Source organism: Paraburkholderia sp. RL17-373-BIF-A, from assembly GCF_046030175.1.
GTDB lineage: Bacteria > Pseudomonadota > Gammaproteobacteria > Burkholderiales > Burkholderiaceae > Paraburkholderia.
This window is the reverse complement of record NZ_JARESO010000003.1, coordinates 169,456-226,484: the sequence shown is the minus strand read 5'-3', so window position 1 is coordinate 226,484 and position 57,029 is coordinate 169,456. Positions and strand designations below refer to the sequence as shown.

Below are 57,029 nucleotides of genomic sequence, written 5' to 3'. Positions count from 1 at the left end.
CGTCCCAGCCAGCGTCTGAGCAGGCCGCCTCGCGCCGGGAGCGCGTAGCTCAGCGACACGCGCGCGGCGCATTCGCCATCCGTACTGAGCCACACACGCTCGCCGCGTTGCAGCTGGAATGTGTGGCCCGGATCGAGCCAATGATCGTAAGGTGAACTGACGCGTGTGAGCCAGAGGCGCGCGCCTTGCACGGCGAGCGTGCCATCGGCTTCGACACGCCAGGTCAGCGTCGCGCCTGGCATGACTGAAAAATGCAGCACCAGCTTCGGCAGACGGTCGTCGTGCCGATACGCCACCAGACTCGATTCATCATCCATGCACTGCGGGCTTGCCTGATCCATCTCGTTCTCCGTCATCAAGCCGGCTGACGGAGGCGCCCACAAAACAAAAGGCCCCTTCCGTTACCGGCGGGGCCTTGGGGATGTCTTACGCAGATTCAGACTGCTAACGCGCACGCACTCCCAATGGCCAGCCGATGATGGCTCGCTTCGGGTGTGTAATCGCATTTGCGATGGAGATGTGCGTCAACATGAGATCGAGTGTGCCGTTTTGCCGCAGGTCTTGTCAATCAAAAAATCGCCATTCATTTGAACGGGTGTGCGAACCGCTCGGGATCCTTCGCAATGCGTAGTGCTTGCGTCGCCAGCCTATGAGGCGACATCCCATGCCTGCGTTCATGGTGGGTTACGAGATCACGTAGTGAAGACGTCGACCACGCGTCGACGCTACGGATCACGCTGACAGCCGGCGCTTCAGCGTCGATGCGGCGCGACGATACCCAGCGACGCAATGCGTCGATACAAGGTGGCGCGCGACATGCCGAGCGCTTGCGCCGCCGCGTTCGGCCGCCATTGATGGCGCGTGAGCGCATCGATAATGCGTGCGCGCTCTTCACGCGGGTCCTGCCGCGCATCCCGTTGCCGGCCGTCATGTGGGTGAATCCGCAATAACGCCGGTTTGTGCGCGGCTTCAGGCGCGAGCAACGCCGCTATATCCGGCGCGACATGGCGCAATTCCACCCGTGCGCCGTCGCAGATCGCGCACGCGTAGCGCAGCACATTGCGCAACTGGCGAATGTTGCCCGGCCATGCGAACCCCATCAGGCGCTCGGCAAGGTGTGGGTCCAGCGTGAGCACGTGGCCGGCCATTTGCGCTTCTTCGTCGAAGACCGCGTCGATCACGTCGCGGATATCCGCGCGCTCGCGCAGCGGCGGCATCGGTAAAGACGCGCCGCTCAACCGGTAATAGAGGTCTTCGCGGAACGTGCCGGCCGCGACCATCTGCGCGAGACCGCGGTGCGTAGCGCAAATCACGTCGATATTCACGCGCACGGGCGCATCGCCGCCGAGCGGCGTCACTTCGCCTTCGGCCAACACGCGCAGTAGCCGCGTTTGCAGATCGAGCGGCATGTCGCCGATTTCATCGAGAAACAGCGTACCTGTATGCGCCTGCGCAATCTTGCCGCGTGCGCCGCGGCTGCGTGCGCCGGTGAAGGCACCGGGTGCGTAGCCGAACAATTCGCTTTCGATCAGCGATTCCGGAATCGCGCCGCAATTCACCGCGATAAACGGCCTCGCGCGCCGTGCGCCCGAATCATGCACCGCGCGCGCGAACACTTCCTTGCCGACGCCGGTCTCGCCGAGAATCAGAATCGGCAGACGTTTGCCCATCACGCGCAAAGCAACGGCCGCGTTATGCGCGATCTGCGGATCCGCGCTGTGTAGAAAACATCCGAGCGCACCGAGTTGCAGATCGTTTTGCGACGCGGTTTGCGCCGATCTTGCGGCGCCATCGTGCATCGTGGACGCCGAGCGCGGCATACGCCTGAGCGGCGCGCGAATACGCGCATACAACGTCGTCCCGGTCGCGCGCAGGCGCAAGCCGACAATCGCATCCGTGCGCGCGACGTCGTGCAGGTGCGAGCCCGACGTGTCGAATACGTCGTCGATGTGACGCGGGCCGTTCAGCGCCGGAATGCACTCGCGCGCCTTGCGATTGGCGGCAACGAGATTGCCGCATTCGTCGAAGGCGATCAGCACTTCGGGCTGCGCCTCGACAAAGTTGCGGCTCGAATGGCCGAACAGAATCCAGTGCTGGGTCGTTTGATTGAGGAAGTAGCCGTCTTCGATCAGGCCAGCGCTTTGCCGCACCAGTTGAAACACGAGCCGCTGACTGTCGCGGTTATCCGGCGACTGCACGGCGGAGGCATCGAGCACGCCGATCATCTCGCCGGTCGGCGCGAAGATCGGCGCCGCGCTGCAGGTGAGCGTGGTGAACGCCGCGCGGAAATGATCGGTCTTGTGCACGATGATCGGCGCGAGATCGGTCAGCACGTTCGCCACGCCGCACGTGCCTTCTTCGCGCTCGGACCAGCACGACCCGATATACAGGCCCGCATGCTTGAAATCGCTGCGGCGTTCGCGATCGATCCGGTAGTCGATGGTGACGCCGTGCGCGTCGGTGAGCATCACGCAATAGTCGGCGACGCGAATCATGTCGTGCAGACGTGTCAGGCATTGGCCCGATGCACGCAGAAAGGCTTCTTCCTTGCCTTGCACTTCGCGCAATTCCGCCGACGTCAGCACGCGCGGTCCGATCACGGCACCCGGATCGAGCCGGTACTGTTCGAACGAACGCTGCCACGACGAGACGAGCCGCGGAGAATCGGCGGGCGCGGGCAGGCGCCCTTCAATGGCGCCACGCACGCGGTCGATGTGCTGGGTCTGCGAGACGTAAGGCATGGTCGGCTCCAGGCGAGCGACACACAGTGAGATCAGGGTGTTCTTGTATCACATCCCGCTTGATGAATCACATTGCAATGCAGCACGCGAGACGCGTGAGACGATTGTCTCAGTCTCAGGTGAGACGGTTCACCTTGTCGCGCAGATCGAGACGGGTAAAGGGTTTGCGACGCGTCTTCGTATTGCTCGGCCACGCTGCGAGCGTTGCACGCGCCGGGCGTGAGACGCCTGGAACGCTGCGTCGCGCGGTGCCGGCTCACCATCCCGATTTGCATCTCGATGCGAAAAGCCCTTTAAACAGGGCACTTTCGCGCGGCGGCGTGATTTCTCAGCAGATTGGCACACCCTTTGCAGTGTCCTACGCATGACAAAGCGCCATCGTTTGACGACGGCGACACAGGAGACAAGCACAGTGCCATCGCCCATCACCGTCGGCGTGATCGCGAACCCTGCGTCGGGTCGCGACATTCGCCGCCTCACTTCCTATGCGTCGGTGTTTCCGACCTCCGAAAAAGCCAACATGGTGGTGCGCTTGCTGGCCGGGCTCGGCACGCTCGGAGTAACGCGCGTGCTGTGTCTGCGCGACCGGACCGGCGTGGCGGCGCTGCTGCTGCGCGCGCTCGACACGCACGACGCCGTCGCCGCGCAACGGCGCTGGCCGGAAGTCGAGTTCATCGAACAGCCGATCACCGACAGCGTCGCCGATACCCACGCGGGGGTCGCCGCGATGCTGCGGGCGGGCGTCGAGTTGATCGCCGTGCTGGGCGGCGACGGCACGCACCGCGCCGTGGCAGCGCATTGCGCAAGAGTGCCGCTGCTGACTTTGTCCACCGGCACCAACAACGCCTTTCCGGATTTGCGCGAAGCCACCGTGGCCGGCCTCGCCGGCGCGCTCGTCGCGTCGGGCGCGGTGCCGCCGGATGTCGCGCTGATGCGCAACAAGCGGCTCGTGGTGCGCTGCACGGCCGGGCCGAATCGCGGCCGCGAGGAGATCGCGCTGGTCGATGTCTGCGTGAGCCGTCAGCGCTTCGTCGGCGCGCGGGCTGTCTCCGATCCGGCCGATATCGAAGAACTCTTTCTCACGTTCGCCGCGCCCGACGGCATCGGCCTCTCGTCGATCGGCGGAGCGTGGGCGCCCGTGGAGCGCACCGCGTCGCACGGTTTGCATCTGCGCTTTGCAGCACCCGGCGAATCCGGCGTGCCGCTAGTGGCGCCCATTGCGCCGGGCCGCGTCGAGCGCGTGCTGATGCGCACGTGCGAACGCTTCGAAGTCGGCGTGTGGAGGACGCTGGAGACCGAGCACGGCACGCTCGCCTTCGACGGCGAGCGCGAAATCGAACTGGAGCGTGGCGACCGCTATGAGATCGCGCTGGATTGGGAAGGGCCGCTGACCGTCGACGTCGAACGCACGCTGCGTTTCGCGGCGTCGCGTCAACTGGTGCGGGAAGTGGCGAACGTGGTTGCGCATCAAAAGTAGGTAGTGGGCAGGCAGTGCATTCATTCCAAGGAGACACACCATGTCGGTATCAACTGAGTTGAGCAAGGAAGATCTATTGAAGGCGTATCGCATGATGCGCACGATCCGCGAGTTCGAGGAGCGTCTGCACGTGGAATTCGCGACCGGCGAAATTCCCGGCTTCGTGCATCTGTACGCGGGCGAGGAAGCGTCGGCCGTCGGCACGATGCTGCATCTGAACGACGCCGACTATGTGGCGACCACGCACCGCGGCCACGGTCATTGCATCGCCAAGGGCGTGGATGTGCGCGGCATGATGGCCGAGATCTACGGACGCAAGACCGGCGTGTGCCACGGCAAGGGCGGCTCGATGCACATCGCCGACCTGTCGAAAGGGATGTTAGGTGCGAACGGCATCGTCGGCGCGGGCGGGCCGTTGATTTGCGGCGCGGCGCTGGCGGCGAAGTACAAGAAGTCGGGCGGCGTCGGCGTGTGCTTCTTCGGCGACGGCGCGTCGAATCAGGGCGTGATTTTCGAATCGTTGAACCTGGCCTCGGTATGGCGGCTGCCGGCGATTTTCGTGGCGGAGAACAATGGCTACGCAGAGGCGACATCTTCGACGTGGTCGGTGGCGACCGACAACATCGCGGATCGCGCGAGCGGCTTCGGCATGCCGGGCGTGATCGTGGACGGGTTCGACTTCTTCGCCGTGCATGAAGCGCTCGGTGAAGCGATCGAACGGGCGCGCAAAGGCGGCGGTCCGACGCTCGTCGAAGTGAAGTTCTCGCGCTATTTCGGCCACTTCGAAGGCGACGCGCAAACCTATCGCGCGCCCGGCGAAGTGCAGAAACTGCGCGACGAGAAGGATTGCCTGAAGCGTTTCGAAGAGCGCGTGGTGCGCGCCGAAATGCTGAGCGCGGATCAGTTGCGTGGTGTGGATGCCGAGGTGAAGAGTTTGATCGAGAGTGCGGTGACGGAAGCCAAGGCTGCGCCGTTGCCGACTGCTGAAGACCTGCTGAGCGACGTCTACGTGTCCTATCCGTAACGCACGCGTTGCATACCTAAACGATTGGAGACAGACATGGCACGCAAGATCACATTCTCTCAGGCAATCAACGAAGCACTGAGTCAGGAAATGGCCCGCGATGAAACCGTCATCGTGATGGGCGAGGACAACGCGGGCGGCGCGGGATCGCCCGGTGAACAGGACGCGTGGGGCGGCGTTCTCGGTGTTACGAAGGGACTGTTTCACAAGTATCCAGGACGTGTGCTGGACACGCCGCTCTCCGAAGGCGGCTATATCGGCGCAGCAGTCGGCGCGGCGGCCTGCGGCATGCGGCCGGTCGCGGAGTTGATGTTCATCGACTTCATGGGCGTGTGTTTCGACCAGATCTTCAACCAGGCCGCCAAGTTCCGCTACATGTTCGGCGGCAAGGCGGTCACGCCGGTCGTGATTCGCGCGATGCAGGGTGCGGGCTTGCGCGCGGCGGCCCAGCATTCGCAGATGCTGACTTCGTTGTTCACGCACATCCCCGGACTGAAAGTGGTCTGCCCGTCGACGCCATACGACGCCAAGGGACTGCTGATCCAGGCGATCCGCGACAACGACCCGGTCATATTCTGCGAGCACAAATTGCTCTATAGCCGCGAGGGCGACGTGCCCGAAGAGTCGTATGCGATTCCGTTCGGCGAGGCGAACGTGGTGCGCGACGGCGACGACGCCACCATCATCACCTACGGACGCATGGTGCATTACGCCACCGAAGCCGCCGAAAAACTCGCCAAGGACGGCATCCAGGTCGAGGTGATCGACTTGCGGACGACCTCGCCGCTCGACGAGGAAACGATCCTCGAGAGCGCGAACCGCACCGGGCGCGTGGTCGTGGTCGACGAAGCGAATCCGCGCTGCTCGATCGCCACCGACATTTCCGCGCTGATCGCGCAGCGCGCGTTCCACTCGCTCAAGGCGCCGATCGAAATGGTGACCGCGCCGCATACGCCCACGCCGTTTGCCGGTGTGCTCGAAGACATGTATATCCCGTCGGCCGCGCAGATCGCCGACGCTGTGATGAAAGTGAGGGCTTGAGCGATGCCGATCCATATGATCACGATGCCCAAATGGGGCTTGTCGATGGAGCAGGGGCAGGTCAACGGGTGGCTCAAGGCCATCGGCGACAAGGTGGTGAAGGGCGACGAGATTCTCGACGTGGAAACGGACAAGATCTCGTCAGGCGTCGAGTGTGCGTTCGAGGGCATCCTGCGCCGGCAGATCGCCCAGGAGGGCGACACGCTGCCGATCGGCGCATTGCTGGCAGTGGTGGCGGACGCGGAGACGCCGGACGCGCAGATCGACGCCGAGGTCGAAGCGTTCCAGCGCGACTTCGTGCCGGCCACGTCGGCGGATGGCGACAGTGGGCCGCAACCGGAGAAAACGCAGATCGGCGGGCGCACCGTGCGCTATCTGAAACTCGGCGAAGGCGGCACGCCCGCGCTGCTGATTCACGGCTTCGGTGGCGATCTGAACAACTGGTTGTTCAATCACGCCGACCTTGCCGCGCATCGCGCCGTGTGGGCTCTGGATCTGCCGGGTCACGGCGAATCGGGCAAGACGCTCGACACCGGCAGTGCCGACGAACTCGCGGACAGCGTGATTGCCTTCATGGACGATCGCGGGATCGACAAAGTGCATCTGATCGGACACTCGATGGGCGCACTGATCGCGATGACCGTGGCGGCGAAAGCGCCGGGGCGGGTAGCGTCGCTGGCGTTGATCTCGGGCGCGGGTCTGGGCAAGGAGATCAACGGCGACTACATCCAGGGCTTCACTGAAGGCAGCAATCGCAATGCGCTCAAGCCGCAGTTGGCGAAACTCTTCGCCGACCCGAGTCTCGTGACGCGTCAACTGGTGGAGGACATCGTCAAGTACAAGCGGCTCGAAGGCGTGCCCGAGGCGCTGCGCAAGATCGCGGCGTCGGCCTTCGACGGTAACGTGCAACGCACGAGCTATCGGGACCGGCTGGCGGAACTCGCGCCGCGCAGTCTGGTGATCTGGGGCGCCGGCGATCAGATCATCCCGGCCGGGCATGCGCAGGGTCTGCCAGGCGACATCCGCGTTCATGTGCTCGACGGCAACGGGCATATGGTGCAGATGGAGGCGGCCTCCGAAGTGAATCGTCTGCTCAACGATTTTCTGGGGGGCTGAGATGGACGCCGCATTGCATGCCGACAGCGTCACCGCGCTCGGTCAGCACGGTAAGCGCAGCGCTGACAAGCTCGCGCGGATTCCGGTGAAGATCGTGCCGGCTACGGACGGCGAAGTCCTGCCGAAGCCGCCGTGGCTGCGCGCGAAACCGTTGATGAGCGAGACTGTCGCGGGCATTGCGGCTATCCTGCGCGAGCACCGTTTGCATTCGGTCTGCGAGGAGGCAATGTGCCCGAACATCGGCGAATGTTTTGCGCGGCGCACCGCAACGTTCATGATCATGGGCGGTATCTGTACACGGCGCTGTGCGTTCTGCGACGTCGCGCATGGCCGCCCGGCGCCGCTCGACGAGGCAGAGCCCGCTCGGCTTGCCGATGCCGTGGCGGCGCTTGGGTTGCGCTATGTCGTCGTGACGTCGGTGGATCGCGATGATCTGCGCGACGGCGGCGCGGCGCATTTTGCGCGCTGCGTGACCTTGCTGCGCGAGCGCGTGCCGGGCATTCGGGTCGAAGTGCTGACGCCGGATTTTCGTGGACGTATCGAGCGGGCGTTGCAGGCGCTCTCGGGCGCGTGGCCGGATGTATTCAATCACAACCTCGAAACGGTGCCCGCTCTCTATCGTGCCGCGCGTGCGGGCTCGGACTATCAGGGCTCGCTGCAACTGCTCGCGCGCGTCAAAGAGGCGAACGAGGCGATGCTGACCAAATCAGGGTTGATGGCCGGATTGGGGGAATCCGACGAAGAACTGCTCGGCGCAATGCGCGATCTGCGCGCGCATCGCGTGGACATCCTGACGATCGGGCAGTATCTCGCGCCGTCGCGTTTTCATATGCCGGTGCGGCGGTATGCGACGCCACGACAGTTCGACGCCTGGCGCGAGGCCGGCTTGGAGATGGGCTTTCGCGAAGTGGTGGCGGGGCCGCTGGTGCGCTCGTCGTATCGAGCGGACCAAATTGCCGATATCGCCATGGCACGCGCAACGCAATGATATGAAGAACGGTTGCCGCCCTCGCTTGTCGTTAGAGACGACAGCGAGGAGCGGCACCGTCGCCGTTCAAAAGCAGGCGCGGCTCGTCATTTCGCTTGCAACAATTTATGTCGGAATATGTCACGCAGCGCGAAAAACGCCCACAAACCCTTGTCGCGCGGGCCTTCCTCGTGGTGAAACAGGGTGACATATCTTCCCTGTCGATTGTGTCGGTGCGTCCTTCTATAGTCCGTTCTGTCGCCACGCAGCAGTGACAGAAGTGGCCCGAATCCAAGAAGGACATACCGTGAAAAATCATTCGTTCGTCGTCCCGGCCGCCGCCTCTGCCTTTGCCTCTGCAACCGACTCAGTGTCGAGCGCCTCATCCGCACGCGGCGCGCTGCGCAAGCTCGTCCTCTCCGCCACGGTCGCCGTGCTCGCGCTCGGTAGCGCATCGGCATTCGCCTGGTCGCAACACGGCACGGCGTACACCTCGCGCGGCACCTATAACGGCGCGCGTTACGGCTCGTGCGGCGGCAGCAGCTGTTCGCATGCGGGCGGCGTCGCCGGCCCTTACGGTGGCCTCGCGACCAACACCGGCACGGTGACGCGCAATGCGCCGGGCCAGTTCTCGAATTCGGGCACCGCGACGGGGCGCTACGGCAACTCCGTCCAGCATGCAGGCGACACCAGTTGCGCTGGTGGCACGTGCTCGCACACCGGGACGTTGACGGGCCCGGATGGCAAGACTGCCACCACTTCCGGCGATGTCACGAAGACCGGCACGGGGCAGTATTCGTCGTCGGGATCGGTAACGGGTTCGAACGGCAACACGGTCAACCACTCGGCGTCGACGAATTGCGCCGGCTCGACGTGCTCGCGTTCGGGCACCGTGACGGGTTCGGATGGCGGGACCGTCAACCACTCCGGCTCGGCCACGCGTGTGGCACCGGGTGTCGTGACGACTTCGACGAGCGTGACCGGCACGCATGGCAATACGGTGACGTCTAGCGGGACGGTCGTGGCGACCACGGGTGTCGTCGCGACGGGCGGCACGACGGTGGTGGTCGCGCCGAAGCCGGTTGTGGTTGCGCCGCCGGTTGTGTACGTGCCGCCGCCTCCGGTGGTGATGACACCTGCGCCAGTTGTCGTGACGCCTGCTCCGGTGGTGGTTGCGCCTAAGCCTGTCGTGGTCGCGCCGCCGGTTGTCTACGCACCTCCGCCCCCGCCGCCTGCCGTGTATGTCGCACCGCGGGTCGTGTATGTCGCGACGGCGCCGCGTCCGGTCGTGTGGGTGCCGGGTCACTGGATTGGGCGTGTCTGGGTGCCGGCGCATTGGTCCTGATGGGCGCGGCCATGCGAGTCAAATCCCGCGTGACAGTTGTGCAAGGTGGGGACATGGTGCGCCGATCGTCTTTCGATGCTTCATCGACACGGCGGTCTTATCTAGCAGGCGCGTTGGCAGCGATGGTGGTTGCCGCGGGCGTGGCGATTGCAATGAGCCGCTTCGTGGCAGCAGCGGATACGCGCGGGGCGAGTGGATCGTCGCAGGAATGTTCCACTCGCTACGCCGCGTTGCTCGATCTTGCGGAACTGGCGAGACGCGACGGCAAATCATCCGAGGTCGTCGTGCGCGGGCTGAGCGACAGAGGCGGTGTGATGAGCGGATGTTTGTCGGTGGGCGGCAGGGCTAATGCGGATTAGCGTTCTGATTGCTGCTCACGCCACTCACGCCACAAAAAAAGCGCTCCCGGTTCCATAACCGGGAGCGCTTTTTGCCATGCGCGGCGTAGTGGCGTTGCCGCGCTACCGCCCTTGCTGCTGCAAATACTGCCTGACATCGCTCAGCGTCACGCTGCCTTTATGGCTCGTGTCGATCTGATCGAAGTGCTTCGCCACAAAGCCGAGACCCTGGGTTTGCGCCTGCGCTTTGGTGACCGACGCGCCATTGCTGAGCGCCGAGTTCGCCCCGAGACGCGCCTCGAGCCGTTGTTGCGCTTGCTGCTGCAATGCCGTGCCGGTCGATGGCGCAATCGGTGCCGCCCGGTTTTGCGGGAAGAACGGACCGTCGACGCCGCGTGCGCCGTTGGGCGGCGTCGCGGGCGCCACCGCTTGCGGCGGCAACGCATATGCACTGCCGACCAGGCAGCCGAGAGCAATCAACGGGGAGACACGCCGTAACTTATCGATAAGAGACATGATGACTCGCATGGATTGAGTGAATAGGGTATCGCGAACGAGGTTCATCCGATCGGTTCCTTGAACGTTCCATGAGTGCGCGGTCAGGGCGCCGCCGCTTGCGCCGTGGCCGTGGCGGTCGGCTCGCTGGCGGGACTTTCGTCGCGCCACGGCGCCGGCAGCGTCCAGAGGGCGAGCGCATCGGGCAGCGGCGTGCCGCGATAGAAGCGCACGAGGTCGCGCTTCATCAGCGGACGGGCGACGTCGTCGAGATAGATCATGTGGCCACCCTGGAAGAAATTGACCTGCAAGTCAGGATTCAGGCCGGGCACGGTCTGCAACCGCGCCAACTGCTTCTCGGTATTGAGGAACGGCGTGGCCAGATCGTGGAAGCCGTTTTCCGAGAGCACCCTGAGTTGCGGATTGAGCGTCAGCGCACCGAGCAGGTCGGGGATCGTGTCGGGCAACGCCTGCCCGTCGTGCGAGAAATCCCACAGCTCGATGATGTTGTCGTTCAGCGGCATATAGGTCGCGTTCGGCGCCGTGTACCCGAGATAGTCCGGCATCTGGGTGGCGAGCGCCGTGGTGAACGGCTGCGAGATCAGGATGTCGGACGGATCGGAATCGCTCTGCAGACGCGGATCCGAATTCGGCAACGACACGCGCCCGTCATAGCGGCCGATCGTCGTGCCGGGCAGCAGGCTCGTCGAGAACGGATCGCGGTTGAAATAGCCCTGCAATGCCTGCACGGTCAAACCCGACGGCAGGGTCCAGGACTCGAGCGTTTTCGCATTGGGGAAGACGGGCTTGCCCAACGCGTCGGGTATGCCGAGCTGGCTGAGCACCCATGACTGCGAGTAACGCCTGAACTTCTTATATTCCGCCGTGACGAACAGGCTGGTCTGCAACGCGTAAAGATCCTGATTGAGCGGCGCGGGCGACGCCTGGTTGTAGTACGCCGCGACCTCCGCATAGCCGGGGAAATAGCCCGCCAGCGTATCCGTATCGAGCGCCAGCTCTTCCGACGACGCCGTGATGGCGACGGCTTCGATCGCATCGGCGAAATAGTTCAGGATTGCCGATTGCAGCACGATGCCGGTCAGATGCACGCCGGCGGATTCGAGCGCCAGCGCCAGCATGTCGGTACGCGGCGTGCCGTACGACTCGCCATACAGATAGATCGGCGAGCCGCTGCGATTGTTGACCGCCAGATAGCGCTGGATGAAGTCGCGCATGATGTTGACGTCGGCGTCGGTCGTCCAGTACTTCTTGTTCGTGTTCGGCAGAATCGCTTCGGAAAGCCCGGTTCCGGGCGGGTCGATGAAGACCATGTCCGTGGTGTCGATCAGGCTCTCCTTGTTATCCACGAGCGGATAGTTCGGCCAGTTGCCGAACACCGGGTCGGGCGTGGCCACGCGCGTCGGCGCGAATGAGCCGAGCCGCAGCCAGATCGAGGAAGAGCCCGGGCCGCCGTTATAGACGAACGTGACGGGGCGCGCCGCGCCGTTCACGCCCGGCGCGGTGTACGCCACATACGACATGGTGGCTTCGGGGTTGCCGTTCGCATCGGCCGCCGTCAGATGGCCGGTGGTGGTGGTGTAGTTGATCGGCGTCTTGCCGAGCGTCCACTGGTAGTGCATGACCGCCGCCTTCTCCGCGGCCTGGGCCGGCGCGAGACCGTCGTTGGCTTTGGCCGAATAGGCGACCAGGTCGATATAGGTTTGATTGGCGGTCGGCGCCTGCGGCTGCGAAGCGGCCTGGGCGCTGAGTTGCTGATTCGCAGCGGTCTGCTGCATGCTCACGGCCGTGCCGGAGGACGAACTGCCGTCCCCGCCGCCGCATCCGCCGAGCAGCATGACCGTTGCTGCCATTGCCATTGTCAGGGTTCCTGGAGCCGGCAGCTTGCGCTGACGAAAAGGGCTATTGCCTCGAAGACGCTCGTCTCGTTTCATCTCTATCCTCGGTGGTGGATTCAGATACCTTTTCACAAAGGCCGCTGTAGCGGATGAAGATGCATCGGAGTTCGAAATATTCTGGATGCATCGCCGCAATGCAGCGGTGGAGACCAATTTTGTTAAAAATGCATAGTCATTTCCCTGCTATGCGGGATGCGTAGAATAACTAAATATTGTGATTGAATATTCCGGTTATCTCGGCATGTTTTTCCGTTTTTCCGCAATCGAATATTCGTATATTGGCGGCAGATAAAAAATAGGTGACGCCGTAGCCCTTTGTCAAGGACGCGACGAATTTCCGTAATGACGGCTTCGGAATGCTACGCGTGGATTCGTGCGGAAGTGAGTGCGTACGGGCTTTACGGCGCAATTAATTCGCTGATTATTTATTACAAAATGGAAGTTTTTGTTTGCTAAACGTAATGATTAATTTGTGTGGATTGCCCGGTTATGCCAATTGATTTTCCGGGTGAATCAGATTGAGTTCCAGAAATACCGCGCCGGCAATCGGATTGAAGACATAAGCCGGAATCCGTTCGAAACCCAGCGATGCATAAAGCTCGAGCGCGGCTCGCATGGTCGGCAGCGAGTCGAGGCGCATGCGGTGATATCCGGCGTCTCTCGCGATATCGCAAATGCGCGTCGCCAATTGCCTGCCGGCCTGCAGACCGCGTCCCGCTGGACGAACATAGAGCCGTTTCATTTCGCACGTCGTGTCGTCGAGAGGCCGCATGGCGACGCAGCCAACGAGTTCTTCATCGTTGTGCGCGAGAAGCACCCGGCCTCGCGGTGCCGCGAATTTGCCGGGCAAGTCGGCGAGTTCGGACTCGAAGTTCTGGAAGCTGAGATCGATGCCCAGGCTCTCGGCGTATTCGCGGAAGATGGCCCGGACCGCTTCCAGTTGCTGTGGGAATTGGGCGGTCGTGATCTGGATCATGGGTGTTCGTGGGTCGTGCGGTCCTATTGCGGTTCCACTAGCACCAGCGGGAAACGGATCTCGAACGTCGTCCCCACCCCTTCGCGCGAGACGAAATGGATGTGTCCGTTCAACACGCGGCACAGTTCCTTGACGATGGCGAGACCGAGCCCGGTGCCGGGAATATCTTCGCCCGCGGCGCGCTCGAATTCGTCGAACACGCGGTCCGCATCCGAAGGCGCGATGCCCACGCCGGTATCCGCGACGCGAATCGACCAGTGCTCCGCGTCGGCCATCGCGAAGTTCAATTCGATTTCCCCCGATTTCGTGTACTTGGTCGCGTTGGAGAGCAGATTGACGGCGATCTGTTTGAGCTTGAGACGATTGGATGTGACCGCCATCAACGCAGGATCGAATGCCGCGCGCAACGTGAGTCCTTTTGCCTCGATCGAAGGACGCGACGAGGTGACGAGCTCGTCGTACAGCTCGCGCAGTTCAACCTGTTCGAATGCGAACGGGGCGCCGTCGCCGAGCACCATGGAATACTCGACCATCTGCTCGACCAGCTGTTTCATATCGGCAGCCTGACGGTTCGCCAGCGTCAACGCCGTTTCGGCCCTGGCAGGCGCGCGCGAGATCAATTGCAGCGCGATGGAAAAGGTGTTCAAAAAATTGCGCAGATCGTGGACCACGCTGCGTGTGATCTGCATACGCGACTCGTACAGGTCGCTCACCAGCCGCTGCTTCAGCATCAACTCGTGATTGGCGCGCTCGAGCCGGCCGGTGTACTCGTCTATCTTGCGGTCCCGTTCGCTGACCACTTCCCTGATCGACGTGAGCGTGACCATGCTGAAGGTTTCGGCGATCAGGCGCCGTGCCCGGCTCTCATGGCGGCGCGTGAAGGTGCTGTCGAGACTGGCGAATTCCTCGAGCGCTTCGGCCAGCACCTGATCGAAGAGATCGAGTTCGCGCACCAGTTCCTCGATACGATAGCCCTGGCGCCAGCGGACCTTGCCGTGTTTTCTCGCATTGCGCTCGATGGTCGTCTCGACCCGTTCGAGATCTTCGACATCGAGCGCCGCGCACAGTCCTTCGAGAATCTCCGGCAGATGATCCGCCAGTTGCTGATAAGTGAGTTTGTCCGCTTCGACGAGATCGGTGTCGCCGAATACGGCATTCATCCATTGCTCGGTGAGTCGGGTCCGTTCCGCGCGAACGAAGTCAGCAAAATTGCGCAGCGGGCTAACACGTGTGTCGGTCATGATGGCGCATTGGGGTGAAGTTTCTACAACGTACAAAGGCTCGAACTACCCACGCGCGTCGGACCGGAGGCGCATGGCGTGCCTCACAGGACAGGTACTTTCGGCTGGAGTCAATTAAAGGCCTGGCCGGCAAGCTCTCTGCCCTCGCGTGTCCCGAAAGCGTCGCCGCAGCCGATTATTCGCACCATTATCGCCGCAATCGCGGATTGTGGAACACCTCTTGCGGCGCTGTAGTCGGATGACAATAACGCTAACTCGAACGTTTTAACCCGGCGGCCTCTGATGCACTCAATCTTGCTGGTGGACGACGAGCCGGAAATCCTGGCGGCGTGGCGCCTGATACTCGAGAACGAAGGTTACGAAGTCGGTTGCGCGAGCAACGGCGCGGAGGCGGTCGCGCGTGCCGCAGCCAGCGTTCCCGCCCTGATCATCACCGACTGGATGATGCCCCTAGTGGACGGCGCTGAATTGTGCCGTCGACTGAAGGCGATACCGGAACTCGCCAACGTGCCGATTCTCGTGCATACCGCTGTTCCGCCGCCCGAGGGCGCGGTCAAGAACTGGGATGTCTGCCTGAGAAAGCCGGTAGGCGCGGAGCTTTTTCTGACGACGGTCGCGCAACTGTGCAAGCAGCGGTATTAGCTGTTGATCGTTTGAGCGCACAACGGGCAGTTTCTTCCGATTCTCGCGTGCCGCACTTTGATGACCGGCAATATTGTCTCGCGCATTTCTCTGCGCCTCGCATCAATCCGAATTGAGCACCTTCAAAAAATCGACGAATGCGCGCAACGGCGCCGGCAAATGACGATGCCCCGGATAGTAGAGAAACGGCCCTGAAAAACGCTGCCACCACGGCTCCAGAATCGGCTCCAATGCGCCGCTGTCGAGATGCGGGCGAAGCATGTCTTCGAACAGATGAATGACACCCACGCCCGCGACGGCCGCGCTGACCGCGAGATCGATTGCCGCGCCGGGCCGCACCAGCAGCGGTCCCGATGGATTCAACTGCAACACTTCGCCATCGCGCTCGAAATACCAGATCGGCATGGCGCCACCGGCGAACTGTCCGCGCAGGCACGCATGCGAGAGCAACTCGCTGGGATGATCGGGACGGCCGTACGCGTCGAGATAGCCCGGCGCTGCTGCCGTGGCGAAGCATTGCACGCGCGGTCCGATCGGAATCGCGATCATGTCCTGTTCGAGCCGCTCGTCATAGCGAATGCCGGCGTCGCAGCCGATCGACAGCACGTCGACGAAACCATCCTCGACCACGACCTCGACGCGGATGTCCGGATACGTCTTCAGGAAGGCAGCGACGATGCTCGGCAAGACGATCCGGGCGGCGCTCGACGGTACGTTCAGTTTGAGCGCGCCGGCCGGCTTGTCCCTGAACACGTTCAGCACGTCCAGCGCCGCTTCCATCTCGCTGAAGAGCGGCGTCAGCTTCTCGATGAGACGCAAGCCGGCCTCGGTCGGCGCCACGCTGCGCGTGGTGCGGTTGAGCAGGCGCAGACCGAGCTTGGCCTCGAGGCGGCGCACGGCGATGCTCAGACTCGACGCCGACACGCCGCTGATGCGTGCCGCGTCGCGAAAGCCGCCCGCGCGGGTGACCGAGACGAAGGCGGCCAGATCGTTCAATTCCATGGCGATTGTGCAGAATTTTAAACAACCCGTACACGTTAGACGGCTTTATTTAACAATGCAACCACGTCCATACTGGCGTTCAACCACTCACCAAGGAGCGCGTCATGTCGAATCTCATCACCACGGACACCTTTCCGCTCGCCGGCCGCTCGGTACGCCGCATGGGCTACGGCGCCATGCAACTGGCCGGCCCCGGCGTATTCGGGCCGCCGAAGGATCGCGATGCAGCGCTCGCCGTGTTGCGCGAAGCGGTGGCGTCGGGCGTCAACCACATCGATACGAGCGACTTTTACGGGCCGCACGTCACCAACCAGTTGATCCGCGAAGCGCTGCATCCTTATCCCGGCGACCTCGTGATCGTCACCAAGGTGGGCGCGGTGCGCGGCAGCGACGGCGCGTGGCTGCCGGCATTCGAACCGGACGATATCGAGCGCGGCGTGCACGACAACCTGCGCAATCTCGGCCTCGATGTGCTCGAGGTCGTGAACATGCGGATCATGGGCAGCGTGCATGCGCCCGCCGAGGGTTCGATCGAAAAGCAGGTCACGGCACTGGCCGAACTTCAGCGACGTGGACTCGTGCGCCACATTGGCTTGAGCAACGTGACGGCGACGCAGATAACGGAGGCGCAGCGCATCGCCGAGATCGTCTGTGTGCAGAATCACTACAACCTGGTGCACCGGGAGGACGACGCACTGATCGAGGAACTCGCGGGGAAGGGGATCGCATATGTGCCGTTCTTCCCGCTTGGCGGGTTCACGCCGATTCAGTCGTCAGCGCTGTCGGACATTGCACAAACACTCGGCGCCACGCCGATGCAAGTCGCGCTCGCTTGGCTGTTGCAGCGGGCACCGAACATTCTGCTGATCCCCGGCACGTCGAGCGTCGGGCATCTGCGTGAAAATCTGCAGGCGTCGCAATTGAAATTGTCCGCCGAGGTGTGCGCGGAACTGGATGCGATCGGTCTCGCCAACGGCGAAGCGTGATCGCAAAGCACTGCGATTTCACACCGAATTCGCGATGGTCTCCCGCAGCCACTGATGTGCCGGATCGCGGTGCGAGCGCTCATGCCAGAGCATCGCGATCTCGTAGCCCGGCACATCCAGTGGCGGCTCGACCACCCGCAGCGCGCTGTTGTCGCGTACCAGCCGTTCCGGAAGCATGCCCACCAGGTCGGTGCTTGCAAGAGCCGACAACATGAACAAAAAGTGCGGCACGGACAGCACGACCCGACGCGTCATGCCGGCCTTCGCGAGCGCTTCGTCCGTCGCGCCGGCAAATCCGCCGCCGTCCGGCGATACGATCACGTGCTCCAGTTTGCAGAACTGCGCGAGCGTCGGCCGGCGCTTCAGACGCGGGTGACCCGCGCGGCCCACCAGAACATAGCGCTCGGCGAACAGCACCCGGTGGCGCAATCCTTCGGGCGCGCCTTCGCTGGTATGAAATCCCAGATCGATCTCCCCTTGTTCCGCTTGCCGCGCAATACGTGGCGGAGCCAATTCGACGACGGCGAGGCGCGTGCCCGGCGCCGCCGCGCGCAAGCCGGCCAGCGCGGGCAGGATGATCGTCAATTCGACGTAGTCGGTCGCGGCAATGCGCCAGCTTTGCGTTGCTTCGGCGGGATCGAAAGGGCGCGCCGGCGCCACCGCGCGTTCGAGTGCTTCGAGCGCTTCGCGCAAGGGTTCGCGCAACGCCTCGGCGCGCGCGGTGGGCCGCATGCCGCGCGGTCCGGGCAGCAACAGCGGGTCGCCAAGGACATCGCGCAGTTTGGCCAGATGCACGCTGACCGACGGCTGCGAGAAGTTCAGCCGCTCCGCCGCGCGCGTGACATTGTGCTCCGACAGCAGCACGTCGAGCGTGACGAGCAGGTTGAGGTCGAGCCTCCTGAGATTATTCATGGCTATACCTGACATATTGGCAATTCATTTCCAATATACCGGAGCGAGGTCTATCTTTGGTTTCTTTCAACCATGAAGGCCATGTGATGAACGTTCTTCTTGTTTATGCGCACCCGGAACCCAAGTCGTTGAATGGGGCGCTCAGGGACTTTGCGGTCAAACGTCTTGAAGATGCCGGACACACCGTTCAGGTATCCGACCTTTACGCAATGCAGTGGAAAGCATCGCTCGATGCGCACGACAGCCTCGCGAAACAACCCGGCGAGCGCTTTGATCCGGCGCTCGACTCGAAGCGTGCGTTCGAGAACGGGCTGCAGAGTAAAGACATCGAACTCGAACAGGAAAAGCTGGTGTGGGCGGATGCCGTGATCCTGCAGTTTCCGCTCTGGTGGTTCACCATGCCGGCCATTCTTAAAGGCTGGGTGGAGCGCGTGTATGCGTACGGCTTTGCATACGGCGTCGGCGAGCATTCCGATGCGCGCTGGGGCGAGCGCTACGGCGAGGGCAAACTCGCCGGCAAGCGCGCGATGCTGATGGTCACGACGGGTGGTTGGGAATCGCACTACAGTCCGCGCGGCATCAACGGTCCGATGGACGACGTGCTGTTCCCGATTCAGCACGGCATTCTGTATTACCCCGGCTTCGACGTGTTGCCGCCGTTCGTGATCTACCAGACGAGCCGCATCGACGAAACGAACTATCCGGAGGTGCGTGATGCGCTCGGGCAACGGCTCGACGATCTTTGGACCGCAGCGCCGATTCCGTTCCGGCCGCAGAACAGCGGCGCATACACGATTCCGGAACTGACGCTGCGGGCGGATATCGAGCCCGAAAAGGTCGGGTTCGGTGCGCACGTCGAATAGGATCCTGACGGGGCGCGCGTAGTAGGTTCTTCATACAAGGAGGCGCGCCTCTTGTCGCGACCCCAAGCTGACGGGATCGTATGTTTCGCTGAAATTTGGTTGTAAGTCGCCGTTGCTAGAGTCGTCCACAGAATTGTGCCGCCGTATGCCGGACAGTGGACACCTGGAAAGGGAAGAGCGACAAACCATGAATAAAGCTCGTGCGTTCTGGCTCATTCTGACGCTGCTTTTTACGACGCCCGCCTGGGCGTTTCATTCGCGCGTCGTCACCATTCCGAGCGCGGCCATGCATAAGTCGCTCGAAGCGACCGTCGTGCTGCCCGATCAATATGCGCGCGGCAAAGCGGCCGACCGCTTTCCGGTCGTCTATCTGCTGCACGGCTCGGGCGGCGACTACACCGACTGGACCTCGAATTCGCAGATCGGCAAGCTGGCCGACCGCTATCACGTGATCCTCGTGATGCCCGATGGCGGCCACGAAAGCTGGTACATCGACAGTCCGGTCGATCCGCACAGCCGTTACGAGACCTATGTGGGCACTGAGGTGGTGGGTTACGTCGACGCGCATTTCCGCACGATCGCGACGCGTCAGGCGCGCGCCATTACCGGCTTGAGCATGGGCGGCTTCGGCGCCTTGCATATCGCGCTGGACCGGCCGGACGAGTTCGGCGCCGCGGGCAGCATCAGCGGTGCGGTGGATCCGCGTGGCTGCGAGGACGAGCCGGGCATCGACCAGGTATTCGGCGATCCGATGCGGCATGCCGACTTCTGGAACAACGAGGCGATCGTCGAGAATGCACGCAGTTTCGGCAACGCGCATATCGCGCTCACGATCGACTGCGGGGTGAACGACTCGCTGGTGCAATCGAACCGCACGCTGCACGAGCGGCTGGTCGAACTCGGCGTGCCGCACGACTACGCGGAGCGGCCCGGTGGCCACACCTGGAAGTACTGGGCCAACGCGGTGCAGTATCAGGTGCTGTTTTTCGCCGGGACGTTCAAGCGCAACGGGGCCACTACTGCGGCAAGCGCCGCAGCTTGAGGCTGTGCCCGTGCATTGTGGGGCGGTTTCAAGCCGCCCACTTTTCCGTCAATCGATGCCGTGAAACACCGCATCGTCCGGACCGAGATAGGCGGGCGGGCGCCACGCCGCATCGCGCATGGAGTGCTGGACCAGTTTCTCGACGCCCAACAGCACCGCGAAAATCGCCATCCGCACCGGAATGCCGTTATCGGTTTGCCGGAAAATCGCGAGCCGTGAATCGTGATTCAGGTCCACGCTAAGATCATTGGCGCCTGGCCGGCTGTCGCGCGGCAGCGGGTGCATGATCAGCGTATCGGCGCCGCACACGCCATCCACCAGCGCCTGATTGATCTGGAAGTCCGGCGTGTAGCCTTCGAACGATTCGTCGGTGAAGCGCTCTTTCTGGATGCGCGTGGCGTACACCACGTCGGCGCCGCGCAGCCCGGCGGTCAGATCGTGGGTCTGCTCGATCACGTGGTCGTTGCGCGAAATCTGCTCGATGATATAGCTCGGCATTTCGAGCATGGGCGGCGAGATCAGCGTGAACTTGATGCCACGATACAGCGCCAACAGCTTGACCAGCGAGTGCACGGTGCGCCCGTATTTGAGGTCGCCGACCAGCGCGATATGCGCGCCGTCGACGATCTTGCCGAGGCGCGAGAACTCGCGCTGAATCGTGTACAGATCGAGCAGCGCCTGGCTTGGGTGTTCGCCCGGGCCGTCGCCGCCGTTGATCACCGGCACGTTGGTGGCGCGCGCGAATTCGGCCACCGAGCCTTGCTCCGGATGGCGGATCACCAGTGCGTCCACGTAGCCGCTCATCACGCGGCTGGTGTCGTAAATCGACTCGCCCTTGGCCATCGACGAAAACGTGAAGCCGGTGGTGTCGCACACCGAGCCGCCCAGCCGGCAGAACGCCGCGCCAAAGCTCACACGGGTGCGCGTGCTGGCTTCGAAGAACAGATTGCCGAGCACCGCGCCTTCCAGCACACGGGAGATTTTGCGGCGCCGGGCGATCGGCTGCATGATGTCGGCCACGCGAAACAGCGCCTCCACCGAGTCGCGCGAGAATTGATCCACCGACAGCAACTGCGGCTTGCCCTCGAACAGCATCTGGCTGGCGAGCGACTGTGAGTCTACGCTTTGCGTATACTTGTCGCCCGGCTCGCCGTTCACCACGATTTCCGACACGAAGCGCTCGACGATCTCCGGCATGGCCCGCGATTCCTGCGAGTCGTCCGGCAGGAGCCATGTATCGAGCGCCCGGCGCGACACGCCGATGCGGCTCGCGAACGTGTCGCGCGTCATGTTCAGGCGACGCATCGCATCGCGTAGGAAGGCTTGTTGCGGGACGCTCATGGGGCACCTGTGGGAAGAGGGAATGGCGGGCGGATGTACGCGGTGCGTATATTAGTTTTCCTGCGGCAGAAGTCAAGCAATTTTCGCGATGGACTTTGCCAAGCCGCGCCGGTCGCGGTTACACTGCGTGTCATGCATTCCGGCCCAACGCTCAGACTCCGCCCGTCGACTTCCGCACGTCTCGCTCACGCGAGCGTCGCCGTCGCACGCTCGTGGGGTTCGAACGCCGGCGCCAAAGCCAAAAAACAGCCGCTCATCTGACCGGAGCTCGCTGTTCCGTCAGATGTGCGACGGAACAGCCGGTCAACGCCCGCCTGGGCACTTTCCTGTCTTTCCTCCCTCGCACTGCCTGACGGAATCGATACGGTCGTCATCGAGGTAAAGACATGTCTATTTTTTCGGGTATCTGGGTTCCGCTCATCACGCCATTCGCCGACGGCGCCGTCGATCACGCCGCCTTGCGCGCGCTGGTGCGCCGCTATACCGGCGCGGGCATCGCCGGGCTGGTCGCGCTCGGCACGACCGGCGAACCCGCCGCGCTCGACGCCGCCGAACAGGACGCCGTGCTGGCGACGATTCTCGACGAAGCGCAGGCCGCCGCCCATCTCGCGCAGGATGGGCGAGCGTTGCCGGTGCTGGCCGGCGTGTCGGGCAATCACACGGCGAGCATGCGCGAGCGCATCGAGCAATTGAACGCGCTGCCGGTTGCCGGCGTGCTGATGGCCGCGCCGTATTACATCCGGCCTTCGCAGGCGGGGATCCTCGGCCATTTCATGGCACTTGCCGATGCCAGCGAGAAGCCGGTCGTCCTGTACGACATTCCGTATCGAACCGGCGTGCGGCTCGAACTCGACACGCTGCTCACGCTCGCGGCGCATCCGCGGATTCAGGCGGTGAAGGACTGCGCCGGTTCGCTCGACACCACGCTCGCGCTGATTCGCGACGGCCGCCTGCAGGTGCTCACCGGCGAGGACATCAATATCTTCAATACCTTGTGTCTGGGCGGCAGCGGGGCGATCGCGGCGTCCGCGCATGTGCGGCCCGAGCGCTTCGTCGAGATGTATCGCGCGCTCGCGGCGGGACGGCTCGCCGAAGGCCGGCGTATTTTCCATTCGCTCGCGCCGTTGATCCAGGCGCTGTTCGCCGAGCCGAATCCCGCCCCCGTCAAGGCCTTGCTGGCCGCGCAAGGCCTGATACGCGACGAACTGCGCATGCCGATGACGCGCGCCAGCGGTGCGCTGATCGAGCGGCTCGAAGCGCTGGCTGAACGGGAGCGGAGCGAGTCGCAGGAGACCGAAGTTTCGGTTTGAGCGAGGCGATTCATCCAATATTCCGGTCGTTTTCCCGGTCGACGCACCGGGATTTCTGGCCGGCATCGAGGACGATGGGTCGAGTGGCGCCCGCCCACATCATGAAGGCCTACATCAACATGGGCGGTGGCCGCGACGGCGACGAGATGACGGCCTGGACCAGCGCGGACGTCAACTTCATGGACCGGCAGATCGGGGTCGGCGTCCTCGACGGCAGCAAACGTGAGGACGACCCTGCGCGCCGCGTGGCCAGGGAAATTCGCCGGGCCCGACGATCTCGCCGCGCATCGATAAGGAAAACGAAGACTATGTGTGACGTTCAATCGCCGGGCGCTCGTGGGGAATACCGCCTCGCCACGATCGCGACGTGAGGCTCTCGCTTCAAGGTTGAACCTCATACGGTGGACATGTGGACAGGCGCTGATCGTCTACCGCACCGCCGACGGTGAAGTGATACAGGCTTTGCCAGGTGTGATCCGCTACGCCGAGCAGTGCGTGCATTTCATCGTCGAAGAAGCAGCCAATCCCTGTCGCGCGCACGCCGGCGGCTTCGGCTTCGAGATAGAGCGCCTGGCCAAGAATGCCGCATTCCCAGAACAGATGGCGATAACGCCACGGCTGCTTCAACGCGGTTCCGAATTCCGCGATCATCCCCAACGCAAAGCAGGAATCGGCGCCGATATCCTGGTGACAGCAGATCAACTTTGCCGTGGCGCGCAAATCGTAAGGCAACAGAAGATAGAGCGGCAGATGATCGGGGCCGGTCTTTTGCCACAGCCACTCTGGACGTAGGGACCGCTTGAGATCCGGCAGCGCGCCCGGATTTCTCACGAACATATACAGACCCGGCTCCAGCTCGCCCACGCGATGCACCATTAGCGCTGCATGCACTCCTGCGGGAGACATCAGCGCATTCCACGGCGGCGTGTCATGACGTGGCAACAGGCACGCCAGCATGCTGAAAAACGCCGCCTCGGCGATGCGCGTCGTACCGTCGAAATTCACCGCGCTGCGGCGCTGCCGTGCGATCCTGGCAAAGCTGAGATCAAGGGCGGGCGACGTGGGTGACGGGTGCTCTTCCGGAGTCGGCAAGGTCGGTTCGAGAGTACGGGGCTTATGCGTGGCGCGATGGATCGAATCGATATCCGGCCACTTCACATGTCCCGGACTCAGCTGATTCGCGCGTCCGTGCCACTGTGCGCTATCCAGGACGATCAGCATGCGCTCAAGATCAGGCCGCAATTCAGGGTTGCCGATCCAGAGCAAGGCATCCGGCGCTTCTGCCTCTGCCTGCCCGAAATCTTCTCCGCGGTTCAATCCAAGCAGGTTGGCCACTGCGTCGTCCGCAGCCGCCTCCATCAGCCGCGTCTGCCAGCCAAGCGCTGCCGCTGCGTAACTCATCGCGGCGATGACATGGCCGCAATCGTGCTGGCAGTAGCGCCAGGCGCGCATGCCGTATTTCCACGCCTCGCGCCAGAAAATCGAGCTTATGCCGACCACGACGCCACCTGGCGGGAACGCCTCGGTCCATCGTTCGTCATCCACGGCAGCGCGACATTCAAGGGAGTGGTCACGGCTCTGGTAATGGTAGATCCCAGCGGACAAGCCGGGCAGCGTCGGACACAGAAGATAGCCCTCGGTCGGATGCAGATTTCCACTCGAAGGGTTGCAGCGCAGTGCCCACCGCTGGGTGCCGTACGATTTCCACGCCGACAGGCCAAGCGAAACTTCGAACAGAATTGCCAGACTGGCAAGATCGAAACTGCGCGCGGACGGCAAAGCTCCGCAGCGTAGTTCGTTGTAGCGTGTGGTGAGGCTATCCGCGGCCAACGGCAGACCAAGGCGCGGTGCGCCGTGAAACACCCGGAACGGATCCGGTTGGGTTGCCCAGTCGAGTTTCCCGGGGCCAGGGGCATAGCCGCTGACGCGGTGCTTGCTGCGGTCGTGATATTCAAGCATCGCATGCTGTAACCGGTCCATGTTCCCCTCAGACCAGGAATATCCGCACATGCGACTGTACAAAGCCGGCTGGCTCGACGTTCGGGCGCGGTCGTCATCAAGTCGTGGAATGGAACGCGCTTCGGCAATTGCTATTGCGTTCGACGCCTCCTGTGCGATGCCCCGGCTATCGGGTTGTCTTCACGAAAGCAGGGGATGTTTTCGGCGCATATTTCACCCTTCAGGTGTCTTTGAAGGTTTTCGGGACCGCCGACTTCAAAAACTCGTGGCCATCCCAGCTTAGCCGCCAGTCGCTACCCGTCGAGCGGACGAGATTTGCGTCGGCAAGCAGGCTCAACTGATACCACACACCCCGGTTTGAAACATCGAACGCATCCTTGAGCGCGCTTTCAATGTCAAATTCGCTGAGGTGCGGGGATTTGTTTTCCTCGAGAGTCTTCAGTATTGCGAATGCCAGATTCATATCGCGCTTCACGATCCCCTCCTGTCGCAGATAGGACATACCTCGAAACGGCGCCGCGGGTACAAGGTCCGCAATCATGCCGGGTGTGGCTTGCTGCACGGCTCTTTGCGCTTTCGCATAGGTCCACGAAAAGGGTGGCACGACGCGAGCCTCGCAGATCCACGACCGAGGTTCATTAGATGGAAAGCCACCGGACGTCCCATCTAACCGGGAGGTTGTGGCCGACCAGCCATGGTCCCGTGCGGTCGTCGGGCATCGTGAGCCTGATTGCTTTGTTGTGCTGGTCGCGAGTGCGCTCTCTGGGATTCAACGCTTCGGCCCCCTCATACCCTCGTTTTCCATCGCGGCATGCCGCTCTTCGCTGGCTTCAATGGGTTCCATGGTCTCGTCGATCGAGGCTGTCGCGCGTTCTGTGGCCGCCTTCGTTTCGTCGACGGCGGAACCGAGTCCTCCGTCGTCGTCGCTCGGGGGCTCCAGCATGTCTCGAAGCATGGCCGCCAACTCCGGCGTGTTCCACGGTGCGCCATGCTGCTCTTTCTTCTTTATGTAGTGCCTGACTTCTGCGTCCTGCTCCGGCGTCAGGGGAAGACCGCGAAATGTGCTTTGAGGGGTAGCGTCGGTCATGGTATTGCTCCGGAATTTGTCCCATTTTGAGTGTAGCCCTGTTGTGGCCAGCGAGCCTCAACTATCGGTCTGCGTATGGACTGGTCCGCCCATTCGCATCGGCCCGTCCAGCGAGCAGACATTGCTGTTGGCACAGATACGAGCTAGGCGATTTGCGCAATTGCTGCTGATAGGGCACCTTGGAAACAAGCCCCAGGCGGGACAACGTCACGCGATGACATGGTTCAGCGCAGGGGTCTTGCGCAGATGGGACATATCTCAAGCGTGGCTTAGCGTCTTTTTGCGGCACCTGCAGGCGGTTTCGACCGCTCATGGCGATGCGCGCACCAATGCAAATTGCGACGGGTCATGAAGCGTGGCGGGAGCTATGACAAAACTGTCCGGACATCTTTTCATCGATCGCGTGCACGAAAGCTGTACGCTGGTGGTTCCCGACTGCGACCGGATCGGACCCAGATAAGCACACGACATTCGGTTTTCACAACCCCAGGCGCAACTGCGACGGACTCGGGCACTGCGTCACGTTCTGGGATTATGGCGACGTCGTGAAGGGGAGCACGAATATCGGTGTCGAACAGACGGAAGGGCGGAAGATGCAACTGATCGAACCTGATGAACGCCAGGCTTTCCTGGCGACCAGAAGGTGAATTCGAACTGCTGGAAACGGATATGACTGACCCCAAGGGTGACGAGAACGTCATCTGTTCGGCGATGCCGACGCGGTAACATAATTTGCTCGATGAGCAGCATGATCGTCGGTACGGGTTGGCCACGCGGTGGGACTCAGGGATTCGCCCGACGCAGCGGTCCAGTTTCATACTGACGTGAAACGCCGTCCAGGCCGCAGCGATAAAATCGGCGATGCGGCAGCGATCGATTTCGCCAAATCAAGGGGGTATTGGTTATGGAGTGGATGGACGCGCGACCCGTAGTGCCGGGCTACTATTGGGTGCGATTTACGGACGACCGAACGCCGAAGCAGACCATCGCGGAAGTCGCGGAAGTGCCCGGGAACGGTTCACAGCAGTTAGTCGTGATCCTTCTGGGCGACGATGAAATATTGGAACTGGACGATTCGTTCTTCGACCGCGCACTGTTTGCTGGACCGATGGAACCTCCGCCGATGGAGTGACCGCCATAGCCGGACCCGGCTGCGACGCCATTGGCAGAACTTCAAACCGTTGCGGTTCGTGCCGTATGGCGAAGACATCTCTAGAAGCCGCCCGAAATGACTGCGCGATGCGTGCGTAGTACGACATCCAGTCTTCTCGGGCTAGGGCGCGGTGATGACCTATTCAGCTTGACCGACGCGCCCCGCGTCTGAGCCCCCCTCTTCCGAAGGAGCCATTGACGGCCCGGAACTGATTTGCGCGCTGACGCACAATCATCTGACAAAAAGTAAAAAAACTTACTAAGATGAGAATTCGGGGGTGGCGGCGTACGCGTAGCCACCAGGCAGACTCGCACCTGAAACTGTTTGATTTGCCGAATGCGGCTCACGCGGTTTGCGTGACAGTGGTCGTTCATCCCGTCCGGCGCCGTTGATCCTGCTCACCTGGGAGACGCATATGCTGAGCCCCCATGAATTTGCGACTTTGATGCTCGTCAAGGACACCTCCGATCCAGCCGGACTGGATCGCGCGGAGTTGGACGCCCTGGTGGAGCACCAACTCGTCGCGCTGGAAAAACTTGCTTCCGGAGGAGAGCGTTTTTCCATCACCTGCGATGGGGATTCCATTCTTCAGGCCGTCGCCCGGATCAGTTGAACGACTGCCGCACCTGTCGTACCGCCTGGACAGAAGCGGTGGCGTGCGTTTGAGCCTGTGCAGAAAAACCGGTGCGACGCCCACACTTTTGTCGATCTATTCACGCGATCCTGCCTGCCCGTCCGTGGAACCTGTGTCGGATCGCCATTCAGGAGCTTCATGATGAATCTGTTGACACCTGAACAAGTCGCTGCGGCCCAGCGAGCCAACCTCGGCGTTCTCTTCAGCCTGACCAGTCAGTTTGTCGAGGGTACCGGGAAGCTGGCAGCGCTGCATCTGACAGCGATCAGGTCGAGCCTGGCGGAAACCCGGGAGATCGCGGTAAAAGCGCTTTCCGCCAACGGGCCGCAGGAGTGGTTCGCGCTGCAGGCCGCCATCGCCACGCCGATGGCGGAAAAAGCGCAATCGTACAGTAGTCACGTGATCGAGATCGTCTCGGCTACGCAGGCCGAATGTCTGCGCATTGCGCAGACATCGCATGAGGCGTACAACGGCCGCGTGCAGGCGCTCGTCGAGGACGCCGCCAGGAATGCACCGGCGGGCTCCGAAGCCGCCATCGCCGCGTGGAAGTCGGCGATTGCTACCACCAGCACGCTGATCGAAACGTTGCAGAAAACAGGCCAGCAAGCGGTACAACTCGCCGAAAGCAACTTTGAGGCTGCGACGGCCGCGGCCTCGAAGGCTGCCCGACGCACCATCGAGCAGGCGTCGGCTGGCGCGAAGCGGTAACGCCCGACGCGGGCGGCACGCCCGCGTCCGTGAGCAACGTCATGCAAAGGACGTCCGATCGACATCGGCTCCGCTGAATGATTCCCGGACGGACGTCGTCGCTCTCCTTATGAGTGCGGCGCGACACGCCTCCCCGACGTCGACGAATCGACAACACGATTCGAGCCGCGCAAGCGGCCGGATTGAAGCCATGCCCGACGGTACGGGCCATTTTCGACGGCCTATTTCATCGCGTCGATGCGGCGCTCCGCGTCGACGCGAGCCTGTTCGATTGCCTGCTCTGGCGTTCCCGCAGGCGTCTCCGGGTTTTTCCAGTAGATGGGCGGTTTGGTCAGCGTGTATGCCCAGTCCCACCTGCCGTCCTTCTGTTGGGTCACGTAAACGCTGTAGTTGACCTCGTGGTACGAGTAATTGTGGCTGGCCATGAAGGTTTCTCTCGGAGTCTTTGAGAAATCCTAGCATGAAGGAACTATGTGTAAGCCGGCTCCCCGGCGGAGGTGAATCAGTGCTGCCCCGCGTTCAGGAACACCCAGAATTGTCGCGCCGGCGGCACCGGGGAGTGCGCGCAAATACACCGCAGCAGTAACCGCAGGTGCAGTCCTCTTCGATGCGCGCATCGGGCGGCGACGCGGAACTCTCTATCGTCGAACTTCGTGGCCGTCTCCGAAAGGGCGCGCTACTCGTCGTCGCGCTGGACCAGTTGCGGGCGTCCTGCCGGGTCTCGACCTATGTCCGCGAGCTTGTTCCGGTAGTCGCAGCCAAGACAAATGAAAAAAAATCCTTCCTCATCGATTTGGGGTTCGACCTCATCGACGGCAAACCGCGCATTGCAGTTTCGGCAAGTCCACATAGCTGTCTCCATCGCCGTGTTCGACGCTTCGCCGGTTATCGAGGTTCGCAGAGGCGCGGCGGTAATTCATAACTTATGCTCTTTAAGCAACTTGCTGGCAAGAGCGAGCGCTGCATCTCGTGCCCGATCCTCACGCGCGAATTCCTGTTCAGTTTCGTGCGGATCGTCCGACTCAGGTTCAGCTCCCACTCGCCGCGGATGCACGATTCCCCGATAGTAGCCTGTCACAGTCTGCATCACGCGAACTCGCGCCACATGCGTGTGAGTTTCGTATATCCAACATTCCACAACAATGGGCGCGTATGCAAGCCGAAAGCGACTCGCGCGAGGGCACATCGAAGCGGATCTTCTGCACCGGGTAGTCGCAATACATGACCGAGCAACCGCCCACATTTGCCCAGTCCCGTTACCACCTCATCAACGTGACGGTGCCGGTCCGAGTAGCGTTTCATTCGTCGCGTTTCCCTTCGCAATGCTCAACAGTCAGCCGATGGTTTTCTATTCGCCGTCGCAGATCGTGCAGGATGCCACGCGCCATGGCGTGAAGGTGATTTGTAATTGCCGTTGAAAGTCAATTGCCATCTGAGCGCCGCGAGTGAATATCAACGTGCGTGCGCACCACCGCCTCGCAATGCGAACCTCAGGTAGCTCAAATACGGATCGCACGGAATAAACACGCGTGCTTGATCGTTCAATGCGCAATGACGACGAACCGCCGACGCGAAGGTCGAGGGGCAAGGATGCCATCCACGCCGCTCGCGGGTTGGTGCGCTCGTTCAGAACAGAAAGGGGTCGACGCGCGTCGCCAATGGTTATGCCGCGCGGGGACCATAGGCAAATCATCCAAAGATCAGGAGGTGACATGCATAAGCTTGCAACTGTTTTCTCGCTTGCTGGAGCGGCCACGCTCGCACTGGCTGCGTGCGGCGGCAATTCGGACAACAATATGCCCACGCCGACCGCCGGTACATTCAAGTCGACCATTCTCGTGTCCGACGGCAGCGTCGCCGCGCCGCACGTCGACCCCAATCTGCAAAACGCCTGGGGCATCGCGTTCGGTCCGACCACCCCGGTCTGGGTATCGGATAACAATACACAGAAGTCGTCGCTGTATGACGGCAATGGCGTGGTGCAGTCGCTCGTCGTCACGCTACCGCCGGCCGCAAGCGGTCAACCCGCGAGTCCGACCGGTATCGTTTTCAACGGCACCACGGACTTCGCCGTCACGGCGAATGGCGCAACCGGTAACGCGGCATTCATTTTTGCCACCCTCGCCGGCACGATCGCGGCCTGGTCGCCCAAGGTGCTGCCGACGCAGGCTGTCACCGTTCACGATGACGGCGCGGGCGCAGCCGAATACACAGGCCTTGCGATTGCCAGCAACGCCGGCGCAAGCATGCTGTACGCCGCCGATTTCCATAACGGCAAAGTCGATATGTTCGACAAGACTTTCACGAAGGTCACGGTTGCCGGCGCCTTCAGCGATCCGAACGTACCTGCGGGTTTTAATCCGTTCGGCATCCAGGCCGTCGGCACTACGATTTATGTGGCGTATGCGAAGCTCGGGCCCGATGGTCACAGAGATCAAAGCGGTGCGGGCAACGGCGTGGTGGATGCGTTCGATACCGCCGGCCACCTGCTCAAGCGCATCGCCTCAAACGGGCCGCTCAATTCGCCGTGGGGGATCGCCATGGCGCCGGCCAATTTCGGCGCGTTCAGCAACGATCTGCTGATCGGCAACTTCGGCGACGGCACCATCAATGCGTTCGATCCCGCGACTGGCGACTCGAAAGGGCCGCTCACACAGGCCGATGGTTCGAAGGTGACGCAGCCAGGGCTCTGGGGCCTGGCGTTCGGCAACAACGCCGACAACCAGCCTTCCAACACGCTGTTTTTCGCGGCAGGTCCGACGGCGACGACGGGTGTCTATGGACGCATCGATTCGTCGATGTAGCCGGCTGAAGGTCCAGGCGCTCGATGCGGGATCGTCAAGCATGGCGCCTGAGAAGGCGAGCGGTCCCATTCAAACGCCCATAGTGGAAACGAGATCCAGCGCCGGCCGCGGTGCGGCCGGCCGCATGGCCGTGCCGCGCCGCGCGCTTCAGACGATCGTCAGGCTCACGCGGCCACCATTCTTTCCCGCAGCAGGTTGCCGAAGTCGTCGGCGCTGAGCGGCTTGCCGAGCAGGAACCCCTGCATCTCATCGCACATCATCGTCTTGAGCATGTCGAGTTGCGATTCGGTTTCGACGCCCTCGGCCACCACGTCCATTTCCAGCGAGTGCGCGAGCGCGATGATCGCCGACACGATCGCGCTGCCTTCCGGGCCGTGCGCGTCGAGGCCGTTGGTGAAGAAGCGGTCGATCTTCAGTTGCTTGACGCGAAAACGCTGCAGATAGGCGAGGCTCGAATAGCCGGTGCCGAAGTCGTCGATCGCGATCTCGAAGCCGCTCGCCTGGAATTCGCGGATCATTTCGATGGTTTTGGGCGCGTCCTGCATGGCCACGGTTTCGGTGATCTCGAACATGATCTGCTCGCAGGCCACGCCTTCGGCCTCGACGATCTCGAGCATGGTCGCCACCAGGTTCGGCTGCAGCAACTGGCGCGGCGACAGGTTGATCGCCACTTTCATCGACGGCAGGCCTTGCGAGACCCATTGGCGAATCTGCCGGCAGGTTTCGCGCACGACCCAATAGCCGATCTGCACGATCTGCCCCGAGCGCTCGGCGATCGGAATGAACTCGAGCGGCGTCAACGTGCCGAGTTGCGGATGATGCAGACGGATCAGCGCTTCGGCGCCGGCCAGCGAGTTGCCGCTGCCATGAAACTTCGGCTGGAAGTGCAGCGAAAAATGACCGGCGGCGAGTGCGTCGTGCAACGCGTTCTGAATCTGCAGCGTGCGCGTGGCGGCTTCGTTCATGCTGCGTTCGAAGAAGCGATAGGTGCTGCGGCCCGCGCGCTTAGCCTCGTACATGGCGGCGTCGGCGTGCTTCAACAGCGTTTCGACGGTGTCGCCGTCGTGCGGATAGAGGGCGATGCCGATGCTCGGCATCACCTGCAGCGGTTGCGAGTCGGTCCACACGCCGAGGCGCATGCGCTCGAGCACGCCTTCAGCGAGCGCGCCGGCGTCTTCGCGCGAGCCGAGGTTTTCGGACAACACCACGAATTCGTCGCCGCCCAGCCGCGCCACGGTGTCGCTCGAGCGCACGCACAGCAGCAGGCGCTGCGCGAACGCGGTCAGAACCTGGTCGCCGGCCGAGTGGCCGAGCGAATCGTTGATGGTCTTGAAGCCGTCGAGGTCCATGAAGAGGATGGCGAACAGCGTGCGCTGCCGGCGCGCGCTGAGGATCGCGCGTTCGATGCGGTCGGTCAGCGTGCTGCGGTTCGGCAATCCGGTCAGCGTGTCGAGCGTGGCGAGCCGCACGATCTGGCCGTTCAGCTTCGACACCGCGCCGACCAGAAAGGCCGTGCGCGCATCGAAACGCGACAGCATCAGCGTGACGATCAGAATGGCAAAGGTAAGCAGGATTACCGAGGTCGCGAGCCACGTGGCGTTCACGCCTTTGGCCGCGCCGCAGACGGCGCCGAGCGGAAACTCCGCGGCGGCCATGGCGGCGTAATGCATGCCGGTGATCGCAACGCCCATCACCAGCGCCGCGGCCAGACGCTTGCGCACCACGTGGCGCGCGTCGTCGTTGCTGAGCGCGCGGGCCATCCACAGCGCGGCGGTCGACGCGCCGATCGCGATCGCGAGCGATGCCGCGAACCACGCCGGCCGATAGTGGATGCCCGGCGCCATCTGCATCGCTGCCATGCCGGTGTAGTGCATGCCGGCAATGCCGAAGCCCATCACCACGCCGCCCGCCAGCAGGCGGCCGGCGGTGAGCCGCACACGCGTCGTGACGTACAGGGCCAGATAGGAGGCGCCGATCGCGAGGCCGAGCGACGCGGCGGTCGTCGCGAAGTTGTAGCCCAGCGGAATCGGCAGCGAAAAGGCGAGCATCGCGATGAAGTGCATCGACCAGATGCCGACGCCGAGCGCCGCGGCGCCGCCCAGCCGCCAGACGTGCCGCAGCCGCGCCGATGCCAGCAGGAAAATGCGGCCGGTCAGATCGAGCGCCGTGTACGACGCGAGCGTCGCCACGACGAATGAGATGGTGACCAGCCAAAGGTTGTATGAGCTCTGCATGTTCAGTCCAACCGCTAGGAGGGAAGCGGCTGAACATGTTATCGACAGTTCGGGGCTTTTATTTAATTGATTTTCAATATGTTAGCCATTGGCGTCGGCCGTCTCGCCGGCGCGCGCCGCTTGTGCGAGGGCGAAGCCTTCGTCGAGCCAGCCGGTGATGCCGCCGCTCATCAGCTTGACGGGCCGCCCCAACTCGGCGAGCCGCAGTGCGCCGCGCGCGGCGCCGTTGCAATGCGGACCCGCGCAGTACGTGACGAAGAGCGTCTTCTGCGGATAGCCGGCGAGCTTCGACGCCACGATCTTGCCGTGCGGCAGATTGAGCGCGCCCGGCACGTGACCCTGCACGAACAGCGCAGGGCCGCGCACGTCGAGCAGCACGAAGCCGGGCGCGCCGCTCGCGAGCGCGTCGTGGACATCGGCGCAATCGGTTTCGAACTGCAGCGACGCCAGGAAGTGGGCTTGCGCGGCGGGGCTGTCGGCGGCGGGAATGGCGGTAACGGCGTTCAAGGTCGGCATGGTGAAGTGAGGTTCCGGTGGGAGCGGTGGGTGTGTGGTTGTCTGGCGATCACGATTCGGACGCCTTCATTGTGGCGTTGCGCGCCACGCGGGATAAGTGGCGGAATCGTCAATCTCCGGTAACATCACGCCATGCACAATCATCTCGTCGTCGCGCTCGCCTACGACCGGCTCTGCACCTTCGAATTCGGCTGCGTGACCGAACTGTTCGCGCTCGAGCGTCCTGAGCTCGGCGTGGACTGGTATCGCTTCGCGGTCTGCGCAAGCGAGCCGGGCCCGATCCGGGCGGCGGGCGGCATCACGCTTGCCGCGCCTTATACGCTCAAGTTGCTGGAGCGCGCCGACACCATCGTCATTCCCGGCTGGCGCGATGCCGACGAAGTGCCCCCCGAACCGCTCCTGAAGAAAATCCGCGCCGCCTACGCGCGCGGCGCGCGCCTCTGTTCGATCTGCTCGGGCGTGTTCGTGCTCGCGGCGGCGGGCGTGCTCGACGGCAAGACCGTCACGACGCACTGGCGCTATGCCGAAAAATTGCAGCAGGGCTATCCGCAATTGCGCGTGCAGCCGGACGCGCTCTATGTCGACGAAGGGCAGATCATCACCTCGGCAGGCTCGGCGGCGGGGCTCGACATGCTGCTGCATCTGGTGCGGCGCGATCACGGCAGCGCGGTGGCAAACCGGGTCGCGCAGCGGCTCGTGGTGCCGCCGCATCGCGAGGGCGGCCAGGCGCAGTTCGTGCCGCGCCCCATGCCGCAGGACGACAGCGGTCGTCTGTCCAAACTGATGGACTGGGTGCGCAGTCATCCCGCTTTGCCGCACACGTTGCGCTCGCTCGCCGAGCGGGCGGCGATGAGCCCGCGCACACTGCAGCGGCAGTTTCACGATGCCACCGGCATGGCGCCTTATGAGTGGCTCGTGCGCGAGCGCGTGGCCATCGCGCGCGAGCTGCTCGAAGCGCAGGCGCCGCTGCCGATGGCGCGCGTCGCGGAACTGGCGGGATTCGGTTCCGAAGAATCATTGCGGCGGCATTTCCGGCGCATCGCATTGACGAGTCCGGGTGCGTATCGCAAGAAGTTCGGCGCGCGGGAAACGGCATAGACGCGCGCCCGTGTGGTGAGCAACACCCGCACCGAGAAAAACGCTAACCATGCAAACTAGTCTCGATCACCCGCCGCTCGTTTCATCGTGTCCTTCGCGTTGCTGTGGCTGCCGGCGCGGATCGGCGCGGCGCTTCCGCGGCGTTTCAGAAAAATCGAGGACGACGCGATGTGGTCTACTGTGAAGCAGTCGGCCGCCGCGCAGCCCACGCCGGTGGTCGCGCTCGCCGTCGCGCGAATGAACGATGTGCTCGACACGCAGGGCTATACGCAAGCCGCGTGGTGGAACCGCATCCCTTAGCGGCGTGGGCGCTCATGATCGCCGACATCGACAGTCCGCGCGGTGGCGTGATTCGCGTGCAGCCGCTCAATCTGCATGCGCTTGCGCAGTCCATGCGCCCGCATTGAACGATGGTCGAGGCTCGCGCTGAGCCTCACATTCAAAGGAAACTCATGCTCGATATCGCCAGGACGATCGCCAGTTTCAACGCCGGTCGAGATCCCGAACGGCTCGCGATGAAATACAAGGCCATGCGCACTTCACCGTTCGTGTTTTTGCGCGGCACATGTCACCTGTTTTACGAACGCCTGCCGCGCGACAAGGTGTTCGACGACGCGCCGCCGGTGTGGATCTGCGGCGACATGCATCTGGAAAATTTCGGCAGCTACAAGGCCGACAATCGCCTCGTCTACTTCGACAACAACGACTTCGACGAAGCCTGTCTCGCGCCGAATCTCTACGAACTGGTGCGTCTGTTGACGAGCGTGCTGGTCGGCGCGAGCGATCTCAAGCTGAGCCGCGCGCAGGCGCTCGCGCTGTGCCACACCGCGCTGGAAGCGTATGGCGCGGCGCTCGCGTACGGCAAGTCGCGCTGGATCGAAGGGGAAACCGCGACCGGCATGGTGCGCGATCTGTTCGTCGCGCTCGCGAGCCGCACGCGGGTTGCGCATCTGGACCGGCGCACCACGCTCAAAGGCAAAACCCGCACGCTGAAAGTAGACGGCAAGAAAGCGCTGGCGGTCAGCGACACGCAACGTGCCGCCGTCACGCAGTTCATGCAGAAGTTCGCCGCGGGCGAGCCCAATCCCGACTTCTTTCGCATTCTCGACGTGGCGCGGCGGATTGCCGGCACCGGGAGCCTTGGCGTGGATCGTTACGTGATCCTCGTCGAAGGTAAAGGCTCGCCGGACGGCAACTATCTGATCGATCTGAAAGAGGCGCTGCCTTCTTCCGTGACGCCGCACTTGAGTACGCCGCAGCCGGCGTGGCAGACGGAAGCGCAGCGCGTCGTCGAGATTCAGCGGCGCAATCAGGCGGTCTCGCAGGCGTTCCTGCATGCGGTCGAATTCAATCAGCGCTCGTATGTGCTGCGCAGCCTGCAGCCTTCCGAAGATCGCGTGGCCTTGAGCGATTGGGACGGCAAGCTGCCGCGTCTCGAAGAGGTGGTCAACAGCATGGCCGAGTTGAGCGCATGGGCGCATCTGCGCAGCGGCGGGCGGCAGAAGTCGTCGATTGCAGACGAGTTGATTGCGTTCGGCAATCGTAAAGACTGGCAGTTGCCGTTGGTCAATATCGCGACGCAATGCGAGGCCCAGGTCGCGGCGGATTGGAAAACGTACTGTGAAGCCTACGACAGCGGCGTGTTCGACCTGACACCGAAGCCTTGAGATTGCGTCGCGCTGGCGGCGTATGACATCGTGACCGCCGCGCTTACAACGTCTTCGATTCGCCGCCGGCAGAGGCTCTCGGGATGCTCAGCGCATCGCGGTGCCGCGCCTGCCGATACGTCTCCAGACAAACCCTGATTGCTGCGTCGAATCCGCCGCTGCTATCGTTCGCAGGTCATGTGGAAGCGCTTCCACTCAGTTTCGGACGCGGGTACGCCGGAGCTTCCACCGTACCCGGTTCAACGACCTCAGCGCAGGAGAATCCGTGGCAAACGACACATCCGCTGTATCCGACGCTCTCTCCCCCCATTCCCAGCCAGTCGCCGACCCTTTCACCCCGCCCGCGGACTCGTCGCTGTGGCGCAAGAACTTTCTGCTCGGCGCGGCCACCGCTTCGTATCAGATCGAAGGCGCGGTAAACGAAGACGGCCGCCTGCCGTCCATCTGGGACACCTTCTCGGCGACGCCCGGCAAAGTGCTGGCCGGCGACACCGGCGAGGTGGCCTGCGATCACTATCATCGCTGGGAAGCGGACGTCGACCTGCTGGCCGGACTCGGCTTCGAAGGCTACCGGCTTTCGATTGCCTGGCCGCGCGTGATGGATGCGGCCGGCGCGCCGAACCGCAAAGGCATCGACTTCTACAAGCGTCTGCTGGCGCGGCTGAAAGAGAAGGGCATCACGACCTCCGTGACGCTGTATCACTGGGACTTGCCGCAGCATCTGGAAGATCGCGGCGGCTGGCTCAATCGCGATACCGCGTATCGTTTCGCCGATTACGCCGACCTGATGAGCCGCGAACTGGCCGGCAGCGTCGATGCGTGGGCGACGCTCAACGAGCCGTGGTGCTCGGCGTTTCTGGGCTACGGCAACGGCCACCACGCGCCGGGGCTCGCCGACACGCGCTACGCCACCCAGGCCATGCATCATCTGCTGCTGGCGCACGGCCTCGCGGTGCCGGTGTTGCGCGCCAACGATCCGGCTTCGCAAAAAGGCATTGTCGCCAACATCGGACGCGGCACGGCCAATAGCGAGAGCGCCGCCGACCAGCGCGCAGCGCATCTGTTCGAAGTGCAGCACAACGCGTGGATTCTCGATCCGCTCCTCAAGGGCAGCTACCCGCGGGATCTGTTCGAGTTGTGGCCGGGCACCGAGCCGCTGGTGCTCGACGGCGACATGCAAACCATTGCCGCGCCGCTGGACTTCCTCGGCATCAACTATTATTTCCGCACGAATGTCGCGAGCGATGGCGCGCACGGTTTCAGGGACGTGCCGCTCGAAGGCGTGGAGCGCACGCAGATGGGCTGGGAAGTGTATCCGGACGGCCTGCGTGATCTGTTGACGGGATTCAAGGCCACGTATGCGAATCTGCCGCCGATCTACATCACCGAAAACGGCATGGCGTCGGACGACAAGGTGATCGACGGCCATGTGGAGGACAGCCAGCGCATCTCGTTCCTCAAGCGCCATCTCGCCGCGGTCGACCAGGCGATCAAGGCCGGCGTGGAGATTCGCGGCTATTTCCTCTGGTCGCTGATGGACAACTTCGAGTGGGCCTTCGGGTACGAGCGTCGCTTCGGTGTCGTACACGTCGATTACGCTACCCAGAAGCGTACGATCAAACGCAGCGCGGAGCTGGTGTCGAAGTTCCTGAAGGAGCGCAAAGCACGCAGTGAATAGCAGGCGGGAGCTGGTTGGTATGTCGACTTGAAACACGGGCGCCAAGCCTGGAGGAGACGGAATGAACAGCAAAAAAATGGTCTTGCGAGGCGTGGTTGCGGCACTGGCGTTGTATGGCGTCGTCGCGCAGGCGGAGCCTTTGAAGGCCAACGTGATTCACTGGTGGACCTCGGGCGGCGAGTCGGCCGCGATTCGCCAGTTTGCCGATGCGTATAACAAGGCCGGCGGCCAGTGGGTCGACAATGCGGTGGCGGGCGCCGATCAGGCGCGCTCCACGGCGATCAACCGGATCGTCGGCGGCGATCCACCCACTGCCGCGCAGTTCAATACGTCCAAGCAGTTTCACGACCTGATCGATCAGGGCCTGCTGAACAACGTCGACGACGTCGCCGCGAAAGAGAACTGGAACGGCGTGTTCCCGCAGTCGATTCTCGACAGCATCAAGGTCAAGGGGCATTACTACGCCGCGCCCGTGGATATCCATATGCCGGCCTGGTTCTTCTACTCGAAGCCGGTTTTCCAGAAAGCCGGCATTGCCGGAGAGCCGAAAAGCTATGACGAGTTCATCGCCGATCTCGGCAAGCTGAAAGCCGCGGGCGTGATTCCGCTCGCGCTCGGCGGCCAGCCCTGGCAGGAGAAAATCACCTTCGACGCGGTGCTGGCGGATGTGGGCGGTCCCGATCTCTATATGAAGGTGTACCGCGACCGCGACATGAACGCCGTGAAGTCGGACGCCTTCAAGAAAGTGCTGGCATCGTTCAAGCGCCTGCACGATTTCGTCGATGCCGGCTCGCCCGGCCGCAACTGGAACGACGCCACGGCGCTCGTGATTTCCGGCAAGGCGGGCGTGCAGATCATGGGCGACTGGGCCAAGGGCGAATTCTCCGCGGCCAATCAGGTCGCGGGCAAAGATTTCGGCTGCTTCCCCGGTTTCGGTCTGCATTCGCCGTATCTGGTCGCGGGCGACGTGTTCGTGTTCCCGAAAACGGACAATCCCACCACGATCAAGGCGCAGAATCTGCTTGCCACGGTGATGACCTCGCCGGCCGCGCAAGTCGCATTCAGCGCGAAGAAAGGCTCGATTCCGATTCGTCCTGACGTGGACGGCAGCAGTCTCGACATCTGCGCGAAGGAGGGCATTGCGATCATGAAGGACAAGTCGCGTCAGTTGCCGAATCCGGAAATGCTGCTCTCGCCTGACACGCAGGGCGCGTTGATCGACGTCATTACCAACTTCTGGAACAAGAACCAGTCGGTCGACGACGCGCAGAAAGCGTTCGCCAGTGCGCTGAAGAGCTAGGTGCGCAGCATGCACGCGCTCAAGCTGCCGGCCGCCGGGTCGAAGACACGTCAAGCGCGGCTGAAGAAGCCGCTCAAAAAGCGTTTTCCGTTCGCGGCGTGGCTGGCGCTGCTGCCGATGGTCCTGACCGTTGTTTTCGCCTATCTCGGCACGATGATCTGGACCGCGCGCGTGTCGCTCAGCAATTCGCGCACGTTTCCTTCCGGCGACTTCGCGGGCTTCACGCAATACGTGCGGCTCTTCCATAACGATCGCTGGCTGCTGTCGCTGCAAAACATCGTGATCTATGGCGCGTGCTTTATCGTGGCGTGCATGGTGATCGGTTTGCTGCTGGCGATCTTCATCGATCAGCGCGTGGTTGCCGAAGGCGCATTGCGCACAGTGTTTCTCTATCCGTACGCGATGTCGTTCGTGGCCACGGGACTCGTCTGGCAGTGGATCCTGAACCCGCAACTGGGCGCGCAGGCCGTGCTGCACAAGCTCGGTTTCGCGCACGCGCGCTTCGACTGGATCGTCGATCAGGACTGGGTGATCTACACCATCGTCATCGCGACGGTGTGGCAGGCCTCGGGTCTGGTGATGGCGTTATTGCTCGCGGGTTTGCGCGGCATCGACGACGAGTTGTGGAAGGCCGCGCGCATCGACGGCATTCCGCGCTGGCGTGTCTATGCCAGCATCGTCGTGCCGATGCTCGGGCCGTCGATCTCCACCGCTTTCGTGCTGCTGTTCGTGATGGTCGTGAAGCTCTACGACGCCGTGGTCGCGATGACGCAAGGCGGCCCCGGCACGGCGAGCGAAGTGCCGGCGAAGTTCATCATGGACTATCTGTTCGGCCGCGCCAACATCGGGCTCGCGTCGGCGGCGTCGATCGTGTTGCTGGCCACCGTGCTGGCGATTCTCGCGCCGTTCTTCTACGCCCGCAGCCGCGCGGCCTTGCGTAAGGAGGTGTGATGAACACGCTCAGTCCGCCGCTGAAAGGCGGCACGCCGGACCGCACGCGGCCGCGTCGCCGCCGCACTGCATTCACACCGGCGCGCCTCGGCGTCTACGCATTTTTGCTGACGGCCGCGCTGTTCTTTCTGCTGCCGCTCTACGTGATGCTCGTCACCTCGGTCAAGCCGATGAGCGAGATCCGCCTCGGCAATCTGCTGGCGTTCCCAGCGCATTTCACGCTCAGCGCGTGGGGCGCCGCGTGGCAGTCCGCGTGCACCGGACTCGATTGCAACGGCATTCAGGTCGGTTTCTGGAACTCGGTGCGCATCGTCGTGCCGAGCACGATTCTGTCGATCGCGATCGGCGCGGTGAACGGCTATGCGCTGTCGTTCTGGCGACCGCGCGGCGCCGGCCTGCTGTTCGGCGTGCTGCTGATGGGCGCGTTCATTCCCGTGCAGGTGATGGTCTATCCGCTCGTACGCGTGCTGGCGAGCGTGCATCTGTTCAGTTCGCTGCCGGGTATCGTGGTGATTCACACCATCTTCGGCATGCCGGTGATGACGCTGCTGTTTCGCAACTACTACGTGTCGATTCCGCAGGAGCTGTTCAAGGCGGCGCGCATCGACGGCGGCGGCTTCTGGCGTATCTTCGTGCAACTGATGCTGCCCATGTCCACGCCGATCATCGTGGTGGCGATCATCATGCAGGTGACGGGCATCTGGAACGACTTCATTCTCGGTCTCGTGTTCGCCGGCACCAAAAACCTGCCGATGACGGTGCAACTGAACAACATCATCAATACGACGACCGGCGAGCGCCTCTATAACGTCAATATGGCGGCGACCATTCTGACCTCCATGGTGCCGCTCGCGGTGTACTTCGTTTCGGGCCGCTGGTTCGTGCGCGGCATTGCATCCGGCGCCGTCAAGGGATAGGGCAATGACAAACGTGGCTAATATGGCAAACGCCGTGGACATGGCGGGCGTGGTCGGCAGTTCCGATGCGGCGGACGCGGCGGGTCTCACGAATCCGGCCAACGTCGCCGTGCGCAATCTGACCATTCGGCTGGGCGCGAACACGGTGATCGAGAACCTCGATCTCGACGTGCGAGCCGGCGAATTCGTCGTGCTGCTCGGCCCGTCCGGCTGCGGCAAATCCACCTTGCTGCACAGCATTGCCGGATTGATCGACGTGACCGACGGCGCCATCGAAATTGCCGGCGAGGACATGACCTGGGCCGACCCGAAGGACCGGCGCATCGCGCTGGTGTTCCAGTCGTACGCGCTCTATCCGACCATGAGCGTGGAGCGCAACCTGTCGTTTGCCTTGCGCATCAACGGCACGCCGAAAGCGGAGATCGCGCGGCGCGTGGCGCGCGCCTCCGAGATGTTGCAACTCGGGCCGCTGCTCAAGCGCAAACCGGCGCAGCTTTCAGGCGGCCAACGGCAGCGGGTGGCGATCGGCCGGGCAATCGTGCGCGAAGCGGACGTGTTCCTGTTCGACGAGCCGCTCTCGAATCTCGACGCCAAATTGCGCACTGAACTGCGCCGCGAACTCAAGCAACTGCATCAGCGTTTGGGCGCGACGATGATCTACGTCACGCACGATCAGGTCGAGGCGATGACGCTCGCTACCCGCATGGCAGTGATGCGCGGCGGCGTGATCCAGCAGTTCGGCACGCCCGCCGAAGTCTACGCGCGCCCCGACAACCTTTTCGTCGCGACATTTCTGGGCACGCCCGCGATGAACCTGCTCAAGGGCACGCTTGAAGAACGCGAGGGCAGGGTCCACTTCAGCACCGGCCATTGGCGCCTCGACGTGTCTGCGTACCCGTTCAAGACCACGCCGGTCAACGGGTTGCCGTGCGTGCTCGGCGTTCGGGCCGAAGACGTGCGCTTGGCCGAGGGCGCGAGCGAACACGCAAAAGTTTCGCTGGTGGAGCCGATGGGCAACCACCGCGTCATCTGGCTCGACTATCATGGAGTGCAGGTCGCATCGATCGACCAGACGAAGACGCCGTTGGCGATAGGGGACACCGCGGCGTTCTCGTTCGACAGTACCCATGTCTCTCTGTTCGACGAAGCGGGCGGCGCGCGTTTGTAGCGCCGGCACGCGGCGTCACTGAAAATACAACATGCTTGACGGAGATCCGCGTGGCAACACTCAAAGATGTCGCGGCACTGGCCGGCGTGGGCATGTCGACCGCCTCGCGTGCCATTTCCGGTAAAGGACCCATCTCAGCCGATGCCGCCGCCCGTGTGAAGGCGGCCATCGAACAGTTGAACTTTCGTCCGTCTTCCATCGGCCGGGCCATGGCAACGCAGTCGCTCGGCATGGTCGGCATTTTCGTGCCGACTTTCTTCGGCTCCTACTACGGCACGATTCTCAAGCAGACGGATACCGAACTGCGCGCGGTGCACCGTCACGTGGTGGTGGCGACGGGCTGCGGAGAAGTGTCGCCGCGCGAGCAGGCCATCGAGGCGGTGCGCTTTCTGATCGGCCGCGATTGCGACGGCGTGGTGGTGATCAGCCACGATCTGCACGACGAGGATCTGATCATGCTGCACCGCATGCACCCGAAAATGGTGTTTCTGAACCGCGCGTTCGATCAGTTGCCGGAAGCGTCGTTTTGCGCCGACCATCATCGTGGCGGCGAACTGGCGGCGCGCACGCTGCTCGATCACGGGCACCGCGACATCGCGGTGATTTCCGGGCCGTTCAGCGCCTCGGACAACCAGACGCGTCTGGAAGGCTTCTTTGCCGAACTGGCGCGCGAGGGCATTGCGCGCGACGACGTCACGCTGATCGAATCGGACTTCTCACCGGAAGGCGGCTACGCCGCCGCGCAAAAGCTGCTCGACGCGAAGCGTCCCTTCACCGGCGTGTTCTGCGCGAACGATACGATGGCCGTGAGCGCGTTGGCGCGTTTTCACCAGGCGGGCATTGCCATTCCCGACGAGGTCTCGGTGATCGGCTATGACGACGATTACTCGGCCGCTTATGCCGCGCCAGGACTCACGTCGGTGCATATTCCGACTGCGGAACTGACGCAGAACGCCGTGCGCTGGCTGCTCAATCAGTGCTACCGGACCACGTGGGAGATTTTCCGTGAGTTTCCGGTGAGCGTGACGATGCGTGAGTCGGTGGGGCCGGCGCCGGGTGTGACGGCGGCCGCGATCGAGGCGGCGCGTTTGAGCCGCACGACGTAGCGGCGTCTCGCGTGGCGGCGAAGTGCCGCCCGCGGCTAACGCTCAGGTGCCGCTGCGCAGCGACTGCTCGTAGCGCAGGCGCGCTTCTTCGTCGAGCCGTGTATCTTCCAGTTCCTGGAGCACGGCTTCGAGATCGATCGGCGTGGTGTCCAGTTCGACGCGGCCGGTCAACGCGGCGTCGACATGCAGCGCGCCCGCTTCGTAGAGCGACCAGATTTCCTTGCCGTAGCTGGTGTCCAGCAACGCGGGCGCGAAGCGGCCGAAATACGTGGCGAGGTTGTTGACGTCGCGCTCGAGCATGGCGGGCGCTTCGAGATTGCCGGCGGCGTCCACCGCTTGCGGCAGGTCGATGATGACCGGGCCGTCGGCGGCAAGCAGGATGTTGTACTCGGACAGGTCGCCGTGAATCATGCCGGCGCACAGCATGCGCACCACCTGGTTCACCAGCAGCGCATGCAAGTCGAGCGCGCGTTCTTCCGTCAGCTCGACGTCGTTCAGACGCGGCGCGACATTGCCGTCGGCGTCGGTCACCAACTCCATCAGCAACACGCCGTCGGTGCAGATGAACGGCTGCGGCACGCGAACGCCCGCGTTGGCGAGCTGGAACAGCGCGTCGACTTCGGCGTTCTGCCAGGCCTGTTCCTGCACTTCGCGGCCATAGCGGCTGCCTTTTTCCATCGCGCGCTGCTGGCGGCTGTTCTTGACCTTGCGGCCTTCGCGATAGGACGCGGCCTGGCGGAAGCTGCGCTGCTTGGCGTCTTTGTAGACTTTCGCGCAGCGCGTGGCGTCGCCGCTGCGCACCACGTACACGGTGGCTTCCTTGCCGCTCATCAACTGGCAGATGACTTCGTCGATCAGGCCTTCTTCGACCAGCGGGAGCAGACGTTTCGGAGTTTTCATGCGACCGCCGAAGGGCGGCGGGCGGCGCGGCGGCGACAAGCGGCCGGTTGCGAGGGCAGATGATGCGGGATTCGGGTCATGCCGGATTATACGGGGAGACCGCGCGGAGCATGGAAAAGAGCCATGACGGGGGTCGCGAGTCGATCGCTTCTTGCCTGATGATTCCAATGCGCGCCCGAACCGCTAGAAGCGTTCGTCTAATTGCCGGACGGTGAAAAGGAAAGCCGACTTTTCGATCGTGACGGGTGAATGGGCTCGCAACCGTTTGCGTATCGCACGCGCCGTCGAACATACGCTTCGCTACCGTTTGCGCCGCATTTTCTGCTGATATCCCGATGCGGACGATCGCGGGCGCACGCGAGATTGTTGTAGCTGCCGACACACTGATTTGCTGATTTCCAGCATTCAATTCGCATGGTGATCGCTTAAACTTGGCGGTAACAATATGTTACGGGGTGCGAGATGTTGGCCGTGTTCTTCATTGCCTGCCCGATCTGCATCGCCGCGTTGGTTGGTTTCGCGCGGCACGTGGATCCGGTGACGGGGCAATTCAAGCGTTGAATCTGTAAGTGGGTGATTTTCCGCAGCGCCATGGGGGCGCGTGATGCGGTGTTCTCTTTTCTTGAGCCGATCTCGCTACAAGTCTTGCCTTTGAGTGCCGAGTCGCGGCACGATGCGCGATAACCTGGATTAGGGCAGTATCGCGTATGCGAGAATTTCTGGCGAATATCACGGCGCGCGCCAGCGTGCTGAAGGGCGTTCTTCCCCTGAACCGCGCCGCGGCGGCGCGCGATGCGCTGGCCGGTGTGCAGCTTGCGTCGATGGATATTCCGCAAGTGCTGGGCTACGCACGCATTGCGGGCATGCCGGCCGTCACGGGTCTGTATACGGTCTTTCTGCCGCTGATCGCGTTTGCGTTTTTCGGCGCTTCGCGGCACCTCGTTGTAGCCGCCGACTCCGCAACCGCCACGATTTTCGCAAGCCGGCTCTCCACCATGGCGCCGGCGGCGAGCGCTGAATATGCCGCGCTCGCCGCGATGGTCGCCTTGCTTACCGCTGCCTTGCTGTTCATCGCGCGGATTTTCAAACTGGGCTTTCTCGCCGACTTTCTGTCGCGTACCGTGCTGGTCGGCTTTCTCGCCGGCGTCGGCGTGCAGGTCGGCATTGCGATGCTCGGCGACATGTTCGGCTTGCCCGGGCACGCCGTGCGCAGCGTCGATCAGCTTGTGCTGGTGGTGCGCGAAGCCACCCAGGTCAATCGGCCGACGCTCGCCATTTCGCTGCTGGTGGTCGTCGCCATTCTGACGTTCAAGCGCTTCCTGCCACGCGTGCCGGTGCCGTTGATCGCGGTCGTGGCGGGTATCGCCGCGAGCGATCTCTATCATTTCCCGGCCCACGGTATCGCTGTGCTCGGCCCGGTGGCGGGCGGCTTGCCACCGCTGCGCATCCCGTCGGTGACATGGCAGCAGATGCTCGATTTGCTGCCCGTGGCGGCGTCCTGCTTCGTGATGATCGTCGCGCAAAGCGCCGCCGCGAGCCGCGTGTTCGCCGAGCGTCATCACGAGCCGGTGGATACCAACGCCGACCTGCTGGGCATCGCCGCGGCCAACACGGCGGCGGCGATCTCGGGCGCCTTCGTGGTGAACGGCAGCCCGACGCAAACCGCCATGGCCGATCTTGCGGGCACGCGCAGCCAGTTCGCGCAGCTCGTGTTCGCGGCGGTGGTGGTCGTGGTGCTGCTGTTTTTCAGCCGCTTTCTGCAGTATCTGCCGCACTGCATTCTTGCCAGCATCGTGTTCACGATCGCCATCGGCCTGATCAATCTGAAGACCTTGTTTGCGATTCGCCGCGAGAGTCCCGGCGAATTCGCGCTGGCCGTGTTCACCGCAGCGGCGGTGGTGCTGATCGGCGTCGAGCACGGCATTCTGGTGGCCGTGGCGCTCTCGCTGCTGCGGCACGTGCGCCACAGCTACCGTCCGCATACGATGATTCTCGCCCCTGGCGACGACGGCGTGTGGGTGCCGGTGCCCGCCGTGCCCGGCATCCAGACCGCGCCGGGCCTGATCGTCTACCGCTTCGGCGCCGACCTGTTTTACGCGAACGACCACTTTTTCGTCGACGATGCGCGCCGCCTGATCGACGCAGCCCCCAGCAAGGTGCACTGCTTCGTGATCGACGCGAGCGCGATCACCGACCTCGACTATTCGGCCTCGCGTTCGATCGGCGAGTTGATCCAGACGTTGAAAAGCGTTGGCATCAAGGTGCTCTTCGCGCGCGTGAACCGCTATTTGCGCTCGGACATGGACCGGCACGGCATCACGCCGATCGTCGAGGAAACTTGCATTTTCAACACTTTGCACGAAGCGCTGCGCACGGCCGGCGTGGAGAAGCCCGACCGGCATGTGAAAGAGGCGACGTAAGCGCTGGTTTGCGCGAGGGTGGCGCGTGGCTTTTGGCGTTGCGCTTATTCGTCTGCGAAGAAATAGCCGATGAAGAAGCACACGCCCGCGATGACCGCACCGAGCACGGCCACCGTATAAGCGAGCGCCGTGCCGTGCCACAGTCCGTCGAACCACTGATGAAGCTGCGCCATCAGCACCGCCGCATTGCCGCCGATACGCTGCAATTCGATCTGATAGCGCGGATCGGCGATGCTGTACAGGGAGACGGCGCTGTCCGGCGGCGGCGTGGTCGCATAGATGATCACGGCCAGAATCACACCGGTCACCAGCGCCGCGACGCCCGCCAGATAGAGCCGCTTCTGCCACGGCGAGCGTTGCGCTGCCGGATTCACTTCGTTGCTGCCGCTCATCGTGTTCGTCTATCCGCTTCAATCGTCACGGCGACAGTATCGCAGAGCGGCGGCCGTTTCCAGGCGCGCTCAGGTTTTCGAAGTCAGCAGCTTGATGCCGGCAATGCCGAACATGATCGCGAGCGACCCGTCGAGCCAGCGGCGGATCGCCGAGTAGATGCGCCGTGCCGAAGCGGTCGAAAACAGCACCGCGTAGCTGCTGAACACCGATACGCCGATGCACATGCAGCCGAGCACCACCGGCGTGGTGTGCGAGGCGCCGCCGGCCGGCGACATGGCCAGCGAGACGATCGACAGCCAGACCAGAATCGCTTTCGGATTGGTGAGATGCAGCAGCAGGCCACGCAGATAGAGGCGCTTGAGCGATTCGTCCTCGCGCGCGGTGCCCGTGGGCAGCGCCTTGGGACGAAACGCGGAGCGTGCCGATTTGAAGCCGAGCCACAGCAGATACAGGCCGCCGGCGATCTTGATCGCCACCAGACATTCCGAATAAGTGGCGAGTACCGCCGACAAACCCAGCGACGCCAGCAGCGCCCAGAAGAACGAACCCGATACCACGCCGAGCGCGAAGGTCAACGCGCAGCGGCGGCCCGAGCTCATCGCCAGTGACATGATCGCGAGATTGCTCGGCCCCGGGCTCGCCGTACCGACGAAGTAGGCGCTGTAGGCGATCAAAACATCGGCGGTGAGGAAGGTGCTGGCGATCATGGGCTGGACCTCGGCGGCGGGCAAGGTGTGCGGCTGGGTGCGCACAGGGGTAAAGGCGCGAACGTCACGAAGCGTCGCGCGAACGGGGATTTTGCGCTCGGCAGGCCGAATCTCACAGATACAGTTGACTGTTCCGGCAACAGCACAATCACGCAGGCGCCTGCCGGCTCACGCACCCGCCGCCGCGCCGATGCAGTCGGCGAGCGCACCCGCCACCGCCTGCCGGCTATGCCGCGGGCGCTGCACGAGGCCGATCTCCCGCTGAAACGTCGCCTCGCCGAGTTCGAGCGCGACGACCCCGGCTGGCCACTTGCCGAGTCCCGCGCTATTCGGAAGCAGCGCCACGCCGATGCCGCGTGCGACCAGTTGCACGATCCCCTGCAATTCGTCCAGTTCGATCACGTCGTGCACGTTCAGCCGCGAGCGCTGCAGAAACCGGTCGACCAGCCTGCCGCCGAACGAGGTGCGGTCGTAGCGGATAAACGGCTCGCTGCGCAGCAGTTCGCGCCAGGACCGCGCCTCGCCCTTGCCGCGCGCAAGCGCCTTGGGCACGAGCAGCACGAACGGCTCGGTGACGAGCGTGCGCCATTCGAGTTCGGACGGTAGCGCGAAGGGCGGTTTGATGACGACGGCCAGATCCAGTTCGCCGGAGTCCACTTGCCCCAGCAAGCCCAGCGACACACCGGGCACGACGCGAATGCGCCAGCCGGGACGGTCGTCGCGAAAGCGCGCGAGCGCGTCGGCGAGAAACGACACTTGCGCCGACGCGATGGCACCCACCCGCAGCATGCCGCTTTCCGCCGCGACCGCGCCACGTTCGGAGAGCCGCGCGTAGAGCGTCATCATTTCCTCGGCGAGCGCGAGCGTTTCGCGGCCGGCGTCGTTGAGCGTGGCGGAGCGGCCGGTGCGGTCGAACAGCGCGAAGCCGAGTTCCTCTTCGAGCCGCTGCATCTGCGCGCTCACGGCGGATTGCGTCAAACCGATGCGCGCGCCCGCGCCGGAAAACGTGCCGTACTGACTCACGGCGATAAAAGTCTTGAGTTCGCTCAGCATGATAGATTGATCGATTTTGGTGATGGTGAGATCAAATATATATCGTTTTTCACCATTTTTAATCATGGTTAAACTTTGCCTCACGCGTGTGGCCTTCAAGGCGCATGCACGTTCAACCCAATTCCAATCAGCGAGTTTCCCCATCATGAGCGTTGCCGATACCGCCTTGCCGCCGTTCCATCTGGCGTTCCCTGTTCATAGCCTTGCCGCCGCACGCGAGTTTTACGGCGAACTGCTAGGCTGTCCGGAAGGACGCAGTTCGGACGCGTGGGTCGATTTCAATTTCTACGGTCATCAGATCGTCGCGCACCTCGCGCCCGAGGAAATTGGCCACCGCCACACCAGCAAGGTCGACGGCGACGCCGTGCCGGTCCGTCACTTCGGCGCGGTGCTCTCGATGGCGCAATGGCAGGCCGCCGCGGACAAGCTGCAGGCGGCCGGCATTGATTTCATCATCGAGCCGCACGTGCGCTTCAAGGGCGAAGTGGGCGAGCAGGCGACCATGTTTTTCCTCGACCCGTCGGGTAATGCGCTGGAATTCAAGGCGTTTGCGGATATGTCTGCGTTGTTTGCGAAGTAACGCTGACAGCGACATGGCAAATCGGCCGTGATCGACTAAGCTTTCAATATGCGTGAAGTATTTGCTTCGCGCAAATCAATCGATGCGATGTTTCGTGATGCTCTCGCGTGACATCGCGTTGAACCGAGGCCTCAACCTCGGCTATCTTCGCTCATCAAACGTTTGCTTTTCAGCAAACCGTCCCGCAGTTCAAGCACTGTTTTTCCTTACATTAGACTTCCTGACAATTCCGCCATTTTCGCGCCATGCAGGCGTTGGTGCTACCGATCTAGCATAAGCGCTGATTCACCCATCCCTTACCTGCATTCATTCGGGCGCGTTTCATGTGGATCGTCAACGTTGCGCTTAAACGGCCATACACGTTCATCGTGATGGCCATTCTGATTTTGCTGGCGACGCCATTCGTGCTGTTGACCACACCGGTCGACGTGCTGCCGGAGATCAATATTCCGGTGGTCAGTATCATCTGGACCTACACGGGCTTGTCGGCCGAAGACATGGCCAACCGCATCACGTCGGTGAACGAGCGCAGTCTGACCACCACGGTCAACGACATCGAGCACATCGAATCGCAGTCGCTCGCGGGCATCACGATCCTGAAGGTGTTCCTGCAGCCGAACGCGAACATCCAGACGGCGATCGCGCAGACGGTGGCCGTCGAACAGGCGCAGGTCAAGCAGATGCCGCCAGGCGCCACGCCGCCGCTGGTGATCAGCTACTCGGCCTCCAGTATTCCGGTGATCCAGCTCGGCCTGTCGAGCCCGAAGCTCTCCGAGCAGGCGCTCAACGACACGGCGCTGAACTTCCTGCGTCCGCAGCTCGTGACGATTCCCGGCGCGGCCGTGCCGTACCCCTACGGCGGAAAATCGCGGCTGATCTCGGTCGACCTGGACACGCGCGCGTTGCTCGCCAAAGGGCTGACGCCATCCGATGTGGTCAGCGCGTTCAACGCGCAAAACCTGATTCTGCCGACCGGCACGGCGAAGATCGGACCGAAGGAATACACGATCAACATGAACGGCTCGCCCGCCACGTTGGAAGGGCTCAACGATATTCCGGTGCGCACGCTCAACGGTGCGACGACGTATCTGCGCGAGGTCGCGCACGTGCGTGACGGCTACTCGCCGCAAACCAATATCGTGCGGCAGGACGGCCATCGCGGCGTGCTGATGTCGGTGCTCAAGAACGGCAGTGCGTCGACGCTTTCCATCGTCAATACGCTGCGCGGCCTGCTGCCGAACGCGCAAGCCGCCTTGCCGCCGGATCTGAAGATCACCGCGCTATTCGATCAGTCGGTGTTCGTGAAAGCGGCGGTGCAGGGCGTGGTGCGCGAAGCGCTGGTTGCCGCCGCGCTGACCGCCGCGATGATTCTGCTGTTCCTCGGCAACTGGCGCAGCACCTGCATCATCGCGATCTCGATTCCGCTGTCGATCCTGTCCTCGTTGATCGCGCTGCATGCGCTCGGACAGACCATCAATATCATGACGCTCGGCGGTCTCGCGCTGGCGGTCGGGATTCTGGTGGACGATGCCACGGTGACGATCGAGAACATCGAACGGCATCTGCATATGGGCACGAATCTGCACGATGCGATTCTCGACGGCGCGGGCGAAATCGCGATTCCCGCGCTCGTGTCCACGCTATGTATCTGTATCGTGTTCGTGCCGATGTTCTTCCTGACCGGCGTGGCGCGTTATCTGTTCGTGCCGCTCGCCGAAGCCGTGGTGTTCGCGATGCTGGCTTCGTACGTTCTGTCGCGTACGCTGGTGCCGACCCTCGCGATGCTGCTGATGGGTCACGCGCACAAGCCGAAGCAGGGCGCGAAGCCGAATCTCTTCATGCGCCTCTATCATCGCTTCGATCGTGGTTTCGAGCGCATGCGCGCCGGCTACATCATGATTCTCAGCAGCTTGCTGGTGCGGCGCGGCATGTTCGGCAGCGTGTTCCTCGGCTTTTGCGTCGTCTCGATGGGCCTGATTTTCGTGCTCGGCGAAGACTTCTTCCCGAGCGTGGACGCCGGCGATATTCGCCTGCATATGCGTGCGCCGACCGGCACCCGCATCGAGGAAACCGCGCGTCTCGCCGACGAAGTCGAAAAGGTGATTCGCGAAGTCGTGCCGCAAAAAGAACTCGGCACGATTCTCGACAACCTCGGTTTGCCCTATAGCGGCATCAACCTCTCGTACAGCAATGCGGGCACGATCGGTACGCTTGACGGCGAGATCCAGGTGGCGCTCAATGAAGATCACAAGCCCACGCAGATCTACATGGACAAACTGCGCGCGATCCTGCCGCAGCGTTTTCCGGGCGTCGAGTTTTTCTTTCAGCCTGCCGACATCGTCACGCAGATTCTCAACTTCGGCCTACCTGCTGCCGTGGACGTGCAGATTTCCGGCGCGAATCAGGAGGGCAACTTCGACATAGCGCGCAAGCTGCTGAAACAGGTGCGCATGATTCCCGGCACGGTGGACACGCACATCCAGCAGAAACTGGATGAACCGGCGATCAATCTTCAGATGGATCGCACACGGCTTCAGCAACTCAATCTGAGCGCGAGCAACGTGGCGCAAAACGTGCTCATTTCGCTGTCGGGCAGTTCGCAAACCTCGCCGGGTTTCTGGTTCAACAATCGCAACGGCGTGGAATACAACGTGGCGGTGCAGACGCCGCAGTATCAGGTGTCGTCGATCGATGAGCTATTGCGCACACCGGTGTCGGGCTCGACCACCGGCCCGACGCAATTGCTCGGCAATCTGGTGCGGGTCACGCCGCAGACGCAGTTCGCGGAAGTCACGCATTACAACATCAGGCCGGTGATCGATCTGTATGTGAGCGTCGAGAAGCGCGACCTCGGCAGTGTGGCGAATCAGGTCGACAAGCTGGTGGACAACGTGCGTGCGTCGCTGCCGCGCGGCAGTCAGATTACCGTGCGCGGCCAGGTGCAGACCATGCGCAGTTCGTTCTTCGGTCTGGGGATCGGCGTGGCGATGGCGATCGTGCTGGTGTACCTGTTGATCGTGGTGAATTTCCAGTCGTGGGTCGATCCGCTGATCATCGTCAGCGCGTTGCCCGCGGCGTTGGCGGGCATTGTGTGGATGCTGTTCCTGACCGGCACGCACCTGAGTGTGCCGGCGTTGACGGGCGCGATCATGACCATGGGCGTGGCCACCGCCAACAGTATTCTGATGGTGGCGTTCGCGCGCCAGCGCCTTTCCGCCGGCGCACCGCCGTTGACCGCCGCGCTCGAAGCCGGTGCAAGCCGGATCAGGCCGGTGCTGATGACCGCCTTTGCGATGATCATCGGCATGATTCCGATGGCGCTCGGTCTCGGCGAAGGCGCCGAGCAGAATGCACCGCTCGGCCGCGCGGTGATCGGCGGCTTGCTGTTCGCCACCGTGTCCACGCTGTTTTTCGTGCCGCTGGTGTTCGCGGCGATTCACTCCCGCCTTGCGCGCCGTCACCGCGACGATGGTGACGACGGCGACGCAAACCACAATGGTTCCCACGGCGACGGCCACGACGGCCCCGCGCCCGGGCACGGCGGTGCCGGCAAGCCCGCGTAAAGTTAAATGATGGCTGACTGAGATGACCGAAAAAACTCATGCATCGCTAGCGATTCCGGCGCGAGAGACCGAAGGCGGCCACGCCTTGCCGCCGCGCCATCGCGAATGGAAACGCGCCAAGATCGCCGTGTGGATCGTGCTGGCACTGCTCGCCGTCGGGGCCTTGCGCACTGTGGTTGCGAACATGATGCAAAACCGTTCGGTGGCGGAGACCACCAAGCAGAACGCCACGCAGTATGTGAACGTGGTGAGTCCGACGCAGACCGAAGGCGGCGGCAATACCTTGCTGCCGGGTACGCTGCGCGGCTACGTCGAATCGCCGATTTACGCGCGCTCCACCGGTTATCTGTTGCACTGGTACGCGGATATCGGCACGCGTGTGAAGCAGGGTCAGCTGCTCGCCGATCTGGACACGCCGGAAATCGATCAGGAACTCGCGCAGGCATTGGCGCAGCGCCAGCAAACCAGTTCGAGCCTCGGCCTTGCCAAGAGCTCGCTGGACCGTTGGCAGCAACTGCGTCAGCGCGATGCGGTCTCGCAACAGGAACTCGACGAACGGCAGAGCACGTACACGCAAGACGTGGCCAACCTCGCCGCCGCCGACGCCAACGTCAAGCGCCTGCAGCAGCTCGAATCGTTCAAGCGCATCGTCGCGCCGTTCGCGGGCGTAGTCACGCAGCGCAATGTGGATGTCGGCGACCTGATCGACGCGGGCAGCGGCACGAGCCGCGCGCTCTTCGCGCTCGCGCAGTCGGACCCGCTGCGCGTCTATGTGCAGTTGCCGCAGGCGTACGCGCAGAACGTGTCGGTGGGACAGAAGGTGGTGGTGACGCAGGCCGAACTGCCGGGCCAGCAATTCCACGGCACGATCACGCACATTTCCGGCGCGATCGACGTGCCCACCCGTTCGCTGCAGGTCGAAGTGACACTGCCGAATCCGGACGACAAGCTGCGGCCCGGCGCGTATGTCCAGGTCGCGCTGCCGGCGGTTGCGCACGCGCGATTGATGGTGCCGGGCAACGCCTTGCTGTTTCGCGCTGAAGGCCCGCGGGTTGCGGTGGTCGATGCGAACGGCAACGTGCAGTTGCACAAGATCGTGATCGCGCAGGATCTCGGCCAGTCGCTCGAAATCGAAAGCGGCATCGAGGCCAGCGACAGGATCATCATCAACCCGAGCGATTCGATCGCGGACGGCGATCACGTGCAGATCCAGCAGCCGCAGGCCAATGGCAAGGGGGCGTCGTGAGGCACGTGGCCACATGCCGTGCACTGACGACGCTGGCAGGCGCGGCGCTGCTGGCCGCGTGCACGGTCGGGCCGGACTATCAGCGGCCGCAGGCCGAAGTGCCGCCCACCTGGCAAACCGATTCGTACTGGCGCGTGGCCGTACCGTCTCATGCGCCGATTTCGCCGGACTGGTGGAGCGCGTTCAGAGATCCGACGCTCGCCACGCTGGAAACGCAGGGGCTCGCGCAGAATCAGACGCTGCTGGCGGCCAGCGCGCATTACGAGCAGGCGCGGGCGACGCTCGCGAACAACCGCGCGCAGCAGATTCCCGAAGTCGATTTCGCGGCGCAGGCATCGCGCTTCCGGATTTCGCAGAACCGTCCGCAGACGAATTACGGCACGCCCACGACGTCGACGGTGCAGAACAGTGTGCAGCTCGGCCCCACCATCAACTACGACACCGATCTATTCGGCCGGATACGTCGTGAGGTGGAAGGCGCCGCGGCTTCCGCGCAGCAGTCGGCCGACGACCTCGCCAACGCGCGGCTCGTGCTGACCACCGATCTCGCCACCGATTATTTCTCGCTGCGCGAACTCGACGCCGAGATTGACGTGCTGAATCAGTCGGTGAAACTGCAGCAGAAGGCGCTCGACTACGTGACGACCGAGCACGATCTCGGTTCGGTGTCGGGGCTCGACGTGCTGCAGCAGAAATCGCTGCTCGACTCGACGCGCGTGCAGGCGCAACTGCTGCTGAACCAGCGCGCGCAGTTCGAGCATGCGATCGCCGCGCTGGTCGGCGTGCCAGCGCCGCAGTTCGCGATCGAACCGAAGGTGCTCGATGCGAAAGTGCCGTCGATCCCGCTCGGCGTGCCCAGCGACGTGTTGCAGCGGCGGCCGGATGTCGCCTCGGCCGAGCGCGCGATGGCCGCGGCGAATGCGCAGATCGGCGTCGCCAAGGCGGCGTTTTTCCCGAGCCTCACGCTGGCGCCGAGCATCGGTTGGGAAAGCACACAGTTCGCCAGCCTGTTGAGCGCGCCCACGCTGATGTGGACGCTCGGCGCGGCGGTCGGCCAGGTGTTGTTCGACGGCGGCCGCCGCGCGGCCAACGTGAAGTTCGCGAGCGAAGGCTACAAGGCCACCGAGGCGAACTACCGCCAGACCGTGCTCACCGCGTTCCAGCAGGTGCAGGACGGCATCACCGGACTCTCCGTGCTGGACGGCGCGGCGAAGCAGTCGAGCGAGGCCGTCACCGACGCGCAGCATCTGCTGGCGCTCGCCAACGACCGCTATTCGGGCGGCCTCGTCGCTTACCTCGACGTGATCACCGCGCAACAGCAACTGCTCACCAGCGAGCGCCAGGACGTGCAGATTCACGGCCAGCAGATGACGCTGTCGGTCTCGCTCGTGAAGGCGCTCGGCGGCGGCTGGGACGTCGGCGCGGACATGCCGAACATGCCCATGGGCGCGCAGCCGAACGACACGAAGGAGGCGATGGCTCCCGCGCGGTGAGCTACCGGATCATGAAGCAACAGGGGCGGCAACAGGAGCACGCGGCGGTGCGCAAGAAGATTGCAAGGCGTTTCGTATAATGCACATACAAGGGGACGCGCATGAAATTGCTGATTGTTGAAGACGAGCACAAGGTGGTGGACTACCTGCGCTCCGGTTTGACAGAGCAGGGCTGGGTCGTCGACGTCGCGCTCGACGGCGAGGAAGGCATGCATCTGGCCACCGAATTCGATTACGACGTGATCGTTCTCGACGTGATGCTGCCCAAACGCGACGGCTTCAGCGTGCTGAAGGCGCTGCGTATGCGCAAGTCCACGCCGGTCATCATGCTCACCGCGCGCGATCACGTGAACGACCGCGTGCGTGGACTGCGCGAAGGCGCGGACGACTATCTCACCAAACCCTTTTCGTTCCTCGAACTGGTCGAGCGGCTGCATGCTCTCGCGCGCCGCACCCGCTCGCAGGAGTCGACGCTGATTTCCGTCGGCGATCTGTTCGTGGATCTGATCGGCCGGCGCGCGACCCGCGACGGCGTGCGGCTCGACCTGACCGCGAAAGAATTCCAGTTGCTCAGCGTGCTGGCGCGCCGGCAAGGCGACATTCTGTCGAAGACGGCCATTACCGAACTGGTCTGGGACGTCAATTTCGACAGCCATACGAACGTGGTCGAGACCGCGATCAAACGATTGCGCGCCAAGCTCGACGGCCCGTTCCCCTCCAAACTGCTGCACACCGTGCGCGGCATGGGTTACGTGCTCGAAGTGCGGGAAGAGGCGGAGCAATCATGAACCGCTCGATAGCCCGGCGCCTCGCGTTGATGTTCGCGTTCGTCGCGCTATTCGTGTTCACGCTGGTCGGCACGGGGCTCTTTCTCGTGCTGCGCACGCAGCTCGAACACCATCTGCGCGAGTCGCTCGAC

Annotated in this window: 53 protein-coding genes (2 of these 53 only partly in view); 34 read left to right on the top strand and 19 right to left on the bottom strand. The window is 63.1% G+C overall.

Going from position 1 to position 57,029, the window contains the following annotated elements:
* Together P0D80_RS05200 and P0D80_RS05195 are read right to left on the bottom strand one after the other, a co-directional pair.
* On the bottom strand, nt 1–341 hold the 5' portion of the coding sequence (locus P0D80_RS05200; protein WP_132382387.1) for a DUF2917 domain-containing protein. The gene continues 40 nt to the left of window position 1, outside the view; 341 of the gene's 381 nt are visible here — the first part of the coding sequence; it begins with the start codon at nt 339–341; the stop codon falls past the left edge of the window.
* A 411-nt stretch (nt 342–752) separates the two neighbouring features.
* Nucleotides 753–2,741 carry a sigma-54-dependent Fis family transcriptional regulator gene (locus tag P0D80_RS05195; RefSeq protein WP_408281802.1) on the bottom strand — a complete coding sequence of 663 codons (1,989 nt, stop codon included), beginning with the start codon at nt 2,739–2,741 and terminating at the stop codon, nt 753–755.
* A 412-nt stretch (nt 2,742–3,153) separates the two neighbouring features.
* Between P0D80_RS05195 and P0D80_RS05190 the strand changes: the two genes are divergently transcribed.
* The 7 genes from P0D80_RS05190 to P0D80_RS05160 all read left to right on the top strand — a co-directional run bounded on the left by P0D80_RS05190 (nt 3,154) and on the right by P0D80_RS05160 (nt 10,070).
* The gene (locus tag P0D80_RS05190) at nt 3,154–4,218 is read left to right on the top strand and encodes an ATP-NAD kinase family protein (protein WP_408281799.1); all 1,065 of its coding nucleotides are present in this window, start codon (nt 3,154–3,156) and stop codon (nt 4,216–4,218) included.
* Between the two features lie 40 nt (nt 4,219–4,258).
* Nucleotides 4,259–5,242 (top strand): thiamine pyrophosphate-dependent dehydrogenase E1 component subunit alpha, encoded by a 984-nt coding sequence (locus tag P0D80_RS05185; protein ID WP_132382393.1) that lies wholly within the window; start codon nt 4,259–4,261, stop codon nt 5,240–5,242.
* A 36-nt stretch (nt 5,243–5,278) separates the two neighbouring features.
* On the top strand, nt 5,279–6,283 hold the full coding sequence (locus P0D80_RS05180; protein ID WP_408177048.1) for an alpha-ketoacid dehydrogenase subunit beta: 1,005 nt from the start codon (nt 5,279–5,281) through the stop codon (nt 6,281–6,283).
* A gap of 3 nt (nt 6,284–6,286) precedes the next feature.
* Nucleotides 6,287–7,399, top strand: coding sequence for an acetoin dehydrogenase dihydrolipoyllysine-residue acetyltransferase subunit (locus tag P0D80_RS05175; RefSeq protein WP_408281797.1), 1,113 nt, complete (start codon nt 6,287–6,289; stop codon nt 7,397–7,399).
* Nucleotide 7,400: 1 nt separating this feature from the next.
* Complete coding sequence (gene lipA, locus P0D80_RS05170; RefSeq protein WP_408281794.1) at nt 7,401–8,387, top strand: lipoyl synthase; 987 nt, start codon at nt 7,401–7,403, stop codon at nt 8,385–8,387.
* Between the two features lie 286 nt (nt 8,388–8,673).
* Entirely contained in the window at nt 8,674–9,711 is a 1,038-nt protein-coding gene (locus P0D80_RS05165) for a hypothetical protein (RefSeq protein ID WP_408281792.1), read from the top strand.
* A gap of 152 nt (nt 9,712–9,863) precedes the next feature.
* Nucleotides 9,864–10,070, top strand: a complete 207-nt coding sequence (locus tag P0D80_RS05160) for a hypothetical protein (protein WP_408281789.1) — start codon at nt 9,864–9,866, stop codon at nt 10,068–10,070.
* Nucleotides 10,071–10,172: 102 nt separating this feature from the next.
* Here the strand turns inward: P0D80_RS05160 and P0D80_RS05155 are convergent, their stop codons facing one another.
* The 4 genes from P0D80_RS05155 to P0D80_RS05140 form a co-directional block, all read right to left on the bottom strand.
* Nucleotides 10,173–10,565: a 2-oxoglutarate dehydrogenase gene (locus tag P0D80_RS05155; RefSeq protein WP_243658530.1), complete on the bottom strand. Its 393-nt coding sequence runs from the start codon at nt 10,563–10,565 to the stop codon at nt 10,173–10,175.
* Between the two features lie 83 nt (nt 10,566–10,648).
* Nucleotides 10,649–12,496: a S10 family serine carboxypeptidase-like protein gene (locus P0D80_RS05150; protein WP_408281788.1), complete on the bottom strand. Its 1,848-nt coding sequence runs from the start codon at nt 12,494–12,496 to the stop codon at nt 10,649–10,651.
* 451 nt (nt 12,497–12,947) lie between these two features.
* The gene (locus tag P0D80_RS05145) at nt 12,948–13,436 is read right to left on the bottom strand and encodes a GNAT family N-acetyltransferase (RefSeq protein ID WP_408281786.1); all 489 of its coding nucleotides are present in this window, start codon (nt 13,434–13,436) and stop codon (nt 12,948–12,950) included.
* 23 nt (nt 13,437–13,459) lie between these two features.
* On the bottom strand, nt 13,460–14,677 hold the full coding sequence (locus P0D80_RS05140; protein WP_408281784.1) for a sensor histidine kinase: 1,218 nt from the start codon (nt 14,675–14,677) through the stop codon (nt 13,460–13,462).
* Between the two features lie 282 nt (nt 14,678–14,959).
* Here P0D80_RS05140 and P0D80_RS05135 point away from each other — a divergent pair, with 282 nt between their 5' ends.
* The gene (locus P0D80_RS05135) at nt 14,960–15,319 is read left to right on the top strand and encodes a response regulator (RefSeq protein ID WP_408281781.1); all 360 of its coding nucleotides are present in this window, start codon (nt 14,960–14,962) and stop codon (nt 15,317–15,319) included.
* Between the two features lie 102 nt (nt 15,320–15,421).
* Here the strand turns inward: P0D80_RS05135 and P0D80_RS05130 are convergent, their stop codons facing one another.
* A complete protein-coding gene (locus tag P0D80_RS05130) occupies nt 15,422–16,321 on the bottom strand; it encodes a LysR family transcriptional regulator (protein ID WP_408281780.1) in 900 nt (299 codons plus the stop codon).
* A 104-nt stretch (nt 16,322–16,425) separates the two neighbouring features.
* On the opposite strand from P0D80_RS05130, the gene P0D80_RS05125 reads away from it, so the two are divergent.
* Nucleotides 16,426–17,307, top strand: coding sequence for an aldo/keto reductase family oxidoreductase (locus tag P0D80_RS05125; protein ID WP_408281777.1), 882 nt, complete (start codon nt 16,426–16,428; stop codon nt 17,305–17,307).
* 18 nt (nt 17,308–17,325) lie between these two features.
* Here P0D80_RS05125 and P0D80_RS05120 read toward each other — a convergent pair whose 3' ends face one another.
* Nucleotides 17,326–18,234: a LysR family transcriptional regulator gene (locus P0D80_RS05120; protein WP_408281774.1), complete on the bottom strand. Its 909-nt coding sequence runs from the start codon at nt 18,232–18,234 to the stop codon at nt 17,326–17,328.
* Between the two features lie 71 nt (nt 18,235–18,305).
* On the opposite strand from P0D80_RS05120, the gene P0D80_RS05115 reads away from it, so the two are divergent.
* Both P0D80_RS05115 and P0D80_RS05110 read left to right on the top strand, forming a co-directional pair.
* Nucleotides 18,306–19,082 carry an NAD(P)H-dependent oxidoreductase gene (locus P0D80_RS05115; RefSeq protein ID WP_408281772.1) on the top strand — a complete coding sequence of 259 codons (777 nt, stop codon included), beginning with the start codon at nt 18,306–18,308 and terminating at the stop codon, nt 19,080–19,082.
* 187 nt (nt 19,083–19,269) lie between these two features.
* Nucleotides 19,270–20,124 carry an alpha/beta hydrolase gene (locus P0D80_RS05110; protein WP_408281769.1) on the top strand — a complete coding sequence of 285 codons (855 nt, stop codon included), beginning with the start codon at nt 19,270–19,272 and terminating at the stop codon, nt 20,122–20,124.
* Nucleotides 20,125–20,172: 48 nt separating this feature from the next.
* On the opposite strand, the gene P0D80_RS05105 is transcribed toward P0D80_RS05110, so the two are convergent.
* Complete coding sequence (locus P0D80_RS05105) at nt 20,173–21,465, bottom strand: aspartate carbamoyltransferase (RefSeq protein ID WP_132382421.1); 1,293 nt, start codon at nt 21,463–21,465, stop codon at nt 20,173–20,175.
* A 386-nt stretch (nt 21,466–21,851) separates the two neighbouring features.
* Here P0D80_RS05105 and dapA point away from each other — a divergent pair, with 386 nt between their 5' ends.
* Both dapA and P0D80_RS05095 read left to right on the top strand, forming a co-directional pair.
* The gene (dapA, locus tag P0D80_RS05100; RefSeq protein ID WP_408281766.1) at nt 21,852–22,775 is read left to right on the top strand and encodes a 4-hydroxy-tetrahydrodipicolinate synthase; all 924 of its coding nucleotides are present in this window, start codon (nt 21,852–21,854) and stop codon (nt 22,773–22,775) included.
* Nucleotides 22,776–22,876: 101 nt separating this feature from the next.
* Complete coding sequence (locus P0D80_RS05095) at nt 22,877–23,146, top strand: hypothetical protein (protein WP_408281764.1); 270 nt, start codon at nt 22,877–22,879, stop codon at nt 23,144–23,146.
* A 10-nt stretch (nt 23,147–23,156) separates the two neighbouring features.
* Here P0D80_RS05095 and P0D80_RS05090 read toward each other — a convergent pair whose 3' ends face one another.
* The 3 genes from P0D80_RS05090 to P0D80_RS05080 all read right to left on the bottom strand — a co-directional run bounded on the left by P0D80_RS05090 (nt 23,157) and on the right by P0D80_RS05080 (nt 25,821).
* Entirely contained in the window at nt 23,157–24,755 is a 1,599-nt protein-coding gene (locus P0D80_RS05090; RefSeq protein ID WP_408281762.1) for a SagB family peptide dehydrogenase, read from the bottom strand.
* Between the two features lie 199 nt (nt 24,756–24,954).
* On the bottom strand, nt 24,955–25,296 hold the full coding sequence (locus P0D80_RS05085; protein ID WP_243658533.1) for a DUF2513 domain-containing protein: 342 nt from the start codon (nt 25,294–25,296) through the stop codon (nt 24,955–24,957).
* Between the two features lie 207 nt (nt 25,297–25,503).
* Complete coding sequence (locus P0D80_RS05080) at nt 25,504–25,821, bottom strand: hypothetical protein (RefSeq protein ID WP_132382427.1); 318 nt, start codon at nt 25,819–25,821, stop codon at nt 25,504–25,506.
* A 913-nt stretch (nt 25,822–26,734) separates the two neighbouring features.
* Here P0D80_RS05080 and P0D80_RS05075 point away from each other — a divergent pair.
* From P0D80_RS05075 to phaP, 3 genes are all read left to right on the top strand, one after another.
* Nucleotides 26,735–26,953 (top strand): hypothetical protein, encoded by a 219-nt coding sequence (locus P0D80_RS05075; RefSeq protein ID WP_132382429.1) that lies wholly within the window; start codon nt 26,735–26,737, stop codon nt 26,951–26,953.
* Between the two features lie 436 nt (nt 26,954–27,389).
* Nucleotides 27,390–27,587 carry a hypothetical protein gene (locus P0D80_RS05070; RefSeq protein ID WP_408177074.1) on the top strand — a complete coding sequence of 66 codons (198 nt, stop codon included), beginning with the start codon at nt 27,390–27,392 and terminating at the stop codon, nt 27,585–27,587.
* A 162-nt stretch (nt 27,588–27,749) separates the two neighbouring features.
* Complete coding sequence (gene phaP / locus P0D80_RS05065) at nt 27,750–28,316, top strand: TIGR01841 family phasin (RefSeq protein ID WP_408281958.1); 567 nt, start codon at nt 27,750–27,752, stop codon at nt 28,314–28,316.
* A gap of 221 nt (nt 28,317–28,537) precedes the next feature.
* Here the strand turns inward: phaP and P0D80_RS05060 are convergent, their stop codons facing one another.
* Complete coding sequence (locus P0D80_RS05060; protein WP_408177077.1) at nt 28,538–28,741, bottom strand: hypothetical protein; 204 nt, start codon at nt 28,739–28,741, stop codon at nt 28,538–28,540.
* A 167-nt stretch (nt 28,742–28,908) separates the two neighbouring features.
* Here P0D80_RS05060 and P0D80_RS05055 point away from each other — a divergent pair, with 167 nt between their 5' ends.
* Nucleotides 28,909–29,238, top strand: coding sequence for a hypothetical protein (locus P0D80_RS05055; RefSeq protein WP_408281759.1), 330 nt, complete (start codon nt 28,909–28,911; stop codon nt 29,236–29,238).
* A gap of 790 nt (nt 29,239–30,028) precedes the next feature.
* Complete coding sequence (locus P0D80_RS05050; RefSeq protein ID WP_408177079.1) at nt 30,029–31,120, top strand: TIGR03118 family protein; 1,092 nt, start codon at nt 30,029–30,031, stop codon at nt 31,118–31,120.
* A 164-nt stretch (nt 31,121–31,284) separates the two neighbouring features.
* On the opposite strand, the gene P0D80_RS05045 is transcribed toward P0D80_RS05050, so the two are convergent.
* The gene (locus P0D80_RS05045; RefSeq protein ID WP_408281956.1) at nt 31,285–33,360 is read right to left on the bottom strand and encodes a putative bifunctional diguanylate cyclase/phosphodiesterase; all 2,076 of its coding nucleotides are present in this window, start codon (nt 33,358–33,360) and stop codon (nt 31,285–31,287) included.
* 75 nt (nt 33,361–33,435) lie between these two features.
* Complete coding sequence (locus P0D80_RS05040; RefSeq protein WP_408281757.1) at nt 33,436–33,870, bottom strand: rhodanese-like domain-containing protein; 435 nt, start codon at nt 33,868–33,870, stop codon at nt 33,436–33,438.
* 132 nt (nt 33,871–34,002) lie between these two features.
* On the opposite strand from P0D80_RS05040, the gene ftrA reads away from it, so the two are divergent.
* From ftrA to P0D80_RS04995, 9 genes are all read left to right on the top strand, one after another.
* Nucleotides 34,003–34,968: a transcriptional regulator FtrA gene (ftrA, locus tag P0D80_RS05035; protein ID WP_408177081.1), complete on the top strand. Its 966-nt coding sequence runs from the start codon at nt 34,003–34,005 to the stop codon at nt 34,966–34,968.
* Between the two features lie 87 nt (nt 34,969–35,055).
* The gene (locus P0D80_RS05030) at nt 35,056–35,268 is read left to right on the top strand and encodes a hypothetical protein (RefSeq protein ID WP_408281755.1); all 213 of its coding nucleotides are present in this window, start codon (nt 35,056–35,058) and stop codon (nt 35,266–35,268) included.
* A gap of 152 nt (nt 35,269–35,420) precedes the next feature.
* Nucleotides 35,421–36,635 (top strand): DUF2252 domain-containing protein, encoded by a 1,215-nt coding sequence (locus P0D80_RS05025; RefSeq protein ID WP_132383278.1) that lies wholly within the window; start codon nt 35,421–35,423, stop codon nt 36,633–36,635.
* A 265-nt stretch (nt 36,636–36,900) separates the two neighbouring features.
* Nucleotides 36,901–38,313, top strand: coding sequence for a GH1 family beta-glucosidase (locus tag P0D80_RS05020; protein WP_408281753.1), 1,413 nt, complete (start codon nt 36,901–36,903; stop codon nt 38,311–38,313).
* A 61-nt stretch (nt 38,314–38,374) separates the two neighbouring features.
* Nucleotides 38,375–39,613, top strand: a complete 1,239-nt coding sequence (locus P0D80_RS05015) for an ABC transporter substrate-binding protein (protein ID WP_408281750.1) — start codon at nt 38,375–38,377, stop codon at nt 39,611–39,613.
* Between the two features lie 9 nt (nt 39,614–39,622).
* Entirely contained in the window at nt 39,623–40,564 is a 942-nt protein-coding gene (locus P0D80_RS05010) for a carbohydrate ABC transporter permease (RefSeq protein ID WP_132382447.1), read from the top strand.
* Nucleotides 40,564–41,481: a carbohydrate ABC transporter permease gene (locus tag P0D80_RS05005; RefSeq protein WP_408281748.1), complete on the top strand. Its 918-nt coding sequence runs from the start codon at nt 40,564–40,566 to the stop codon at nt 41,479–41,481. The genes P0D80_RS05010 and P0D80_RS05005 overlap by 1 nt, the downstream gene beginning before the upstream one ends.
* Nucleotides 41,482–41,485: 4 nt before the next feature.
* Entirely contained in the window at nt 41,486–42,649 is a 1,164-nt protein-coding gene (locus tag P0D80_RS05000; RefSeq protein ID WP_408281745.1) for an ABC transporter ATP-binding protein, read from the top strand.
* Between the two features lie 50 nt (nt 42,650–42,699).
* Nucleotides 42,700–43,755, top strand: coding sequence for a LacI family DNA-binding transcriptional regulator (locus P0D80_RS04995; protein WP_408177090.1), 1,056 nt, complete (start codon nt 42,700–42,702; stop codon nt 43,753–43,755).
* A 42-nt stretch (nt 43,756–43,797) separates the two neighbouring features.
* Here P0D80_RS04995 and P0D80_RS04990 read toward each other — a convergent pair whose 3' ends face one another.
* A complete protein-coding gene (locus P0D80_RS04990) occupies nt 43,798–44,655 on the bottom strand; it encodes a PA4780 family RIO1-like protein kinase (protein ID WP_408177091.1) in 858 nt (285 codons plus the stop codon).
* Between the two features lie 707 nt (nt 44,656–45,362).
* On the opposite strand from P0D80_RS04990, the gene P0D80_RS04985 reads away from it, so the two are divergent.
* Complete coding sequence (locus P0D80_RS04985) at nt 45,363–47,075, top strand: SulP family inorganic anion transporter (protein ID WP_408177092.1); 1,713 nt, start codon at nt 45,363–45,365, stop codon at nt 47,073–47,075.
* A 44-nt stretch (nt 47,076–47,119) separates the two neighbouring features.
* On the opposite strand, the gene P0D80_RS04980 is transcribed toward P0D80_RS04985, so the two are convergent.
* The 3 genes from P0D80_RS04980 to P0D80_RS04970 form a co-directional block, all read right to left on the bottom strand.
* The gene (locus P0D80_RS04980) at nt 47,120–47,467 is read right to left on the bottom strand and encodes a hypothetical protein (protein ID WP_408281743.1); all 348 of its coding nucleotides are present in this window, start codon (nt 47,465–47,467) and stop codon (nt 47,120–47,122) included.
* Between the two features lie 69 nt (nt 47,468–47,536).
* Nucleotides 47,537–48,175, bottom strand: a complete 639-nt coding sequence (locus tag P0D80_RS04975; protein WP_408281742.1) for a LysE family translocator — start codon at nt 48,173–48,175, stop codon at nt 47,537–47,539.
* 168 nt (nt 48,176–48,343) lie between these two features.
* Nucleotides 48,344–49,228: a LysR family transcriptional regulator gene (locus P0D80_RS04970; RefSeq protein ID WP_408281741.1), complete on the bottom strand. Its 885-nt coding sequence runs from the start codon at nt 49,226–49,228 to the stop codon at nt 48,344–48,346.
* A 145-nt stretch (nt 49,229–49,373) separates the two neighbouring features.
* On the opposite strand from P0D80_RS04970, the gene P0D80_RS04965 reads away from it, so the two are divergent.
* The 6 genes from P0D80_RS04965 to P0D80_RS04940 form a co-directional block, all read left to right on the top strand.
* A complete protein-coding gene (locus tag P0D80_RS04965; protein ID WP_408177096.1) occupies nt 49,374–49,808 on the top strand; it encodes a VOC family protein in 435 nt (144 codons plus the stop codon).
* A 323-nt stretch (nt 49,809–50,131) separates the two neighbouring features.
* A complete protein-coding gene (locus tag P0D80_RS04960; protein ID WP_408177097.1) occupies nt 50,132–53,371 on the top strand; it encodes an efflux RND transporter permease subunit in 3,240 nt (1,079 codons plus the stop codon).
* Nucleotides 53,372–53,393: 22 nt separating this feature from the next.
* A complete protein-coding gene (locus tag P0D80_RS04955) occupies nt 53,394–54,617 on the top strand; it encodes an efflux RND transporter periplasmic adaptor subunit (RefSeq protein ID WP_408281739.1) in 1,224 nt (407 codons plus the stop codon).
* Complete coding sequence (locus tag P0D80_RS04950; RefSeq protein ID WP_408281738.1) at nt 54,614–56,110, top strand: efflux transporter outer membrane subunit; 1,497 nt, start codon at nt 54,614–54,616, stop codon at nt 56,108–56,110. The genes P0D80_RS04955 and P0D80_RS04950 overlap by 4 nt, the downstream gene beginning before the upstream one ends.
* Nucleotides 56,111–56,211: 101 nt before the next feature.
* On the top strand, nt 56,212–56,898 hold the full coding sequence (locus tag P0D80_RS04945) for a heavy metal response regulator transcription factor (RefSeq protein ID WP_007176723.1): 687 nt from the start codon (nt 56,212–56,214) through the stop codon (nt 56,896–56,898).
* Nucleotides 56,895–57,029: the start of a heavy metal sensor histidine kinase gene (locus tag P0D80_RS04940; protein ID WP_408281736.1), read on the top strand. Its footprint extends 1,323 nt past the window's final position; the window shows 135 of its 1,458 coding nt (coding positions 1–135); the start codon lies at nt 56,895–56,897; the stop codon falls past the right edge of the window. Before P0D80_RS04945 ends, P0D80_RS04940 begins: the two co-directional genes overlap by 4 nt.

Excerpts from the sequence above, each read along its gene's own strand:
- P0D80_RS05195 (WP_408281802.1), bottom strand. The coding sequence starts at position 2,741 with ATGCCTTACGTCTCGCAGACCCAGCACATCGACCGCGTGCGTGGCGCC.
- P0D80_RS05185 (WP_132382393.1), top strand. The coding sequence starts at position 4,259 with ATGTCGGTATCAACTGAGTTGAGCAAGGAAGATCTATTGAAGGCGTAT.
- P0D80_RS05180 (WP_408177048.1), top strand. The coding sequence starts at position 5,279 with ATGGCACGCAAGATCACATTCTCTCAGGCAATCAACGAAGCACTGAGT.
- P0D80_RS05175 (WP_408281797.1), top strand. The coding sequence starts at position 6,287 with ATGCCGATCCATATGATCACGATGCCCAAATGGGGCTTGTCGATGGAG.
- lipA (WP_408281794.1), top strand. The coding sequence starts at position 7,401 with ATGGACGCCGCATTGCATGCCGACAGCGTCACCGCGCTCGGTCAGCAC.
- P0D80_RS05160 (WP_408281789.1), top strand. The coding sequence starts at position 9,864 with ATGAGCCGCTTCGTGGCAGCAGCGGATACGCGCGGGGCGAGTGGATCG.
- P0D80_RS05155 (WP_243658530.1), bottom strand. The coding sequence starts at position 10,565 with ATGTCTCTTATCGATAAGTTACGGCGTGTCTCCCCGTTGATTGCTCTC.
- P0D80_RS05150 (WP_408281788.1), bottom strand. The coding sequence starts at position 12,496 with ATGAAACGAGACGAGCGTCTTCGAGGCAATAGCCCTTTTCGTCAGCGC.
- P0D80_RS05145 (WP_408281786.1), bottom strand. The coding sequence starts at position 13,436 with ATGATCCAGATCACGACCGCCCAATTCCCACAGCAACTGGAAGCGGTC.
- P0D80_RS05140 (WP_408281784.1), bottom strand. The coding sequence starts at position 14,677 with ATGACCGACACACGTGTTAGCCCGCTGCGCAATTTTGCTGACTTCGTT.
- P0D80_RS05135 (WP_408281781.1), top strand. The coding sequence starts at position 14,960 with ATGCACTCAATCTTGCTGGTGGACGACGAGCCGGAAATCCTGGCGGCG.
- P0D80_RS05130 (WP_408281780.1), bottom strand. The coding sequence starts at position 16,321 with ATGGAATTGAACGATCTGGCCGCCTTCGTCTCGGTCACCCGCGCGGGC.
- P0D80_RS05125 (WP_408281777.1), top strand. The coding sequence starts at position 16,426 with ATGTCGAATCTCATCACCACGGACACCTTTCCGCTCGCCGGCCGCTCG.
- P0D80_RS05120 (WP_408281774.1), bottom strand. The coding sequence starts at position 18,234 with ATGTCAGGTATAGCCATGAATAATCTCAGGAGGCTCGACCTCAACCTG.
- P0D80_RS05115 (WP_408281772.1), top strand. The coding sequence starts at position 18,306 with ATGAACGTTCTTCTTGTTTATGCGCACCCGGAACCCAAGTCGTTGAAT.
- P0D80_RS05110 (WP_408281769.1), top strand. The coding sequence starts at position 19,270 with ATGAATAAAGCTCGTGCGTTCTGGCTCATTCTGACGCTGCTTTTTACG.
- P0D80_RS05105 (WP_132382421.1), bottom strand. The coding sequence starts at position 21,465 with ATGAGCGTCCCGCAACAAGCCTTCCTACGCGATGCGATGCGTCGCCTG.
- dapA (WP_408281766.1), top strand. The coding sequence starts at position 21,852 with ATGTCTATTTTTTCGGGTATCTGGGTTCCGCTCATCACGCCATTCGCC.
- P0D80_RS05095 (WP_408281764.1), top strand. The coding sequence starts at position 22,877 with ATGAAGGCCTACATCAACATGGGCGGTGGCCGCGACGGCGACGAGATG.
- P0D80_RS05090 (WP_408281762.1), bottom strand. The coding sequence starts at position 24,755 with ATGGACCGGTTACAGCATGCGATGCTTGAATATCACGACCGCAGCAAG.
- P0D80_RS05080 (WP_132382427.1), bottom strand. The coding sequence starts at position 25,821 with ATGACCGACGCTACCCCTCAAAGCACATTTCGCGGTCTTCCCCTGACG.
- P0D80_RS05075 (WP_132382429.1), top strand. The coding sequence starts at position 26,735 with ATGGACGCGCGACCCGTAGTGCCGGGCTACTATTGGGTGCGATTTACG.
- P0D80_RS05070 (WP_408177074.1), top strand. The coding sequence starts at position 27,390 with ATGCTGAGCCCCCATGAATTTGCGACTTTGATGCTCGTCAAGGACACC.
- phaP (WP_408281958.1), top strand. The coding sequence starts at position 27,750 with ATGAATCTGTTGACACCTGAACAAGTCGCTGCGGCCCAGCGAGCCAAC.
- P0D80_RS05060 (WP_408177077.1), bottom strand. The coding sequence starts at position 28,741 with ATGGCCAGCCACAATTACTCGTACCACGAGGTCAACTACAGCGTTTAC.
- P0D80_RS05050 (WP_408177079.1), top strand. The coding sequence starts at position 30,029 with ATGCATAAGCTTGCAACTGTTTTCTCGCTTGCTGGAGCGGCCACGCTC.
- P0D80_RS05040 (WP_408281757.1), bottom strand. The coding sequence starts at position 33,870 with ATGCCGACCTTGAACGCCGTTACCGCCATTCCCGCCGCCGACAGCCCC.
- ftrA (WP_408177081.1), top strand. The coding sequence starts at position 34,003 with ATGCACAATCATCTCGTCGTCGCGCTCGCCTACGACCGGCTCTGCACC.
- P0D80_RS05025 (WP_132383278.1), top strand. The coding sequence starts at position 35,421 with ATGCTCGATATCGCCAGGACGATCGCCAGTTTCAACGCCGGTCGAGAT.
- P0D80_RS05015 (WP_408281750.1), top strand. The coding sequence starts at position 38,375 with ATGAACAGCAAAAAAATGGTCTTGCGAGGCGTGGTTGCGGCACTGGCG.
- P0D80_RS05010 (WP_132382447.1), top strand. The coding sequence starts at position 39,623 with ATGCACGCGCTCAAGCTGCCGGCCGCCGGGTCGAAGACACGTCAAGCG.
- P0D80_RS05005 (WP_408281748.1), top strand. The coding sequence starts at position 40,564 with ATGAACACGCTCAGTCCGCCGCTGAAAGGCGGCACGCCGGACCGCACG.
- P0D80_RS05000 (WP_408281745.1), top strand. The coding sequence starts at position 41,486 with ATGACAAACGTGGCTAATATGGCAAACGCCGTGGACATGGCGGGCGTG.
- P0D80_RS04990 (WP_408177091.1), bottom strand. The coding sequence starts at position 44,655 with ATGAAAACTCCGAAACGTCTGCTCCCGCTGGTCGAAGAAGGCCTGATC.
- P0D80_RS04985 (WP_408177092.1), top strand. The coding sequence starts at position 45,363 with ATGCGAGAATTTCTGGCGAATATCACGGCGCGCGCCAGCGTGCTGAAG.
- P0D80_RS04980 (WP_408281743.1), bottom strand. The coding sequence starts at position 47,467 with ATGAGCGGCAGCAACGAAGTGAATCCGGCAGCGCAACGCTCGCCGTGG.
- P0D80_RS04975 (WP_408281742.1), bottom strand. The coding sequence starts at position 48,175 with ATGATCGCCAGCACCTTCCTCACCGCCGATGTTTTGATCGCCTACAGC.
- P0D80_RS04970 (WP_408281741.1), bottom strand. The coding sequence starts at position 49,228 with ATGCTGAGCGAACTCAAGACTTTTATCGCCGTGAGTCAGTACGGCACG.
- P0D80_RS04965 (WP_408177096.1), top strand. The coding sequence starts at position 49,374 with ATGAGCGTTGCCGATACCGCCTTGCCGCCGTTCCATCTGGCGTTCCCT.
- P0D80_RS04960 (WP_408177097.1), top strand. The coding sequence starts at position 50,132 with ATGTGGATCGTCAACGTTGCGCTTAAACGGCCATACACGTTCATCGTG.
- P0D80_RS04955 (WP_408281739.1), top strand. The coding sequence starts at position 53,394 with ATGACCGAAAAAACTCATGCATCGCTAGCGATTCCGGCGCGAGAGACC.
- P0D80_RS04945 (WP_007176723.1), top strand. The coding sequence starts at position 56,212 with ATGAAATTGCTGATTGTTGAAGACGAGCACAAGGTGGTGGACTACCTG.